Below are 55,300 nucleotides of genomic sequence, written 5' to 3'. Positions count from 1 at the left end.
CCGCTGGCTCCACCAGGTGAAGCCGGGCGGGAGGATCCTCGCCACGCTGTCCGGCTGGTCGCACGGCTCCGGGCTCGCCCTGCTCACCGTCACGGCACCCGGCCACGCCGCCGGCCGGTTCCTGCCCGACTGCCCGAACCTCCCGCTGGCCCGGTCCCACACGCCGCCGCCCCGGCGGAGCGTCACCCTCGCCCCCGGCGACCAGCGGCCCAGCCGGATCGACCCCGCCACACTCGACACCTGGACCGGCGCCTGGGTCGCCCAGCTCGGCGCCCCCTCGGCGGAGCGCACGGGCGCGGGCGAACGCCAGATCCTGCTGGACGTCGCCACCGGCTCGCAGGCCCGCACCGAACCGGACGTCGCCGGCGGCTGGACCGTCACCCAACGCGGACCGCTCCGCCTCTGGGACCAGGTGGAGCACGCGGTCCTCCGGTGGCGGCGCCGAGGCTCGCCGCGGCAAGGGGAGTTCAGGATCACGGTGACACCACGAGGTCAGCTGGTCCGGCTCGGCGCCGAGGACGGCCCCGGCTGGCAGCTGCCGGTCTGAGCGGCCGGGAGCCGGAGTCGGCGAGGTTCCGGACCGGCAGGGGCCCGGACCGGCAGGGGTCCGGGTTCAGCGAGCCGACGAGGCGGACTGAGCGTCCAGCGCGGTGCGGAGCCAGTCGTGGGCGGCCCCCATGGTCGGCTCCGGCGGGCCGGACAGCTCGGCGGCGAGCTCCCAGTAGCGGCTGATCAGCGGATCCGCGCTCCGCGCGAGCCGGACGCCGAGCTGCCGGCGGAAGGCGGGCGTGTCCCGGGTGCCGCGGGAGTGGGCGTGCGCGGCGACGAAGCAGTCGAGCGCCTCGCCCTGGTACGGCGGCCGCCGCGCCCGCAGGTCCGCCGAGGCCAGCGCGTACGCCTCGCCGAGCCCGTCGTAGAGCACGGCCGGGCGCTCGCCCACGTGCCGGTCCTCGGGCCGGCACTGGTCGCTGTCGAACCGGGCCCGCGAGGTCAGAGCGTGCAGCCGGGCGAAGGCCAGCACCTGGGCCGGGGTCGGATCCGCGGGCGGCTGCGGCACCGCCGCCTCGACGATCGCGGAGACCAGCCGGGCGGGCAACCGCGCGGGCAGCAGGCGACGCCAGAAGCGTGCCGGGGCGTCCGTACTGGGCGGCGTGGTCATGGCACCGACCAGGCGCAACCGATCGGCGCGCTCCTCGGCGGGGCAGTCCCGGAGCAACTGGAGCGCGGCCTCCCGCCACCGCAGGGCGGCCAGTTGCGAGCCGACCTGCCGCAGCCGGCCGGCGATGACGTCCTCCAGCGCGTCCTCCTCCGCCAGGACCCGGCCCACCTCCGGGACCGGCAGGTCGAGGGTGCGCAGCGCGCGGATCAGGCGCAGCCGGTCGAGCGCCTCGAGGCCGTACCGGCGGTGTCCCCCGGCACTGCGGACGGCCTCGGGCAGCAGGCCGCGATCGGAGTAGAAGCGGACGGTCTTGACGGTGACGCCCGCGCGCTCGGCGAGCTCTCCGATACTCCAGGTGCCGGACAAGACTTGAACCTCCCTCAGGGGGAGTTCCTACCGTACCGGGGAGCGCGGAGCACCGCGCAGGAGGAGGAGATCATGACGACGTTCGTGCTGGTGTCGGGTGGCTACACCGGCGGCTGGATCTGGCGTGAAGTGACCGCTCGGCTGCGGGAGTCGGGGGCGGCGGCACACCCGGCGACGCTCACCGGCCTCGGCGACCGCCGGCACCTGGCGGGCCCCGGCACCGATCTGGAGACGCACATCGAGGACCTGGTGCAGCTGATCGACCACGTGGACGCCGGCGACGCGGGGCTGGTGCTGGTCGGGCACTGCTACGGCATCTACCCGGTGCTCGGCGCCGCCGACCGGCGCCCGGAGCGGATCGCCCGGATCGTCTACCTGGACGCGCCGATGCCGGAGGACGGCCGCTCGGTGCTCGAGCAGACGCCCTGCGAGCTGCGCGAGCGGGTGCGGCAGCGGGCCGGGGCGTCCGGGGACGGCCGGTCGATCCCCCCGCCGCCACTCGAGGACCGGGAGATCTGGGGGAGCCTGGCCGGCATCTCCGAGGACGCCCGGGCCCGGCTGGTCCGCCTGGCCGCACCGCAGCCACTGGGCACCCTCACCCAGCCGCTGCGGCTGTCCGGAGCGGTCGCCGCGATCCCGACGTCCGGGGTCTTCTGCACCGACAACGGCCTGAGCATCGCCATGGCCGAGGGCCTGGTCGCCACCGGCGACCCGCGCTTCCAGGTGCTCGCCGACCCCCGGGTGGGCTTCTTCGAACTCCCCACCGGACACTGGCCGATGCTCTCCTCCCCCGTCGAACTCGCCGACGTCCTGCTCCGGGCCGCCGCGGGCGAGGGGCACCGGCTGGCCGACCCGAAGGCGGCGCCGTCCGTGGAGCGGAACGTCCGCGCGTAGGCTTCACCGGCGCCGCGGGTCCGGGGAGGATCGGGCGGCATCGCCGCCCGACGCCTCAGATCGCTTTCTCTGCTCGGGAGTTGCCGGCATCCAGCAGCAGCTGCAGCACGCCCACCAAGGTCGCGCTGCTGACGATCTCCCGGCGGTCGATCATGCCGCGCAGCTCGGAGAGCGGGAAGCTACCAGAGACGCTCGCCGACCGGTCGGCCCCCTGCCTCAGTCGGCGCTGCCCGCCGGGACGACCCAGCGGGTGGGCTGTCCGGTGATGGCCGCGATCATGTCGTAGTCACCGTCATAGTGCAGGACGGTGACGCCGTGGCGCTCGGCCGTCGCCGCGATGAGCATGTCGGCCATGGACAAGGCGCGATGATTACCCCGGAACAGCGCCTGATGCTGGATGTCCTTCGCACGGTCCCAGACTTCGTCCGTACAGGGGAGGTAGTCGAAGCCGGTGAGGAGGTGTCGAAGCCGGTCCGCCTCTGCGGCCGAGCGAGCGCTGTGCAGAACCTCCATCTCGACTGCCGCACTCACGGCGAGCAGCGCCCGCTGCGAGAGGTCGTCGAGCAGTGGCCGCACGGTGGGCTTGCCCCACCGAGCGAGAGCCGATTTGTCGATCAGATAGCGCTCCCGGCTCACGCCGCCGCCTGATCGCCCGGCTCGTCCAGAAGGTTGAACTCGCCGTTGGCGATGGCGTCCGCGAGCTCTATCCGGCGGGCCAGCTTCACCACCTCCAACAGGGCGGCGTTGACCGTTGCGACCTTGGTCGTGGTCCCGAAGAGGCGCTGCGCTTCGGCCAGGAGGTCGTCGTCGAGGTCGATGACGGTTCGTGCCATGGTCACTCCTCAGTAGCCGACTACGAGAAACGATATCAAAAGTGGCGGAACTCAGATATCGAAATCCCCGGCCCTCCCGCGCGGGACACGGGAGGGCCGGGGAATCGGGCTGCGAGCGGGGGCTACTTCGCCAGACCCAGGGCCGGCATCAGGTAGTAGAACGCGAAGACCGCCGCCACCACGTACAGGGCGACCGGGACCGAGCGCCCCCGGCCGGTGGCGAGGCGCAGCACGCAGAAGGTGATGAAGCCCATGCCGATGCCGTTGGTGATGCTGTACGTGAACGGCATCAGGACCATGGTCAGGAACGCCGGGATGGCGATCGTGAAGTCGGCCCAGTCGATCTCCCTGATCGAGTTCGCCAGGATCAGGAAGCCGACGGTGACCAGGGCCGGGGTCGCGGCCTGGGCCGGGACCATGGTGGCCAGCGGGGTGAGGAAGAGGGCGACCAGGAAGAGGCCGCCGGTGACCAGGCTGGCGAAGCCGGTGCGGGCGCCTTCCCCGACGCCCGCCGTGGACTCGACGAAGCAGGTGTTGGCGGAGGCGGAGGTGGCGCCGCCGGCGGCGGTGGCGATGCCGTCGACCATCAGGATCCGGTTGATGCCGGGCAGGTCGCCCTTGGCGTCCAGCAGGTGGGCCTCGTCGGCGACGCCGAGGATGGTGCCCATCGCGTCGAAGAAGCAGCTCATCAGCACGGTGAAGACGAAGAGGATCCCGGTCAGCGGGCCGACCCGGTGGAAGCCGCCGAACAGGCTGACGTTGCCGACCAGGCCGAAGTCCGGCGCGGCGACCGGGTTGCCCGGCCACTTCGGGACGGTCAGGCCCCAGAGGTCGGCCGGGACGGTGGCCAGCTCGTCGATCGCCAGGGCCAGCACGGTCATCGCCACGATGGAGATCAGGATCGCGCCGGGCACCTTGCGTACCACCAGCACCATGGTGAGCAGCAGCCCCAGCACGAAGACCAGCACCGGCCAGTGCAGCAGGTGGCCGGTGCCCCCGAGCTGCAGCGGGACGGTGGTGTGCGCGGCGTCCGGGATCCGGCTGACGAAGCCGGAGTCGACCAGGCCGACCAGGGAGATGAAGAGGCCGATCCCGATCGCGATGGCCTTGCGCAGGCCGAGCGGCACCGCGCTCATCACCCGCTCGCGCAGTCCGGTGGCGACCAGCAGCATGATGCAGAAGCCGGCCAGCACGACCATGCCCATGGCGTCCGGCCAGGTCATCTTGGGGGCCAGCTGGAGCGCCACGATGGTGTTCACGCCCAGGCCGGCGGCCAGCCCGATCGGGACGTTGCCGATCACACCCATCAGCAGGGTGGTCAGCCCGGCGGTGAGGGCGGTGGCGGTGACCAGCTGGGCGCCGTTGAGGTGGGTGCCGTTGATGTCGACCGCGTTCGACAGGATGATCGGGTTCAGCACGAGGATGTACGCCATCGTGAAGAAGGTGGCGACGCCGCCGCGGACCTCGCGGACGAAGCTGGAGCCGCGCTCGGAGATCCGGAAGAAGCGGTCGACAGCGCCGGCCGAGGCGTTCGGCGACTGCTGGCTGGGCTCGGGCGACTCGATGGTCGGCTGGGCCACGGATGGCATGCGGTGTCCTCTGGTGGGGGCGGAGGAGGCGGTGGCAGGAGGCCGGGGCGACGGTGACCGGCACTGCGGCAGGGGTGGCGAGGCAGCAGGTCAGGCTGACGGGCAAGCTGACACGCCGCGATCAACCGGCGTCTTTAGTATGAATTGCCGTTCGGGCCCGCGCTATCTTCGCGCGTAGAGCATCGCCACTTACCGATTGGCACCCGGTCGCCTCCCGCCCGGGGCCCGGCCGGCCAGCCCGGCCGGTGGCCGGGCAGCAAGTAAGCTTGCTCCTCGTGCCGAAGATCCCGCTGCGCCCCGCGCCCCCGCCGCTGGAAGCCAACGACGTCGCGATCGTCGGCGCCGGCACGGTGCTCTGGTTCGTCGCCTTCCTGGCGCTGCTCCCGTTCCACCACAGGCTGACCGCCGACGGCCACGGCAACTGGCAGTGGATCTGCCTCTCCGGTGGCCTGCTCGGGCTGATCGGCCTCTGGTACTGCCGCTCCCGCCGGGCCGCCATCCAGCGCAGTCGCGCGCAGCAGGAGGCGGAGTCCGGCCCCGCGGCCGACTGACCCCCACCTGAGTCCCCCACCCGAGTCCCCCACCCGGTCGGCCGGAAATAGGACTTTAGTAGCACGCACCGGACATTTCACCCCCGTAGAGTCGGTGCCATGACGCACCCCGCGGAGGAGACCACCGACCCGGACGACGCCGTGGCGGCCGCCGGCTCGGCAGCGGCCCCCGGGGCACACGCCTGCGGCCCGTCCGGCGGCCGGCGCGGCGGGCTGAGCAGCGCCGAGGTGGCCGAGCGGGTGGCCCGCGGCCAGGTCAACGACGTGCCGGTGCGCTCCAGCCGCTCGGTGGCCGAGATCGTCCGGGCCAACGTGTTCACCCGGTTCAACGCCATCATCGGCGTGCTCTTCGCGATCATCCTGGTGGTCGGCCCGATCCAGGACGGCCTGTTCGGCCTGGTGATCGTGGCCAACACGGCGATCGGCATCGTCCAGGAGATCCGCGCCAAGCGCACCCTGGACAGCCTGGCGCTGATCGGTGAGGCGAGACCCGAGGTCCGCCGGGACGGCCAGCCCCGGCAGATCGCGGTCGCCGAGATCGTGCTGGACGACACCGTGCTGCTCGGCACCGGTGACAAGGTGATCGTGGACGGCGAGGTCACCGAGGCGGACGGCCTGGAGATCGACGAGTCGCTGCTCACCGGCGAGCCCGACCCGGTGCTCAAGCAGCCGGGCGACGCGGTGATGTCCGGCAGCTTCGTGGTGGCGGGGGTCGGCGCGTTCACCGCCACCAAGGTCGGCCGGGAGGCCTACGCCGCCCAGCTGGCCGAGGAGGCCAGCCGGTTCACCCTGGTGAAGTCGGAGCTGCGCACCGGCATCAACAGCATCCTGCGGTTCATCACCTACCTGCTGATCCCGACCGCGCTCGGCCTGGTGATCAGCCAGTGGACGGTGGAGCACAACGACTGGCGCGAGGCGGTGCGCCGGACGGTGGCCGGGATCGTGCCGATGGTCCCCGAGGGCCTGGTGCTGCTGACCTCGGTGGCCTTCGCGATCGGCGTGGTGCGGCTCGGCCGCCGGCAGTGCCTGGTGCAGGAGCTGCCGGCGATCGAGGGCCTGGCCCGGGTGGACACCGTCTGCCTGGACAAGACCGGCACCCTCACCGAGGGCGGCATGGACGTGCTGGCGCTGCGCCCGCTGGACGGCGCCACCCTCACCACGGCCGCCGACGGGACCGGCCCTGGCGGCCGGGCCCCGCTGGACCACGGCGCGCTGCGCCAGGCGCTCGGGGTGATGGCGGGTGCGGACGCCCGGCCCAACCCGAGCATGCGGGCGGTGGCCGACGCCTTCGGTGCGGACGGCCGGCAGCCGGACGGCCGGGAGCGCGAGGACTGGCGGGTGCTGGAGGCCATGCCCTTCTCCTCCGCCCGCAAGTGGAGCGGGGTGCAACTGCTGGAGCCCACCGGCGGCGAGGCCAGCTGGCTGCTCGGCGCGCCCGACGTGCTGCTGCCGGTCGGGCACCCGGCGCTGACCGAGGTGGACGAGTTGGGCGCGCGGGGCCTGCGGGTGCTGCTGCTCGGCCGGACCCCGGTGCCGCTGGACGCGCCCGACCCGGCCGCACGCCTGCAGCCGCTGGCCCTGGTGGTGCTCCAGCAGCGGGTCCGCGCGGACGCCGCCGCCACCCTGCGCTACTTCGCCGACCAGCGGGTCGAGGCCAAGGTGATCTCCGGCGACAGCGCCGTCTCGGTCGGCGCGGTCGCGGCCGGCCTCGAACTGCCGGGCGCTGAGCACCCGTTGGACGCCCGGGCACTGCCCGCCGAACCCGGCCGGCTGGCCGACACCGCCGAGCGCACCACGGTCTTCGGCCGGGTCACCCCGCGGCAGAAGCGCGCGCTGGTCGGCGCCCTGCAGTCGCGCGGGCGGACCGTCGCGATGACCGGCGACGGCGTCAACGACGTGCTGGCGCTCAAGGACGCCGACATCGGCGTGGCGATGGGCTCGGGCAGTGAGGCGACCCGGGCGGTCGCGCAGATCGTGCTGCTCGACGACCGGTTCGCCACGCTGCCCTCGGTGGTGGCCGAGGGCCGCCGGGTGATCGGCAACATCGAACGCGTCGCGAGCCTCTTCCTGGTGAAGACCGTCTACTCGGTGCTGCTGGCGCTGCTGGTGGTCTTCACCCAGCTGCCCTACCCGTTCCTGCCCCGGCACTCCACCGTGCTGAGCGCGCTGACCATCGGGATCCCGGCGTTCTTCCTGGCCCTGGCGCCGAACAGCGAGCGGGCCCGGACCGGCTTCGTCCGGCGGGTGCTGCGGCTCGCGGTACCGGCCGGGGTGATCGCCGGCGCGGCCACCTTCACGGCGTACGCGCTGGCCCGCGCCGACCGGGGCACCGACCTGACCGCGGACACCAGCGTGGCCACCCTGACGCTCTTCCTGGTGGCGATCTGGGTGCTGGCGATCGTGGCCCGGCCGTACAGCTGGTGGCGGCTGTTGCTGATCGGCACGATGGGACTGGCCTTCACCCTGGTGCTGACCGTGCCGTTCCTCTCCGACTTCTTCCAACTCAGGCTGGTCGGCGAGCGCGACCCGTGGACCGGGGTCGCGATCGCGCTGGTCGCCGGCGCGCTGCTGGAAGTGGTCTGGCACCACGTCCGGCGCGGCCTGGATCAATAGACCGACAACAGCCGCGCCGGAGAGGTGGGTTACCGCGTCAGGACTCGAAGTCCCGGGCCGCCGACAGCTCGTAGGCACGGTCCGGCTCGGTGAGCGCGGCCAGCACCTCGAACCGGCGGTGCCACTGGCCGACCGACCAGGCGAGCCCGGCCGCCAGGCCCTCCGGGGTCGCCGCGTGCAGCAGCCCGGGAACCGGCGCGTTCTCGAACTCGTCGTCCTCATCGGCGAGTTCGGCGGACTCCGGATCATAGGGCAGCTCCGGCGCGGGCGCCGAGGTGTCCCAGCGCCAGTCCACCGCCGCCTCCTCGCCGTCCGGGCCGACCACCAGCAGCTCCTCGTGCTCCTCGTAGGCCACCGGGCAGCCGGGCAGCAACTCCCGCACGAACGCCGGGACTCGATGCAGCGATCCGTCCGAGAGCACCCGGCCGCCGGCGATCTCGCTGGCCAGCGAGACGTGCAGCCGCTCGGCCAACTCGGCCGCCAGCGCGGGCGCCACCGGCACCAGCGGGTACGGGTGCAGCAGTTGCACCAGGTCGGGGGCGTCCGCGACGACCGCCTCGGTGGCGTCCACCAGCACGGTGTGCGCCGGGCGCCGGCCGGTCGCCGGGTCCAGCGGCGGCAACGCCCGCACCGCGTCCTGGGGGGAAGCCGGCACCGACTCCACCTCCACCCCGGCCAACGCCGAGTAGATGCCGTGCAGTTGACGGTGCCCGACCTCGCTCGCCGGGTCGGTCAGCCGGTCCAGCAGCTCGTCCGGACCGTGCGGCTCGGCGAGCAGCGCGGCCAGCGTGGTGCGCACCCCCAGCGCGTGCAGGAACTCCTCGTCCAGCGTGGTCCGCGCCTCGTCGTAGAGACCGCGCAGCAGCGGGTCGGCGCCGGCCGCGCGCAGCCCGGCCGGCTCCCGGCCGTCCAGCACCGGGTGGTCGCGCAGCCACCAGGCGGTGTACGGGGGCAGGTCGGCGTACCGGCCGTCCGCCAGCAGCGCGCGGACCGGGGCGACCACCGCGTCCCGGTACGGCGGCCGGGCCAGCAGCGCGAGCGCCTGCGGCCAGGCCTCCTCGTCCACCAGGTCGAGGTCGCGGACGGCCAGCAGCTCGGCGGCCACCGGCGGCACCCCGAGCGCGGCGGCGTCCGCGTAGACCGCCTCCAGCGTCTCCTCGCACCAGTCGGCCAGCCCGTCCGGCGCCTCGTCCAGCAGACCGGTCGGCGCGCCGCCGGAGGCCCGGTCGTGCGGCACCGTCGGGTCCAGCCGCTCCAGGTCGTCCGGGTCCAGCACCACGTCCTCCGCCCGGACCAGCACGAACTCGCTCAGGACCCCGACCGCGGAGAGGACTTCGACGCCCCAGCGGTCCAGCAGCTCCTCGTCCACGTACGGCGCGTCCTCCGGGCGGACCAGCGCCGCCAACGGGCTGTGCGGCAGCACCAGTTCACCGGCCCGGACCGGCTCGCCCTCGTCGTCCAGCAGCGCGAGGCGGGCCAACCACGGGTGGTCGCCCGGCTTCGCGTCCGCCGCCTTGACCAACGCCAGGACGGCGTCGGCGAGTTCACCGGCCATCTCGTCGTCGTCCTCGGCGATGTCCAGTGAACGGGCCACCGCGGCCCGCACCTCGGGGGTCTCCAGCACCCCGGCCGGGGTGGCGGTGACCGCACCCAGTTTGGCCAGCAGCGGGTGCGCGGCGTCGGGGTGGGCCAGCCGCAGGTCGAGCAGGGCCAGCGCCTCGGCCAGCGCCTCCGGGTAGCCGGGGAAACCGGCCCAGTTGGCCGCGTCCGAGGGCAGCAGCACCCGGCGCGGGCCGGTCACCGTCCGGCCGGTGGCCAGCGGCACCGGCAGCGCGCCGAGCGCCTCCGGATCGGCCCCGGCCAGCGCCCCGTACAGGCTGCGCCACCAGGCCGGCTCCCGCTCCAGACCGCCGAGCTGGTCCACCACCTCGGCCAGCGGCACCCGCCGCACCTGCAGCGCGCGCAGCTCGGCCCGCCGCTCCAGGCCGGCCGGCAGCAGCCCGGGAAAGATCGGCGCGAGCGCCTCGACCACCGAACTGTCCGCCCCCTCCAGCAGGGTGGCGTCCTTCGGGCGCAGCGCCGGGGTGCCCGGCTCGACCGCCGCCGGGTGCGGCAGGAACGCGGTGCCCGGCAGCCGGCCGAGCACCGCGGTGCGCAGCGCGTTGTCCAGCGCGCCCTGGCCGAGCGGCCCGGGCACGAGCGCGAGCGAGCCGAGGTCGGCGCCACGGGCCCGCAGCAGGTCGGTGTAGGCGTCCGCGGCCCGCTCGGTGACGAAGTCGGCCAGCGCCCCGGGCGCCACGTGCCGGCGGGTCGGGTCCAGCGGGTAGGAGGCGATCAGCAGCGCCGGGATGCCCAGCGGCTCCTCGCTCGGGGTCGGCGCGTGCAGCACCGGGGCGACCGGCAGCGGCTGCGGGGTGCCCACGGCGGAGACCGGGACCGCCCAGGTCACCGTCCAGTACGGCCGGGCCCGCTCCTCCACCGGACGGTCCGCCAGCAGCTCGGGCGGCAGCGCGCCGGTCACGGTGACGGTCTGCCAGAAGGACTCCTCGATGCGGTCCGCGGTGCGGTCGGCGAGGGTGACCGTGCCGAGGCCGTCCTCGGTGCGGGTGGCGGCCGAGCGGGTCAGCGTCCGGCGGCCGCCCTCCGGGGTCTCCACCACCAGCTCGGCGATCCCGGGCAGGGTGAGCAGCAGCGCGTCGTCGATCCCGTCCAGCAGCCGGCGGGCCAGGTCCTCCGCGGCGGCGTCCCGCAGCGGCAGCAGCACCACGGTGTCGTAGCCGGCCGGCGGGGTGCCCTCGGTCGGCAACGGCAGCCGCAGCAGCGGCAGATGGCCGCCCCGGCGGAGCAACTCGTCGGCCAGCTCCGGGTGTTCGGCGGCCGACTGGTCGAGCAGCCCGCGCGCCTCGCCGAGCGACCAGCGGACCCCGCCCGAGCCGCTGAGGATCGCCGGCTCGTCACTGACCGCCAGCACGGCGGCGAAGCCGATGCCGAACCGGCCCACGGTCGGGCCGGCGTCGGCCCGCTTGGAGGAGGCCCGCAGGGTGGAGAGCGACTCCACCGCGCTGGCGTCCAGCGGCACGCCGGTGTTGGCGGCGGCCAGCACACCGTCGGCCAGGGTCAGCCGCAGCCGGCCCGCGCCACGGCCGGCCCGGGCGGCGGCGTCCGCGGCGTTCTGCGCCAGCTCGACCACCAGCCGGTCCCGGTAGCCACCGAGGGCCAGCTCCTCCTCGGCGTTGGCGTCCTCACGGAACCGGGCCGGGGAGGCCGTCCAGGCGTCCAGCACACGTCGGCGCAGCGCGGCCGTGCCGAAGGGGTCCGCGACCTGCTCGTCGCCGCTGCCGATGATGCGAGGCTCCACTGGACCCGCCGCCTTCCCCGTCTGTCACACCAGGACCTGCCGTCTGGGGCATTCTCCCCCGAGCGAGCGGTCCGACCGACCAACAGGGCCCTTGACAGCCGCACGCCGCGGCCCGTTCTCGGGTCGCGGCGGGTACGGAACAGCGGGGTGGGGTCAGGAGTGGCCCAGCTCCTCGGCCGGGGCGTCCGGCTCGACCGAGCCGCCGGCCCGGTCCGGGTGCAGCTGCATCGGCTCGACCACCGTCTCGTCCAGGATCAGCTCGGCCGGCACCGGCGGGGCCGGCAGCACGGCGGCCTCCGAGTGCCCGCCGCAGCCGTAGGCGAGCGAGACGATCTGGCCGTCGGCCGGACCGTACTCGTTGCCGCAGACGCCGAAGGCCTGGCCCAGCGAGCCGCCGATCGGGATCAGGAAGCCGCAACTGGTGCAGTTGGCCGGCGCGGACTGGGCCATCGCGGTCTGCGGGCCGTACGCCTTCTCCCAGCGGTCGGCGGCCAGATGCAGGCCGAGTCGGGAGAGCACCCGGGCCCGGGACATCCCCAGCTCCTCGGCGACCGCGCCGATCTGGGCGCGGGCCGGCGCGGGCTGCACCGTCGGGTCGGTGACCTCGAGGTCCTCCTCGCCGTCGAAGACGGCCGAGTTGGGCGCCGGCTCGTCCTCGCCGGTCCAGCCGGGCTCCAGCCGCAGGTCCTGCGCGTCGGTCGGCAGCAGGTCGCCCGGGCCCAGGTCACCGGGGCGCAGCCGCTCGCTCCACGGCACCCACTGCGGGGCCAGCACGGCGTCCGGGCCGGGCAGCAGCACGGTCTCGTCGAGGGTCACCACCTTGGCGCGCGGCGCCCGCGCGACGGTGACCGCCCAGTGCCAGCCGCGGTAGGCGGCGTCCAGGCACTCGAAGGTGTGGGTGACGACCCGCTCGCCCTCGGCACGGGCTCCCAGGTGGGCACCGACGACCTCCGCGCCGACCGCCTCGTCCGCTGCTTGCCTGGCGAGTTCGACGGCCTCGGCACAGAGCCGGTCGGGGGTACGGCTTCGCATCGCAGCACTCACGGCGTCGGTTCTCTCCCAGTCTTCTTACCTGCAGCCTATCGCCGGCGGCCAGCGGCCGTGGCCGGAACGTCGCGGCCACCGGACGGCGGAGGCCCACCGGGGTCCTGACCTCCGGACCCGTGGCCGCCGCGCCGTACCGTAGTGCCCGCGCCGGTACCGCTCGCTCGTGGTACCGCCCCTATTCTGCGCGACCCGGAGCGGTCCGCGGACCGGCCGCGCCGCCGCCGGCGACGCCGTCCGCACGCGCGCCCTGAGCGATACGTGTAGTGCAGGCTACCCGCCGCCCGGGCCGCCGCGACAGCCCGGCGATCCGGCGCGCGGCCCGACCGCGCCGAGCGAACCGGAATCCCTCGTCCCGCGGCGGTTCGTCGGGCAGGATGGGCAGCGTGGCGGACGACACCCCGTCGCAGCACGCCCTGCCCGGCCCGCCCCCGTACCGGCCGGGCGAACCGGTGGCGGAGCCGGCCGACGTGCCGCGACTGCAGCCCGCGGTCCCCCCTGTGGACGGTCCACAGTCGGCGGACGGCTCGCCGGTGCCCGAACCGGACGCCGAGCAGCGCCCCGGCCCGCTGGTCCGCCTCGCCTCCGCCGCCGGCCTGGGCACCGGCCGGGTGGTGCACGGCACCGGCCGCCGGATCCGCCGGGCCACCTCCGCCGACGGCGCCGGCGAGTCCGGCCTGGCCAAGCTGATCGAGCTGCACGCGCTGAACTCCTTCGGCGACATGCTGATCACCGTCGCGCTCGCGTCCACCATCTTCTTCTCCGTCCCCACCGGCGAGGCCCGCGGTCGGGTGGCGCTCTACCTGCTGGTCACCATGGCGCCGTTCGCGCTGCTCGCCCCGGTGATCGGCCCGCTGCTGGACCGGGTCCCGCACGGCCGGCGGGCCGCGATGGCGATGGCGATGCTGACCCGGGCGGTGCTCGCCTGGAGCATGGCCGGCTCGATCGGCGGCGGCGACCTGACGCTCTATCCCGAGGCGCTCGGCGTGCTGGTCGCGTCCAAGGCGTACGGCGTGGTGCGCAGCGTGGTGGTGCCGCGGCTGAAGCCGGCCCGGGTGACCCTGGTCAAGGCCAACTCCCGGGTCACCCTGGCCGGCCTGCTCGCCACCGGCCTGGCCGCGCCGGTGGGCGGGCTGCTGCACCTGGCCGGGCCGTCCTGGCCGCTGCGCGGCGCGTTCCTGGTCTTCGTGATCGGCACTCTGATGGCCTTTCACCTGCCGCACCAGGTGGACTCCGCCAAGGGCGAGCAGCGCGCCGTGCTGCACGCCGGCGCCGACCCGGACGCACCGTCCGTTCCCGGCGCCCCGCCGGCCCCGACGCGCGGGCGGCTGCGCACGGTCGGCCCGGCCGTGGTGCTGGGCCTGCGCGCGGTGGCCGCGCTGCGCGGGCTCTCCGGCTTCCTCACCCTCTTCCTGGCCTTCCTGCTGCGGGTCGACCCGGTCGGCGGGCTGCCCGCGACCGCCGCGCTGGGCCTGCTGGCGGTCGCCGCGGGCGTCGGCAACGCACTCGGCTCGGTGCTCGGCTCCTGGCTGCGCACCCGGGGCTCGGAGCCGACCATCACCGCGATGCTGCTGCTCGCCACCGGTGCGGCCACCGCCGCCGCGCTCTGGTACGGCCTGCCCACCGTGCTGCTGGTGGCCGCGATCGCCGGGGTGGCCGGCTCGCTGGGCAAGCTGGCGCTGGACGCGCTGATCCAGCGGGACGTCCCGGAGGCGGTGCGCACCTCGACGTTCGCCCGTTCGGAGACCCTGATGCAGCTGTCCTGGGTGGCCGGGGGCGCGCTGGGCATCCTGCTGCCACTGGACGGGACGCTCGGGCTGGCCATCGCGGCGGGGCTGGTCGGGGTGGCGCTGCTCTGGACGGTGGTGGCGCTGCTCCGGCTGGGCGTCCGTGGCGGCGCACCGCACCCCCGCGTAGCGTGACGGGCGGAGTTGGATAGCCTTCGTCCATGAGCCTCAGCACCCGTGCCATCGCCGGTCTCGGCGCCGTGGTCGTGATCGGCGCCGGCACGCTCGGCGGGTCCATCGCGTACGCGTCCAGTCAGCCGGCCCCGATCAAGACGCAGGCCACTGTGACGGTCGGCCGCAACTCGTTCCGCTTCGAGCCGCCGGCCGCCTGCTGGAACGGCGGCCAGCCGCTGACCGACGCGGGCAACACCGCCTGCGGCAACCTGTCCAAGAACCCGGCGCAGTTCCCGGTGATCACGGTCAACAGCACCGACCGGATCGGCGTCGGCGTCGACCCGGACACCGCCAACAACGGCTGGCGCGCCTACACCAACGGTGGCGGCGCCCAGGGCAGCGCGACGATCGCGTCCTACCAGAAGGGCAACACCTTCTCCGGCCTGCAGCCGGCCTCGGACGTGCTCGCCACGAGCCGCGACACCACGCTGACCGTGATCGAGTTCGACCCGAAGACCGCCAACTCGGCCCAGCCCGGCATCCTCGGGGTCTGGTTCTTCACCCTGCGCGACAACGCCCTGCCGCCGGCCGCGGCCGGTTCGCAGGACACCAGCACCGGCCAGTGACCGAGGCGCACCCCGACGACGAGCGGCCGGAGCACCGGCTGCTCGTCGTCGTCGCCGTCCCGGCCGAGGCCGAGGCGGTGCTGCGCGGCGCGCCGGACGGCCGGGTGACCGTGCTGGCCGCCGGCGTCGGACCGGCCGCCGCCGCCGCGGCCACCGCGACCGCGCTGGCCGCCCGCCGCCACCCGCTGGTGCTCTCCGCCGGGATCGCCGGCGGCTTCGCGCCGCACGCCCCGATCGGGGCCGTGGTGGTCGCCGACGCGATCGTCGCCGCCGACCTCGGCGCCCAGACGCCGGACGGCTTCCAGGACGTGGCCGAGCTGGGCTTCGGCAGTGTCCGGCACACCCCGCCACCCGCCGCGGTGGCCCTGCTGGCCGCCGCCACCGGCGCGGTCACCGGGCCGGTGCTGACCGTCTCCACGGTCACCGGGAGCGCCGCGCGGGCCACCGAGCTGGCCGCCCGGCACCCGGGCGCCGCCGCCGAGGCGATGGAGGGCTTCGGGGTGGCCGAGGCCGCCGCCCGGCACGGCGTCCCCGCCCTCGAACTGCGGACCGTCTCCAACGCCGTCGGCCCCCGCGACCGGTCCGCCTGGCGGATCGGCGAGGCGCTCGGCGCGCTGGAACGGGCCTTCGCCACCCTGCCGTACGAGAGACTGCTCAAGGAGGCCGCCGGTGGCTGAGCCGCTGCGGATCGCGTACTCGCCCTGCCCGAACGACACCTTCGTCTTCCACGCCTGGGCGCACGGCCTGCTGCCCGGCGCCGACGCGCCCGAGGTGCTCTTCGCCGACATCGACGTCACCAACGGCCTGGCCGGAGCGGGTGGGGGCACCTCCCGGCCGGAGGCCGGGGCGGAGCTGGACGTGCTGAAGATCAGCTACGGCGCGCTGCCCTGGGTGCTGGACGAGTACGCGCTGCTGCCGTGCGGCGGGGCGCTCGGCCGCGGCTGCGGCCCGCTGGTGCTGACCCGGCCGGACGGGCCGGCCGACCTGACCGGGCGTACGGTCGCGGTGCCCAGCGAGCGTTCGACGGCCTACCTGCTGTTCCGGCTCTGGGCCGCCCGGGCGGTGCCCGGCGGCTTCGGCCGGATCGTGGTGCTGCCGTTCCACGAGATCATGCCCGCGGTCCGGGACGGGCGGGTGGACGCCGGCCTGGTGATCCACGAGGCCCGGTTCACCTACCAGCAGTACGGCCTCAGCTGCCTCGCCGACATGGGCGAGGCCTGGGAGGCGGAGACCGGCCTGCCGATCCCCCTGGGTGCGATCATCGCCCGCCGCTCGCTGGGCGCGGACCGGCTGCGCGAGCTGGCCGGCACGATCCGGAGCTCGGTCGAGGCTGCCTGGGCCGACCCGGCGGCCTCCCGGGAATACGTGCGTGCACACGCACAGGAGCTGGACCCGGCCGTCGCCGACCAGCACATCGCTCTCTACGTCAACGAGTTCACCGCGGACCTGGGCGAGGCCGGGTACGCGGCGGTGCGGGCGCTGCTGGACCGGGCCGCGGCCGAGGGACTGGTCCCCGCGGTCGGCCCGGACGCACTGGCCTTCCCGTAGGCATCGCCGGCCCTCCCGTGACCGCGCCCGTCGCGGTCACGGGCGCGGTCCACGGACGCGGTCGCCGTCGCGGAGGGACCGGCGGGGACGGCGCGTCAGACGTCGAACTGGTCGGCCACCGCCCGCAGCAGGGTGGCCAGCTTCTGTCCGGTCGGCTTGGCCGGGTAGCGACCGCGCTGCAGCCCGGGCAGCACCGTGTCCAGCGTGGTGATCAGGTCCTGCACGATCGGCGCCATGTCGTCGGCGCTGCGCCGCTGGGCGGCGGCCACCGAGGGCAGCGCGTCCAGCAGGGTGACCGACATCGCCTGCTCACCGCGGTGCCCGGCGACCACCCCGAACTCCACCCGCTGGCCCGGCTTGAGCGTGCTCACCCCGGCGGGCAGCGCCTTGCTGTGGACGAAGACGTCGTCCCCGTCGTCGCGCGACAGGAAGCCGAAGCCCTTCGTCTCGTTGAACCACTTGACCTGGCCGGTGGGCATCTGGAAGTTCCTCGGTGTGGTGTCGGGCGCCCGACAGCATGGCCGGGGGCGGAAGGTGGCGGGGTCGGCCGGATCGGTACCGGCGCGGGCGGACGGGCCTGGTGGCGGAGTGGCCGACCGGACGGGCGCCCGATCGTCGGCAGCAGACTAACGACCGCTCGGGGGTTTCATTCGCGTGTGGCCGGCGGTAGGTGACCGGCTCTGGCGCGGGGGGCCAGCGGGACGGCATGCCGAGGACGCGACGCGGCGCTCTCCACTGGCTCACACCCCCTGGCAGGAAGCGGGGCCCTGGGTGACCCCGTGCGAGACCTGCATACCCCTGTCTGCCTGCGGTCAAAACTCCCTGTCCGCGAGAAACCGCAGGCAGTGACGGGCGGCCGGGGGGCGGGGGGTCTGTCAGACTTGGCGGGTCCGATCGTGCGTGGTGAGGGAGTCGTGGTGAGCAGCGAGTCGGGAGAACGTCTGGTCCGGTCCGGTGCCGTGGTCTTCTGCGTGGGTGCCGTGGCCACCATCGCGACCTTCGTCCCGCTCTTCCTGCACCTCACCCCGCTGCCGACTCCGGCGTACTGGGCGAGCATGCTGATGCCGCTCGGCTTCCTGATCGCGCTGGTCGGCCTGCTGCGCTCGGCCCGGGCCGGGCGGCGGCGCGCCGGCGGGCAGTAACCCCGCTCAGCCCAGGTGGCCGGCCAGCCAGGCCGGGAACTCGGTGAGCCCGGCCAGCACCACGTCCGCGCCGGCCGCGGTCAGCTCGGCGGCGTCGCACGGACCGGTGGCCACGCCGACCGCCACCGCGCCGGCCGCCCGGGCACCCAGCATGTCGCCGCGGTGGTCGCCGACGTAGACGCTCGCGCCCTGCGCGCGCAGGGCCTCCCCCTTGGTCTCCGCCCAGAGGTCGCCGGCCAGCGCGTCGAAGGCGATCCCCGCGTGCTCCAGGTGCAGCCGGGCGTTGGGCTCGTACTTGCCGGTGATCACGGCGACCCGGCCGCCGCGCTCGCGCACCGCCCCGACCGCCGCCAGCGCCCCCGGCAGCGGGACGGTCGGCGCGAAGGCGTGCTCCAGGTAGAGCTCACGGTAGCGGTCGGTGATCGCCGGTATCCGTTCGGCCGGGAACCAGTTGGCGAGTTCCATGGCGAGCGGCGGGCCGAGCCGGGTGACCACCAGGTCGGCGTCGATCTCGGTGCCGGTCTCGGCGGACAGCGCCAGGTAGGTGGCCCGGATCCCGGGGCGGGTGTCCAGCAGGGTCATGTCGAGGTCGAAGCCGACCGTGAACGGGGCGGGCGCGGGGATCGTGGGCATGCGGCCCAGCCTACGGGGGCCCGCCGCCGGCCCACCCAGCGCGCCGGACCCGGCCCGGGGCGCGATGGGCGGTAGACAGGAGGTCCCACCGTTCCACCGGCCCCTGGGAGAGCCATGCACCGTCAGCCGGCCCGCCGGACGGTCCTGGGCGCGGCGGCGGCCGCCGTCCTCGGCGGCTGCACCGGGACCGGCTCGGACGGCGAGGTCCCGAACGCCCCGGTCGGCCCGAGCACGACCGTCACCGCCGCGAACGGGCCGGTGCCGCTGCCCAGCGCGCCGCTGCGGGTGGCCGTGCTGGACACCGCCGAGCTGGACTCCGCGATGACGCTGGGGATCACCCCGGTCGGCGCCTCCCGGGCCCCCGCCGACCGGACCGTGCCGGACTACTGGCCGGCCCGCCGACTCGCCGAGCTGGCCGACACCGGGACCGTCGGCGGCCCCGACCTGGACCGGCTCCGCGCGCTGCGACCCGAGCTGATCCTGAGCAGCCAGACCCGGGACGCCGCCAACTACGACGCGCTGCGGGCGATCGCCCCCACCGTGCTCAGCCAGACCACCGGCTACCCGTGGAAGGACAACGTCCAGCTGCACGCCCGGGCGCTCGGCCGACTGCCGGAGGCCGACGCGCTGGCCGACGCCTACCGTGGCCAGGTCGCCCAGCTGCTGCGCCAGATCGGCGGCCCGGGACCAGCCGGCGGGCGCCGGGTCAGCGTGGTGCGCTTCGTCGAGGGCCGGATCCGGCTCTACGGCCGGCAGAACTTCCTCGGCACGATCCTCGCCGACCTCCAGCTCGGCCGCCCGGACGCGCAGAACGTCGACCGGTTCGACGTCGAGACCACGCCCGACCAACTCGCCGGCGCCGACGGTGACCTGCTGCTCTACTCCTCGTACGGCAACCCGGACGCGGCCGGCGCCACCCCCGTGCTGACCGGTCCCGGCTGGCAGGCGCTCGGCGCGGTCCGGGCGCACCGCGCCTTCCCCGTCGACGACCTGCTCTGGTTCCAGGGGATCGGCTACACCGGGGCCGGTCTGGTGCTCGCCCAACTGCAGCAGTTGCTCAGCTTCTGACGTCTTGTGAGCCGCGCCACACCGGGACCACCATGGGCGGTATGACGAACACTCAGACCCGAGGTGAGTCACCCTCCGCCGAAGCCGCGGACCAGGGCCGACGCCGCAAGGCCACCCTCGCCCAGGCCTTCTCGCTCGCCGCCGACGAGTACGACGAGGCGAACGGGCACTTCTTCAACCCGATCGGTGCCCGACTGGCCCGGCTGGCCGGGCTGCGCGCCGGCGACCGGGTGCTCGACGTCGGCTGCGGCCGGGGCGCGGTGCTCTTCGCCGCGCTCGCCGAGGTCGGCCCCGAGGGGTACGTGGCCGGGGTGGACCTGGCGCCCGGGATGGTCCGGGCGACCGCGGCGCAGGCCGCCGGCCGCGGGCTGCGCAACGTCGCCGTGCGGGTGGACGACGCCGAGTCGCTGGGGTTCCCGGACGGCTCGTTCGAGGCGGCGCTCTCCTCGTTCGCGGTGATCTTCACGCCGGACCCGGTGGCGGCGCTCGGCTCGGTCCGGCGGGTGCTGGTGCCCGGCGGCCGGCTCGGGTTCACCGCGTTCGGCGCGGACCAGGCCGGCTGGGACCGGCCGCGGGCGGCGCTGAACGCCTTCCTGCCCGCCGAGGCGGCCCGGCGGCGGCAGAGCCGGGCGGCCCGGTACAACGCGCTGGGCCGCAGCTCCGAGGAGGCGGCCGAGCTGCTGCACCGGGCCGGGTTCACCGACGTGCGGACGGTCGAGCACCTCGCCGCGACCCACTACCCGGACGCCGAGGCCTGGTGGCGCTCGGTGCGCACCTGTGCCTGGCGCGACCTGCTGGAGGCGGTCCCGGCCGGTCGGCTGGACGAGGCCCGGCAGGCCGCCTTCGCCGCGCTCGCCCCGCTGGCCGCGCCGGACGGCAGCCTGGTGCGGCGGACGGCGGTCCGCTACACCACCGCGCTGCGCGAGTGACGGCCCGCCCGGCGCCGGGCGGCGCCGTGCGCCTTCGTCAGCAGCGGCACCAGCGCGTAGCTCACGACCGGGACGACCAGCACGGTCAGGACCAACGTCCGCAGCAGCACCGGCAGGTGGACGGTGTAGGGGGCCAGCAGGAGCGAAGCCACGCTGATCGTCGGGTAAACCGCGAGCCAGGTTATGACGGCGCGGTGGTGCGCGGTGGGAACGGACAAGGCTGACCCCCAGGCTCGGTTCGCCGTTGGAGCCAATCTCCAACTGGCGAGTTGGAGTCTGCCGCGGCCGCCCCGGCAAAGTCCAACTCGTGGGTTGGAGATTGCTATCCTGAACCCATGGCATGGGACACCGCGAAGACCAAGCAGCTGCTGCTGGACGCCGCCGTACAGGAGTTCGCCGCGTACGGCCCCGAGGGCGCCCGGATGGACCGGATCGCCAAGCAGGCCGGTGTCAACAAGGAGCGGATCTACCAGTACTTCGGCAACAAGGAGCAGCTCTTCGGGCACGTCCTCGACCAGGAGCTGCCCAAGGTGGTGGCCGCCGCCTCGCCCGACCCCGCGGGCTGCGCCGACCTCGGCGAGTTCGCCGGCCGGCTGTTCGACTGGCTGGTCGCCAACCCCTCCTTCCTGCGCCTGCTGCGCTGGGAGGGCCTGCTGGTCGGCGAGCAGCCGACCGAACGGGACGCCGAGCGGGCCGCGCTGTACGGCGAGCGGATCGAGGCGCTGATCCGCGCCCAGCAGGCCGGCACGGTCACCACGGACCTCGCCCCGCAGCACCTGCTCTACGCGGTCTTCGCGCTCTCCTCCTGGTGGTTCACCGCGCCCAAGGTGATCACCATGGTGATGTCCGGGCTGGCCGAGGACTCCCTGGAGACCCGGCGGGCGGCGCTGGTCGAGATGGTGCGCCGGATCGGCTGACGCTTCCCTCCCGGCGCCTCAGCGCTTCCTTCCCGGCTTCTCAGCGCTTCTTTCCCGGCTTCTCAGCGCTTCTTTCCCGGCTTCTCAGCGCTTCTTTCCCGGCTTCTCAGCGCTTCTTTCCCGGCTTCGCCGGGCGCCGCATCGTCACCCCGAGCAGGAAGAGCGCCGAGAGCACCGCCGCGAGCCGCAGCACCCCGGGCGCGGCCTGCAGCGCGGCGTGCGTCATCGGCGCGCCCTTGGCCAGCGGGTCGCCCCAGCGGCCCTCGGTCCGCCCCCAGAACCAGAGGCTGGAGGCGCTCATGGTGATCAGCGGGATGCCGAGCACCGCGAACTTCTTGACCAGGTCGCCCATCCGGGCCGACAGGTAGGCCAGCCCCCAGCCGGCCAGCATCACCAGGATCACCCCGCTCACCGCGCCACCCACCAGCACCCCGGCGGCGAGCAGCAGCAGCGGGGACGGCCGGCGGCCGGCCAGCAGACTGCGGGTCAGGCCGGGCCCGGCCGGCGCCGCGGGCCCGGCCGGCTCGGCGACGTCGTCACCGTCCTCGGGCGACCGGCGCGGGGCGGGGACGGTACCGGCGGGCGACTCCGGTTCGGCCGGCACGGTGTCGTCCGGCGGGAACTCGATGGTCACCTCGTCCCAGCCCGGGAAGTCGGCGACGGTCGGCGGCCGGACCGGTCCCGGGGCGGCCGGCGCGATCGGCCAGGCCGCAGGCGGCCCGGCGGGCGACTTCGACTCGGCCGGCGGCTCCTCGACGGGCCGCCGCCTGCGGAAGAACGAGGGCTGCCGGTCGCTCCCCGCCCCGGCGCCGACCGGCGCCCGCGGACCGGGCGCGGGCACCTCGGGGGCCGGGGGCCCGGCCGGCCCCGGCGACGGCACCGAGCGGTGGACGGCCGGCTCGGGCTCGGGCTCGGCGACGTACACGCCGTCCCCTTCGGGGTCCGCCGCCCCGTCCGCCCGCCACCACTCGCCGCCGGACAGACCGCCCGTCAACCCGCCGGACCGCTCCTCCGGCCGTCCGTCCGACTGCCCACCCGCCATTGGCCGCCACCCTGTTCCGTGCTCCAGCCCGCCGCCCGCAGACGCTACCGACTGCCGCACCACCGCGCGAGCCCATCCGCCCTATGCCCAGCGCGCGTCCGCACCACCCTCATCAGGTTCCCGGCGCGGACGGGACGGCCACTCGCCGACTACTCTGGATCGGATGACCACCGAGCCGAACGGACCGTCCGGCGGGGCCCGCACCCTCGCCGAAGAACTCCGTGCCCGCAGCGACCAGGCCCTCACCACGCTGCTGCGGCTGCGCCCCGATCTGCTCGCCCCGGTGCCCACCGACCTCACCCAGCTCGCCGCCCGGCTCTCCAGCCGGGCCTCCGCGCTGCGCGCGCTGGAGCGGCTCGACCGGTTCACCCTGCAGGTCGCCGAGGCGCTGGCGGCCGCGCCGGACGGCAGCCCGGTCACCGTGGTCCGCGACCTGCTGGCCGGTCCGGCCCGGGTCAAGCCGCACCCCGGCGCCGAACCGGTGGACCGGGCCGCCGTGGTCGCCGCGCTGCCGGCGGCGCTGACCGCGCTGCGGGACCGGGCGCTGCTCTGGGGTCCGGACTCCGCGCTGCGGCTGGTGCTCGCGGTGCGCGAGGCGCTGGCCCCGAGCGGCAGCGCGCCGGGCGGCACCGGCCTCGGCCCGACGCTGGCCGAGGCCACCCTCGGGATGTCCCCGGCCCGTCTGCAGCAGTTGGTGGCCGGCGCCGGCCTGCCCGGCACGCCCGACCCGGTGACCGCGGTGGCCGCGCTGACCGGCCTGCTCACCGACCGCAAGCGGTGCGCCGCGCTGCTCGCCGAGGTCCCACCGGCCGCGCTCGGCGTGCTGGACAAGCTGCTCTGGGGCCCGCCCACCGGAACCGTCCCGGACGCCGCCCGCCCGGTGACCGCGGACGAGGCGCGCAGCCCGGTGGAGTGGCTGCTGGCCCGCGGACTGCTGCTGCCCTCCGGCCCGAGCAGCGTGGTGCTCCCCCGCGAGCTGGCGCTGCACCTGCGCGGCGGGCGCAGCCACCGCGCCGTCGAGCCCGCGCCGCCCGCGCTGGACGTGCACACCCAGCGCGATCCACAGGCTGTGGACAGCGCCGCGGCCGGCCAGGCGTACACCGCGGTGCGCACGGTCGAGGAGCTGCTCGACCTCTGGGGCCTGCAGCCGCCGCCCACGCTGCGCGCCGGAGGCCTCGGCGTGCGCGACCTCAAGCGCACCGCGCAGGCACTGGAGTGCACCGAGCCGCAGGCCGCCTTCTGGCTCGAACTCGCCTACGGTGCCGGCCTGGTGGCCCCGGACGGGGAGTCCTCCGACCCCTCCGTGCGGACCGGCGAGGTGTGGGCCCCCACCCCCGCCTACGACGCCTGGCTGCAACTGCCGGTCGCCGAGCGCTGGACCGAGCTGGCCCGCGGCTGGCTGGCCGCCACCCGGGTGGCCGGCCTGGTCGGCGGCCTGGACGGCAAGGGCAAGGCCCGCGCCGCGCTCGGCTCCGAGCTGGACCGCACGCTGGCCCCGGCCACCCGGCGGGCCGTGCTCAGCCTGCTCGCCGAACTCCCACCCGGCGGCGTGGCCGACGCCGCCGCACTGCTGCCCGTGCAGCGCTGGTACCGCCCGCTGCGCGGTGGCGCCACCGGCCCGGACGGCCTGGAGCTGCGCGAGCACCTGACCAGCTGGACGCTCGCCGAGGCCGAGCTGCTCGGGATCACCGGACGCGGCGCGCTGGCCGCCCCGGCCCGTGCCCTGCTGGCCGGCGACGCCCCGGCGCCGGTGCTCGCCCCGCTGCTGCCGCAGCCGCTGGACCACGTGATCCTGCAACCCGACCTCACCGCGATCGCGCCCGGCCCGCTGCACACCCCGCTGGCCCAGGCGCTGGCGCTCTGCGCGGAGATCGAGTCCAAGGGTGGCGCGACCGTCTACCGGTTCACCGGTGAATCGATCCGCCGCGCGCTGGACGCCGGCCGCACCGCCGCCGACCTGCACGCCTTCCTGGAGCAGCACTCCCGCACGCCGGTCCCGCAGCCGCTGGAGTACCTGATCGACGACGTGGCCCGCCGGCACGGCGTGCTCCGGGTCGGCGCCGCCTCCGCCTACCTGCGCTGCGACGACTCCGCGCTGCTCGCCGAGGTGCTGGCCGACCGCCGCACCGTGGAGCTGCGACTGCGGCTGCTCGCGCCGACCGTGCTGGCCGCCCAGGCGCCACCGGAGACCGTGCTCACGGTGCTGAGGACGATCGGGCTGGCGCCGGCCGCCGAGTCAGCCGAGGGCGACCTGGTGATCACCCGGCCGGACAGCTACCGCACCCCGCCGCGCACCGCGCCCGCGCCGGTCGCGGACGGCCCGGCCGCTCCGGACGAGGTGCTGCTCGGCGCCGCCGTCAAGGCCATCCGGGCAGGTGACCGGGCGGCCACCGCGACCCGTCGGGAGACCGTGGCCGGCCCGGCCGCCGTCCGTCCCGAGCACGGGCCGGCCCGCACCGACACCCGCCGGCTGCCGCGCACCGCGGCCGCCGACACGCTGGCCGCGCTGCAGACCGCGGTACTGCTCGGCGAGCGGATGTGGATCGGCTACATCAACGCCGAGGGGCTGGCCTCGCAGCGGGTGATCGACCCGGTCCGGGTGGAGGGCGGCTTCGTCACGGCCTTCGACCACCACGCCGAGGCGGTCCGCACCTTCGCGCTGCACCGGATCACCGGGGTCGCCGAGCTGGACGAGCCGTAACCGGCGGGACGTAGGGTCGGCGCCATGGACTTCGCGGAACTCGCCCCCGGCATCCGATACGCCGTCACCGACCGCCACGGCGGCGTGAGCCAGGCCCCCTTCGCCTCGCGCAACCTCGGCTTCTCCACCGACGACCGCCCGGAGGACGTCGCCCGTAACCGTGAACTGACCGCCCGCGAGCTGGGGTTGGCGCCGGACCGGGTGGTCTGGATGCGCCAGGTGCACAGCGCCCGGGTGACCCGGGTGACCGCCGCCTCGGTCGTGGAGCGGCCCGAGCTGGACGCGGTCTTCACCACCGAGCCGAACCTCGCGCTGGCCGCGCTGGCCGCCGACTGCGCGCCGGTGCTGCTGGCCGACCCGGTGGCCGGGATGGTCGGCGCCGCGCACTCCGGCCGGGTCGGCACGCTCGGCGGCGTCGTCCCCAACCTGGTCGCCGCGATGGCCGCCGCCGGCGCCGACCCGGCCCGGATGACCGCCCTGATCGGCCCGCTGGCCTGCGGCGCCTGCTACGAGGTGCCGGAGGCGATGCGCGCCGAGGCGAGCGCGGCCCTGCCGGAACTCTTCGCCACCACCCGCCGGGGCACCCCGGCCCTGGACATCCGCGCCGCCATCACCGCCCAACTGACCCGCGCCGGCGTCCCGACCGTCCGCCAGGACGCCCGCTGCACCATCGAGGACCCGGCCCTCTTCTCCCACCGCCGCGAGCAGCACACCGGCCGCCTGGCCGCCTACGTCTGGCTGACCGCCTGACGGGCCGCCCCGGCCGGGCGGCGGATGCGGGACACCGGCGGGTCTACGCCCAACCGAGAGGGGACTGCTCACCGTGAACGACGGGCCGTGGTCCGCCGCTGACCGGGGGCCGGCCGTCCCTGCTGGCACGGATCTGGCACAACTGGGCAGAAATCCCAGAACGGCAGCTCCCAGCCGGGGCCGCAGCCGGCTGTGGGCGCGTTCCGTCGGCTGCGGTGGGGGTTTGTCCCCTTAGCTGTCCCAGGAATCGAGGGAGACGCTGGGCCCATTGCTCAGGTAGTCGTGCAACGCCGTGGCCGTGGTGGGGACGAATTCCGCGGGGACGGCGTCAGTGCTCACCCAGGCAACTTCTGAGTGCTTGTCCGGCTCCGCGTTCGTAAGGTCGCCCGACCAGCGGTGTGCGGCGAACACCACGGTCAGGAAGCCGTTGGGCGCTTCGACTCCTCGGGCCCCGTGGATGACATGGACCAAGCGCAGGGCCTCTGGCTCCACGAGGAGGCCGGTTTCTTCCTTCAGCTCGCGGACGGCCGTCTCGGTGATGGGTTCGCCGGGCTCGCTCTTGCCGACGGGGAGGTCCCACATGCCTTGGGCGAACTTCGCCTTCGGGCCACGCCGCAAGAGGACGACCCGCCGGGCTTCGAGGTCGTGCACGATGACGGCGGCGACAAGCAGGGTCATCGACTCCGTGGCGGGCTTGAGTGCGGTGGGCTGATCGGCGGTGGGCTGGGCCACTTCGCTCGGTCCTTCCTGGGTTACGGGTGTCAGGTCAGTGACTCGCGTGCGCGGTGTTCCAGGTCGGTCGCCCCTGGGACTCCGCGTCTACCGTAGGTCGCCAGGTAGGGACGGATTGAGGAGATCGCCTTTCTGGTGCGGTCGGAGGTCATACCGTCCATGAGGTCGAGTGCGCGGCCCCACGTGGCGACTGCCTCGTCTGCTCGGGCTTGGGCAGCCAGGCTGTCGCCCAGGTCGGCATAGGTGAGAGCGTGGACCCGCTTGTACTTCTCCGGATCCCAGCGGATCAGCGCGGCCCGGTGCTGCCGCTCGGTGCCTGCGTGGTCGCCGAGATCGGTGAGGGTGCGGGCGGTGTGGCTGGCGACGGTGCCGGCCGCTGGGCCGCTGACGAGTGAGAAGCCGGGCTGCTGGTCACTGTCACGGATGAGGGCGTTCTCGGCAGCGAGGAGTGCTCGGGCTGCAGCTGGCTTATCTCGGGTAGCGGCGAACGCTCGCGCGTGAGTGATGTGGAGAAGCGCCTCGGTCTGGCCGTCCACACGGTGGATGCTGCGGGCGAGTGCGTTCTCGATCAAGGCCACACAGTGGTGGGGCTGTTTGAGACTGAGCGCTTGGTGGGCCAGAGCGCGCATCATCCACCCGGCGTGGCCGTGGGGGTCCGCCTCGACTGCGAGTTGGTAGCCGACCTGGTAGTAGTGCTGGGCTGCGCCTTCCTGACCGAGGTCGTGGTGTTTCCAGCCGGCGAGGTAGGCGAGTTCGGCGACAGCCCCGAACGCTCGGCGTCGGGCGGTCTCGTTGCGGAAGCGTCCCTTGAGCATCGGGGCGGCGGTGTCGGCGAGATAGGCCGTGACGGTGGTCAGTCCGTGTCCGCCGCCCAGCCGCTCGTCCGCAGCGCTGAAGACGCTGGTGATCTGCCGGACAACCTCGACCTCCTCGTCACCGACCATCGCTGTGCCGGTGCGTGCGCGCATGAGGCGTGAGACCGGTTCGGGGTCGTAGAGCAGCGGCATGGCCACGCCTGCGGTGGTGAAGGCGGCCACGGCCAGGAAGGTACGCCGTTCGACGTCCGCGCGACCAAGGTTGGCGGCTGCCTCGACCGGATCGCTGCTCGCTGCCAAGGATTCCTCGGGGGTAGCGAAGCCGAGTTCAGCCAAGGTGAATCGGCGTCGGGCTCGGCGGGACAACGCCTCGGCGATGTACTGGCCGACTTGTCCAGTCGGCTGCGCGCCGTTGATCCAGTGGGCGACGGCGGATTTGTTGGTCAGCAGGGTCTCGCCGTTCTCCGCGCCGATGCGTCGCACGGCGTTCGCCAGCGCCTCGTAGGTCCAGTGAACAGCTGAGATCGCTTCTCTGAGGCGCTGGTTGGGCTCTTTGCGTGTGGCCACGATCAATCCCCTGAGGTGGAGCTGTAAACCGCGTATACCACTCTACGTGTGGACAAGCCTACCGATCGTGGCCTTGGGCCAGTTCACTGAATGTCAGCCGCCCGCAACGCTGCGAACCAGGGTTCGGCCCGAGTCGACCTCCGGCGGCGTCAACACACCTGACCTGCTCGCAGAACGGAGGCCGCATGTCCGTCAGCGTCACCGCAACGCCCGCCGGTTCTTCCGGCGTCGCGCTGATCGAGATCCCGATGGTGCGGCCTGACGACCCGGGATGCCTTCTGGAGCTGCCCTGCTTCCCGGAGTCGGCGAAGTCGGCCCGCGAGCTCGTGGGTGCTGCCTTGAGGGCGTGGTCCGCTGAACAGTTGCGCGATACGGCCGAGCTGTTGGTGAGCGAGCTGGTCGCCAACACGACTCGACACACGGGCTGTACGCGGATCGCAGTCTCGGTGAACCGGCAACCTGCGTCCGTGTGGGTTGGCGTCCGGGACTCCTCCGGCGCACTGCCGTGCCTCACGGAAGCGCTGCAAGAGGCGGAGTCGGGCTACGGCCTGGGGCTCGTAGACGCTCTCTCCTCTCGCTGGGGGACGGCATGGGCACCGTACGGCAAATGGGTCTGGTTCGAGCTGAGGACGGACAAGTCGTGACTACTGGACCTACCAAGGCGGTTGGCCGTCATCGTGGCGAGCACCGTGATCCCGTCGGGCTGCCCTGACCGGCGTCTGGGCGCTCGGCCACGTGGTCACCGTGTTCCTCCTCGGGGCCGCTTCCCTGCACCAGTTCGACTCCGACCACCTCAGCTCGATGCAGGTTGTCCAGTCAGCTCAGGACCGCGAACCGCTGGCCTGAGCCGGCGCGATGGCCGATATCGTGCGCTCGCGTGTCCCGAACCTCCGCCAGAAAGGGCAACTCCCGATGACCGCAACTGAGTTCGAAGCGAAGATCCTCGGCATCGAGCCGGAGAAGATGCGAGAGCTGCTGACCGAGGCCGGGGCGGAGCACCTGGGCGACCGGTTCCAGCGCCGCTTCGTCTATGACATCCCCGGCCGGCCCGGCGCGTGGGTTCGCCTGCGTGACACTGGCAGCGACGTCACGTTGTGCGTGAAGGAGATCCACTCCGACGCGATCGACGGCGTGACCGAGACGGAGACGACCGTCGGCGATTTCGACACCACGAACACGCTTCTCGGCAGGCTCGGCTACCAGCCGAAGGCGTATCAGGAGAACCGTCGGTCCTCCTGGACGCTTGGTGGCGCGGCCGTCGAGATCGACCACTGGCCGCTGATCCCCCCGTATCTGGAGATCGAGGGGGACAGCGCCGATCACGTCCACGCGACGGCGCGTGTGCTCGGGCTTCCCCTGGGTGAGCTGACGAGCGAGAACACGACCAAGGTCTACCGCCGGTACGGGATCGACATCGAGGCGATCCCCCGGCTCACGTTCGACTGAAAGGAGGCTGCCTTGTCCGTGGCCCAAAGCCCTGCTGTCCGGGTCGTCCGGGACAGGACGATCCGCGTCAAGGTGATCGACGAATGTGGGTTGGCCTGTACGTTCTGCCACAACGAGGGAACACCGGTCACTGCCGACAACAGGGGCCGCACTCGGCTGCCCTTCGTGTCGGGGTCTGGCAAGACTGGGCGTGTGTCGATCTACAGCGACACGAACGGCGTCGACTTCCTCTCCGCGAAGATGGCCCCGGACATGTCCTTCCGGCGGGCGGTGCGGACCGTAGTAAGGGCGTTCGACGCCAGCGAAGTTCACCTCACCGGAGGGGAACCCACCCTGCACACCGAGGTGTCCATGCTGGTCTCGGCGCTCACCGGAATGGGGCTGAGCGTCGGAATGACCAGCAACGGAGAACGCGGCCGACAGGTGATGCCGGAGTGCTCGGCGGCCGGCCTCAACCGGGTCAACGTCTCGGTCTTCGGCACCACCGCCGAAGAACTCCAGGCCGTCCAGGCCGAGCGCTTCAAATCGGCGGGCCTGGCTGACACGAAGATCCGCGCCGCGGAACAGACCATCCGCGCTGCTGTGTCCAACGGCGTGAAGGTCTCCGTGAACATCGTCGTTCCCGGAATGGCCCATGTGGATCGGGTCGTCAACCTGATCGAGTCGCACGGCCAGTTCGCGGATGTACGGATGCTCACCAGCATCCAGGACGGGGCGGAGTCGATCGCGGCTATCTCCGAGGTGCTGGCCCGTGTCGGTGCTGATCCGGTGCTTCGGACGTTCACCGCCGGCACCTCCGACGAACGCACCCTGTACCGGGCACTCGGCAGCCGAGCGGTCTACGTCAAGCGGCTGCTACCGGTGCGGCTGCCGGACACCTGCGCGTCGTGCCGGTTCAACAACGACACGGACTGCCAGGAAGGCTATTACGGCATCCGGCTGTACCTCACCGACCAGGGGAAGTACATGGTCGGCGTCTGCATTCAGCGCATGGACCTCTGCGTACCTGTGGCCGAGCTCTCGAAGAGCGGGATCGTGGAAGAGGTGCAGGCGTTCAAGGAGGCTGAGGTCCGGCGACTGACGAGCCAGTACGGCGCGGCTTGCTGAGCCCGGAGACGGCCCCGATGGGCCCCGCCCGGTGGTCCTGGGGGGCTCGCTCTGGTCCGTGGGCCAGCCGATCTCCGGGTGCGGCAGTGGGCTTCCGGCCGCCTGGCCGCCTACGTCTGGCTGGCCGCCTGACCGGCGCCCCCGGGCGGTCGGCGGATGCGGGACACTGGAGGGTCTGCGCCGAACCGAGGGAGGACTGCTCACCGTGAACGACGGGCCACTGATCGTCCAGAGCGACAAGACCCTGCTGCTGGAGATCGACCACCCCAGGGCCGCCGACTGCCGCCGGGCCATCGCGCCGTTCGCCGAGCTGGAGCGTGCGCCCGAGCACGTGCACACGTACCGGGTGACACCGCTCGGGCTGTGGAACGCGCGGGCGGCCGGACACGACGCCGAGCAGGTGGTCGACGCCCTGGTCAGCTACTCCCGCTACCCGGTGCCGCACGCGTTGCTGGTGGACGTCGCCGACACGATGGCCCGGTACGGACGGCTCCAGCTGCTCAAGCACCCGGTGCACGGCCTGGTGCTCAGCACCACCGACCGCCCGGTGCTGGAGGAGGTGCTGCGCTCCAGGAAGATCGCGCCGCTGGTCGGCGCCCGGGTCGAGCCGGACACCGTGATCGTGCACCCGTCCGAGCGCGGCCAGATCAAGCAGGTGCTGCTCAAGCTCGGCTGGCCGGCCGAGGACCACGCCGGGTACGTGGACGGCGAGGCGCACCCGATCGAGCTGGAGCAGGACGGCTGGCAGCTGCGCCCGTACCAGCGGCAGGCGGTCGAGGGCTTCTGGCACGGCGGCAGCGGCGTGGTCGTGCTGCCCTGCGGCGCCGGCAAGACGCTGGTCGGCGCGGCGGCGATGGCGGAGGCCAAGTCGACCACGCTGATCCTGGTCACCAACACCGTCTCGGCCCGGCAGTGGAAGCACGAGCTGGTGAAGCGCACCTCGCTGACCGAGGACGAGATCGGCGAGTACAGCGGCACCCGCAAGGAGATCCGCCCGGTCACCATCGCCACCTACCAGGTGATGACCACCAAGCGGAAGGGCGTCTACGCCCACCTGGAGCTGTTCGACGCCCGCAACTGGGGCCTGGTGGTCTACGACGAGGTGCACCTGCTGCCCGCGCCGGTCTTCAAGTTCACCGCCGACCTGCAGGCCCGCCGCCGGCTCGGGCTGACCGCGACCCTGGTCCGCGAGGACGGCCGGGAGGGCGACGTCTTCTCGCTGATCGGCCCCAAGCGCTTCGACGCGCCGTGGAAGGAGATCGAGGCCCAGGGCTACATCGCGCCCGCCGACTGCTGCGAGGTGCGGGTCACCCTGAGCGACTCCGAGCGGCTCGCCTACGCCACCGCCGAGCCGGAGGAGCGCTACCGGTTCTGCTCGACCACGGCGACCAAGCGCCGGGTGGTGGAGGCGCTGGTGAAGAAGCACGAGAAGGACCAGACGCTGATCATCGGGCAGTACATCGACCAGTTGGACGAGCTGGGCGAGGCGCTGGACGCCCCGGTGATCAAGGGCGAGACCAGCAACGCGCAGCGGGAGAAGCTCTTCGACGCGTTCCGCACCAAGGAGATCAGCGTGCTGGTGGTGTCGAAGGTGGCCAACTTCTCGATCGACCTGCCGGAGGCCACCGTGGCCATCCAGGTCTCCGGGACCTTCGGCTCGCGCCAGGAGGAGGCCCAGCGGCTGGGCCGGGTGCTGCGCCCGAAGGCGGACGGGCACGCGGCGCACTTCTACTCGGTGGTGGCCCGGGACACCGTGGACCAGGACTTCGCCGCCCACCGGCAGCGCTTCCTGGCCGAGCAGGGCTACGCCTACCGGATCATCGACGCGGACGACATCCGGTAGCGGGGGCTGGCCGGCGGGTCACATCCGGACGCCGTCGCGCCCGAGGAAGACCACGCGGGCGGCGGTGTCCAGCAGGATGCCGGTGTTGCGCACGGCCCGGGCCAGCGGGCCGTCGCGGCGGCCGGTGGCGGCGGTACTGCCGTGGGTCGGGGTGGGAACGGACTCGGACTGCTGCGGAGTGCGTGCCCGGGGGGTCTGGGTCGCTCCCGGGGACGCCGTCAGGTGAACGGAACTCATACCTCCACGGTAGTTTTCCACCCGGTCGGCGGCATCAGCCCGAAGTCCGGGGCCGCTCGTCCTGCGGAGGTACGGGGCCGGCCGGGACCCCTACGGCAGACCCTCAGCCGGCAGGGGCGGCGACCGGAAACCGTTAGCGCCCGGAGCGGGCCGGGTCTATGCTGTCCGGTCTGCCCCCTCCCGAACCGTGGTGCCGCTCGTGGCAGCCGTGGGAGGCCCTGACCGCTCGGCAACCGGTCGGGTTCCCCTTTCACCGTGAGCTACGACGAGACCGCCGCGGCCCTGGACGGGCGCGGCCGGGAAGGTTCGCTGTGCACTCCCCCGTCACTTCCACCGCCGCGCCACTGCCCGCGGCGGCCGACCCCCTGCGGCGCGAGCGCGACCACCTCGCCTCCTCCCGCGCCGCGCTGCGCGCCATGCGCGAGGACGCCCAGGCGCTGAACATCTCCGACGTCGCCGGCACCTGGGTGACCGCCGAGATCCTGCGCAAGCAGATCGAGCAGCGGATCGCCTCGCTGGCCGACCTCGCGCACGCCCCGCTCTTCTTCGGCCGGCTGGACTACCTGCACGCCGTCTCCACCGAGGTGAGCGAGGGTTCCGGCGGGGAGCGGTTCTACATCGGCCGGCGGCACGTGCACGACGCCGACGGCGACCCGATGGTGATCGACTGGCGCGCGCCGGTCTCCCAGCCGTTCTACCGGGCCAGCCGCAAGGACCCGCTGGACGTCGAGCGGCGGCGTCGGTTCGGTTACACCGGCGGCGAGTTGACCGCCTACGAGGACGAGCACCTGAGCGACCCCGAGGAGACGGGGACCGCCTCCGCGCTGCTCGCGGCCGAGATCGAGAAGCCCCGCGTCGGCCCGATGCGCGACATCGTCGCCACCATCCAGCCCGAGCAGGACGAGATCGTCCGAGCCGAGATCGGCGGCACGGTCTGCGTCCAGGGCGCGCCCGGCACCGGGAAGACCGCGGTCGGCCTGCACCGGGTCGCCTACCTGCTCTACGCGCACCGCGAGCGGCTCGCCAAGTCCGGCACCCTGGTGGTCGGGCCGAACAGCTCGTTCCTCTCCTACATCGAGCAGGTGCTGCCCGCGCTCGGCGAGTTGGAGGTCGCCCAGGCCACCGTCCAGGAGCTGGTGGGCCATGTCGAGGTGCGCGGCACGGACGCCCCCGGGGCGGCCCGGATCAAGGGCGACGCGCGGATGGCCGAGGTGCTGCGGCGGGCCGTCCGGGCCGGCATCACGGTGCCCGACGAGCCCTGCGTGGTGGTCCGCGGCTCCCGTCGCTGGCGCGTTCCGGCCTACGAACTCGCGGAGATCGTCAAGGAGTTGGCCGCCCGCGAGATCCGCTACGGCGCCGCCATGGAGGCCCTGCCGCAGCGCATCGCGCACGCCGTCCTGCTGAAGATGGAGCAGAGCGGCGAGGCGCCGGACGACCGGGTACAGGACGCGGTGGCCCGTTCGCCGCAGGTGAAGGCCACCGTCAAGGCCTGCTGGCCGGCGGTCGATCCGGTCAAGCTGGTGCACCGGCTGCTCACCGACGCGGAGTTCCTGGCCCGCTGCGCCGAGGGCGTGCTCAACTCCGATGAGCAGCAGGCCGTCAGGTGGCCGAAGCCCGGACGGTCCGTCAAGTCGGCGCCCTGGACGGCCGCCGACGCCGTGCTGGTGGACGAGGCGGCCGACCTGGTGCAGCGCACCCCCTCGCTCGGCCATGTGGTGCTGGACGAGGCGCAGGACCTCTCGCCGATGCAGTACCGCGCGGTCGGCCGGCGGTGCAGCACCGGCTCGGCCACCGTGCTCGGCGACCTCGCGCAGGGCACCACGCCCTGGGCGACCGGGAGTTGGCCGGAGGCACTGCTCCACCTCGGCAAACCGGACGCCCACATCGAGGAGTTGACCACCGGGTTCCGGGTGCCGGAGGAGGTGATCGGCTACGCCTCCCGGTTGCTGCCCGCGATCGCCCCCGGCCTGAACCCGGCCACCTCGATCCGTGGCGCGGCCGACTCGCTCGCCTTCGTGCACGCGCCCGGGGCACCGGAGCAGGCGGTGGTCGCGGCCTGCCGGGCCGCGCTGGAGCGCGAGGGCTCGACCGGCCTGATCGCCGCCGACGCCCGCATCCCGCTGCTCCGACAGGCGCTGGACGAGGCCGGGTTGGCCCACCTGGAACCCGGCACCGAGACCACCGCGCAGATCCGGCTCACCCTGGTGCCGGCCTCGCTGGCGAAGGGCCTGGAGTACGACTACGTGGTGCTCGACGAGCCGGCCGCGGTGGTGGCCGGCGAGCCCGACGAGCGGACCGGGCTGCGCCGGCTGTACGTGGCGCTCACCCGGGCGGTCTCCGGCCTGACGGTGGTGCACGCTGAGCCGCTGCCAGCCCAGTTGGACTGACCGCGCGGGGCGGCGGGGACGGTTCGTCCGTCCCCGCCGTCAGCCGTCGATCAGCGCCCGCCAGCGCGCGACGGCCGCCGGGTCGACCGGGGCGTCCCAGCCGCCCGGCCGCACCGCGCCGCCGACGTGGAAGGCGTCGAAGCCCTCGGCGCGCAGCTCCGGCAGGTGCTCGGCCAGCAGCCCGCCACCGATCAGGATCCGTGGCAGGTAGCCGGGCTCCCCCGCCTTCGCCAACTCGCCGGTCAGCACCTCGCGCCCCGAGCCGACGCCGGCCGCCGCCCCCGCGGTGAGGAAGGCGTCCAGCCCCGGCAGCTCGGCGACCGCCGCCCGCAGCGCGGCGCGGTCGGCGCTGTGGTCGATCGCCCGGTGGAAGGTCCAGGCGCAGCCGTCGATCGCCGTCAGCACGGTCCGCACCGTCGCCAGGTCCACCCCGCCCGTGGCGTCCAGGAAGCCGAGCACGAACTCCTCCGCCCCCTCGGCCCGCAGCGCGGTCGCCCGGGCGCACAGTGCGTCCAGGTCACCCGGCGCGAAGCCGTCCCGGATCCGCAGCATCACCCGCAGCGGCAGCTCGACGGCGGCTCGGATCGCCGCGAAGTCCCGCACCGCCGGGGTGAGCCCGTCGGCGGCCATGTCGGCGACCAGTTCGAGGCGGTCGGCGCCACCGGACTGGGCGGCCCGGGCGTCGAGCGCGGTGAGTGCGATCACTTCGAACATTGGTCTAGACATGTGAGCTACCTTGCCACATGTCCGGGCCGTCCGGGAGAAGGCCCCGGCCGCTCAGCCCCGCGCCGCCCGGTCCGGCCGCCGCAGCCGCCGGCCGGACACCACCGCGACCAGCGCCGCCGCCACCACGGGCAGCCAGAGCGTCGGGTACGGCGGCCCCCCGATGACGCCCACCATGCCGAACAGCTGACCCCCGCTGTCCGGCCCCGGCAGAATGGCGGCCATGGGGACCGAACCGCACCCAGCCACCGAGGCCCTGCTGGCCCGCTGGACCGACCTGCTGACCCGCTGCGGCGCCCGCGCCGACCCGGCGCCCTACGGCCGCGCGCTGCTGGCCCGTTGGGCCGAACCCTGGCGGCGTTACCACACCACCGACCACCTGCTGGCGGTGCTGGACCAGGTGGACGCACTCGCCGGGCACGCCGACGACCCGGACACCGTCCGACTGGCCGCCTGGTTCCACGACGCCGTCTACCGGCCCGACCGCACCGAGAACGAGGAGCGCAGCGCCCAGTTGGCGATCCGCGCGCTGGGCCAGGCCGGGCTGCCGGCCGAACGCACCGAACAGGTGGTGCGGCTGGTCCGGCTGACCGTCGGTCACCACCCGGCGCCCGGTGACCGGGACGGCGAGGTGCTCTGCGACGCCGACCTCGCGGTCCTCGGCGCCGCCCCGGAGCGGTACGCGGCCTACGCGGCCGCCGTCCGCGAGGAGTACGCCTTCGTCCCGGCCGAGGCCTTCCGCACCGGGCGCGCGGCCGTACTGACCCAGCTCCTGGCGCTCCCCGCGCTCTACCGCACCCCGACCGCCCACCAGCGCTACGAGCGGCAGGCCCGGGCCAACCTCGCCGCCGAACTCGACCTGCTCAGCCGGTCACGGCGAACCGGTGGTCACAGCGAGCCGACCGGCGCCACCACGACGCCCTCCTTGCCGCACACCCAGTGCGGGTCCGGCCCCAGCTCCGGCTCCACGCTCAACGCGTGCGGGTCACCCTCCACCGCACACCGCTCGCAGAGCGGCCACCGCCCGTAGGCCTCCAGCAGCGCGTCCTGCACGTCCTGCGCCACCAGCCCGAGCACGAAGTCCACCCCGTCCGGCCACTGCTCCAACCACCACCGCCGGTGCGTCACCGCGTCCTCCACCAGCGACACCACCGCCGCGTCCGCGACGTCCCGCGCCGACAGGTCAGCGAGAATCAGCGCCCGCGCCCGGTGCAGCGCGGCTTCCAGATCAGGAGACTCAACCACCCCCCTATTCTCCCGCAACCCACTTGGCGGCCGGAAACGCCTCGGTGCTCAGCTCGATCCCGAACGGTTCGGGCAACGCCACCGGCTGCCCGAAGGGCACCCGGGTGCTCCGCCGGTACGTCCCGCCCTCCGGCTCGGCGAAGAGCGTCACGGTCGGCCCCTCCGCGTCGAAGCGGTGCGCAGCGTGGGCGTCCACCAGACCCTGGGCACGGAGAACGCCGCGAGGGCGGCCCCCTTCAACGGGGGCCGCCCTCGCGGACGGGGTCGAACGACCGATCCTGAGGCAGGATCAGAAGTCCATGTCACCGCCCGGCATGCCGCCCGGGGCGCCCGCGGCGGCCTTCTCCGGCTTGTCGGCGATGACGGCCTCGGTGGTGAGGAAGAGCGCCGCGATGGAGGCGGCGTTCTGCAGCGCGGAGCGGGTGACCTTGGCCGGGTCGATGATGCCCGCGCCGATCAGGTCGACGTACTCGTTGGTGGCGGCGTTCAGGCCGTGACCGGCGGGGAGGTTGCGCACCTTCTCCACCACGACGCCACCCTCCAGGCCGGCGTTGGTCGCGATCTGCTTGATCGGGGCCTCCAGCGCGACCTTGACGATGTTGGCACCGGTGGCCTCGTCGCCGTCCAGCTCCAGCTTGTCGAACGCGACACCGGCCTGCAGCAGGGCCACGCCACCGCCGGCGACGATGCCCTCCTCGACGGCCGCCTTGGCGTTGCGCACGGCGTCCTCGATGCGGTGCTTGCGCTCCTTGAGCTCGACCTCGGTGGCCGCGCCGGCCTTGATGACGGCCACGCCGCCGGCCAGCTTGGCGAGGCGCTCCTGGAGCTTCTCGCGGTCGTAGTCCGAGTCGCTGGTCTCGATCTCGGCGCGGATCTGGTTGACCCGGCCGGCGACCTGCTCGCTGTCGCCGCCACCGTCGACGATGGTGGTCTCGTCCTTGGTGATGACGACCTTGCGGGCGGTGCCCAGCAGGTCCAGGCCGGCGTTCTCCAGCTTGAGGCCGACCTCCTCGGAGATCACGGTGCCGCCGGTGAGGATGGCGATGTCGCCGAGCATGGCCTTGCGGCGGTCGCCGAAGCCCGGAGCCTTGACGGCGACGGACTTGAAGGTGCCGCGGATCTTGTTGACGACCAGGGTCGACAGGGCCTCGCCCTCGACGTCCTCGGCGATGATCAGCAGCGGCTTGCCGCTCTGCATGACCTTCTCGAGGAGCGGGAGCAGGTCCTTGACCGAGCCGATCTTGGAGTTGGCGATCAGGATGTACGGGTCGTCGAACGACGCCTCCATCCGCTCCAGGTCGGTGGCGAAGTAGGCCGAGATGTAGCCCTTGTCGAAGCGCATGCCCTCGGTGAGCTCGAGCTCCAGACCGAAGGTGTTGCTCTCCTCGACGGTGATGACGCCTTCCTTGCCGACCTTGTCCATGGCCTCGGCGATCAGCTCGCCGATCTGGGTGTCGGCGGCGGAGATGGAGGCGGTGGAGGCGATCTGCTCCTTGGTCTCCACGTCCTTGGCCTGCGCCAGCAGCTGGTCGGAGACGGCCGCGACGGCCTTCTCGATGCCGCGCTTCAGGGCCATCGGGTTGGCGCCGGCCGCGACGTTGCGCAGACCCTCGCGAACGAGCGCCTGGGCCAGCACGGTGGCGGTGGTGGTGCCGTCACCCGCGACGTCGTCGGTCTTCTTGGCGACCTCCTTGACGAGCTCCGCACCGATCTTCTCGTACGGGTCCTCGAGCTCGATCTCCTTGGCGATCGAGACACCGTCGTTGGTGATCGTGGGGGCACCCCACTTCTTCTCAAGGACGACGTTGCGGCCCTTGGGGCCCAGCGTCACCTTGACGGCGTCGGCAAGCTGGTTCATGCCGCGCTCAAGGCCGCGGCGAGCTTCCTCGTCAAACGCGATGATCTTGGCCATCGGAAGTGGTCCTCCAGGACACGGTCGACTGCTCGGACCAGTGGCGCCCGCGACGGACGGCCCTGGTGTGCGGGGGTCCTGTCCCCTACCGCTCCCGGGGGCCTCACCGACCCGGTCCGTTTGTCACTCTCATGCTGCGAGTGCTAACGCCAATGATTAGCACTCCGGCATGGCGAGTGCAAGCTCCTGACCGCAAGCCACGACGAGCCGCGCGAACGGCGGCAGGCCCGCGCCACCCCCGGGAAGGGAGGTGGCACGGGCCTGCCGCAAGGGCGCCAGCTCGTGACCGAGCCGAGGCTCCGAGGTTCGGAAAGGTCAGACCGCCGCGCGGACCATGTCCGCCTGCGGGCCCTTCTGCCCCTGGGAAATCTCGAACTCGACCCGCTGGCCCTCCTCGAGGGTGCGGTAGCCGTCCATCTGGATCGCGCTGTAGTGGACGAACACGTCCGCACCACCGTCGACCGCGATGAAGCCGTAGCCCTTCTCCGCGTTGAACCACTTGACGGTGCCCTGAGCCATTCCGAACTCCCCTATTGCTGTGCTGGCCCTTCGACGGGTCCGCAGGTCGCGGACCCGGGTCTGATGGACCGGCCCGAGGAAACCCCCCTGGGCGCAGCCCTGCACGCCGCAGCGCCCCACCCCCGGGCACCTGACGGTGCCGGCGGAACAGACGAATGCGCCGACCGCGGCTGAATGTATCCGGATCGCCGCCCTGTGCAACAGGCCCACTGAACGCCAATTCGTCGGCGGCGCCAAGGGATAGGACGGGAGGAAAGCGACAGATCTCCGCAATGCACGCGGGACATAGCGGACGAATACCGCGAATTGCCCAAATAATTCTGACACGTCGCCGACATGTTCGAACGAAACGCCAATGGGGCATGTCTCATGGGACGGACAAAGCCTATGCCCTGGCGCGGACGAATCAGACAACGCCACGCACGGCGCAGGGCGCCGCACCGCCCGACGGTCCGTCAGGGTGGCGCGGCGCCCTGCACCCGCGCTGGTCGGCCCGGTGCGGCTCAGCAGCCGCCGGCCACCGCCGGGATGATGGACACGCCGGCGCCGTCCGCGATCTCGGCGGCCAGGCCACCGGCGAAGCGCACGTCGTCGTCGTTGACGTAGACGTTGACGAAGCGGCGCAGCTGGCCCGCGTCGTCCAGGATCCGGGCCGAGATGCCGGCGTGGTTCCGCTCCAGGTCCGAGATCACCTCGGCCAGGGTGGCGCCCTCGGCGGTCACCTCGGTCGCGCCGTCGGTGTAGTTGCGCAGGATGGTCGGGATGCGGACGGTGACGCTCATGACGGGGTTCTCCTCGCTCACGGAAGGGGGGATCGACGGGACCTCAGGACGCCAGGCCGGCGGCCCGGAACGACTCCAGGGAGGGCCGGATGGTCGCGGTGAGGCCGGCGCCCGCGACCGCGTCCAGGGTCTTCAGGCCGTCTCCGGTGTTGATCGCGACGGTCTCCCTGGCCGGGTCCAGCACGCCGTTCTCGACCAACTTCCTCAGCACGCCGATGGTCACGCCGCCGGCGGTCTCCGCGAAGATCCCCTCGGTCCGGGCCAGCAGCCGGATCGCCGCCACCACCTCGGCGTCCGTCACGTCCTCCACCGCACCGCCGGTGCGCCGGGCGATGTCCAGCACGTACGGGCCGTCCGCCGGGTTGCCGATCGCCAGCGACTTGGCGATGGTGTCCGGCCTGACCGGCCGGATCACGTCGTGCCCGGCCTTGAACGCGGCCGAGACCGGCGAGCAGCCGGCCGCCTGGGCGCCGAAGATCCGGTAGGGCCGGTCCTCGACCAGGCCGAGCTTGATCAGCTCCTGCAGGCCCTTGTCGATCTTGGTGAGCTGGGAGCCCGAGGCGATCGGGATCACCAGCTGCTCGGGCAGCCGCCAGCCGAGCTGCTCGCAGATCTCGTACGCCAGGGTCTTCGAGCCCTCGCCGTAGTACGGCCGGAGGTTGACGTTGACGAAGCCCCAGCCCTCGCCGGCCGGGTCGCCGATCAGCTCCGAGCAGAACCGGTTCACGTCGTCGTAGTTGCCCTCGATGCCGACCAGCTCGCCGCCGTACACCCCGGCCATCACGATCTTGCCCTGCTCCAGGTCGTGCGGGATGAACACGCAGGACCGGAAGCCGGCCCGGGCCGCCGCGGCGCCCACCGCGCCGGCCAGGTTGCCGGTGGACGAGCAGGACAGGGTGGTGAAGTCGAACGCCCGGGCCGCCTCGATGGCGCAGGCCACCACCCGGTCCTTGAAGGAGTGGGTCGGGTTGCCGGAGTCGTCCTTGACGTGCAGTCGGGCACTGAAGCCGAGTTCGCGGCCCAGGTTGTCGGCCTTGACCAGCGGGGTCCAACCGGGGTTCAGGTTGGGCTTGGCCGCCACGTCGGCCGGCACCGGCAGCAGCGGGGCGTAGCGCCAGATCGAGGCCGGGCCGGCCTCGATCCGCTTGCGCAGCCCGTCCGCGTCGTAACCGCGGTAGTCGTAGGCGATCTCCAGCGGGCCGAAGCACTCCAGGCAGGCGAAGCTGGGACCGAGCGGGAACCGGGTGCCGCACTCGCGACAGGACAGCGCGGTCGCGGGGCCGAGGTCGACGGTGGAAACGGGTGCCCTGGTGTCAAGAGCCATGATGGCGGAGGCCTCTCTCCTCATCTTCCCCACCGCGCGGTCGCGCGGCGGGCCGGAATTGGCACCTGTCCCGCCGGGGCCTGCGCGGCCGGACGAGAAGGTTGCCGGGACGTCGACGGGCCGTTCCCTCAGTCCCTCTGGATGAGCTCTGTGAAGTTGTGGTCCTGCTCGGCGACCGACCCCGGCGTGCGAAGGTCCGGCCGCTGTACGAAGACTGTAACCGAAGGCCCCGCGCCTGACCCCTGCCGTCCGATCCGCGAGATGGCCAGTCCATGAGGAGCCCGCCTTGTCCGTCGAGCCGATACCCGCGCTGCTCCCGGAGGTGGCGTCCTGGCTGCGCCGCCGCTCCTGGACCGCGGCCCAGCGCCCGGTCCGGGCGCTGCTCGACGCGAAGCGGGTGGCCGGGCCGGCCGGCACGGTCAGCGTGGTGCTGCCGGCCCTGGACGAGGAGGCCACGGTCGGCGGGATCGTCTCGGTGATCCGCCGCGAGTTGATGGAACGGCTGCCGCTGGTGGACGAGCTGGTGGTGGTCGACTCCGGCTCCGAGGACCGCACCGCGCGGTTCGCGGCCGAGGCCGGCGCCCGGGTGGTGCACCGGGACGACATCCTGCCCCGGCTGCCCGCGGTGCCCGGCAAGGGCGAGGTGCTCTGGCGCTCGCTGCTGGCGACCAGCGGCGCGATCGTCTGCTTCGTCGACGCCGACCTGCGCGAGTTCGACCCGGCCTTCGTCACCGGGATCGTCGGCCCGCTGCTCACCGACCCCGGGATCCAGCTGGTCAAGGCGATGTACGACCGCCCGCTCGAGACCGGAGGGGCGATCGTGCCGGCCGGCGGTGGGCGGGTCACCGAGCTGGTCGCCCGCCCGCTGCTCAACCTGCACTGGCCGCAGCTGGCCGGCTTCGTCCAGCCGCTCGGCGGCGAGTACGCGGCCCGCCGCTCGCTGCTGGAGCGGCTGCCGTTCCCCACCGGCTACGGGGTCGAGCTGGGCCTGCTGGTGGACGCGCTGGAGCTGGTCGGGCTGGACGCGCTGGCCCAGGTGGACGTGGGCGTGCGGCACCACCGCCACCAGGACGGCCAGGCGCTCGGCCGGATGGCCGCGACCATCTACCGCACCGCGTTGGAGCGGCTCGACCGGAGCCACCGGCTGAAGGCCGCCGACGACCTGGCCCGCCCGGTGCTGACCCAGTTCTCCCGGGACAGCACCGACGGCGGTTTCACCGGCCACAGCCACCCCGTGCCCGCCCTGGACCGCCCGCCGATGGCCGACATTCCGGAGTACCGCAAGCCGTGACCGGCACAACCCCCCGGGGTTTGCCACCCGCCGGCCCCGGCAAGGGTGGAGATATGGCCGATCAAACGACCGCACGCATCCTGGTGGCTTCCAACCGGGGTCCGGTCTCCTTCAGCAAGGCACAGGACGGGTCGCTGACCCTGCGGCGCGGCGGTGGCGGGCTGGTCTCCGGACTGTCCGCGATCGACGATCCGAACGCCGTCTGGGTCTGCGCGGCGCTGGGCGAGGCGGACCGCGAGGCGGCCCGGCGCTCCCCGTCCGGCCGGCTCGACCGCGGCGGCTTCGACGTCGGCGGACAGGCCGTCCGGATGCTGGACATCGACCCCGGGATCTTCGACCGCGCCTACAACGGGGTGGCCAACTCCACCCTGTGGTTCGTCCACCACCTGCTGTACGACACGCCGGTCTCCCCCGCCTTCGACGCCGACTTCCGGGAGCAGTGGTCCGCCTTCGAGGCGTACAACGCCGCCTTCGCCGAGGCGCTGGCCGCCGAGGCCGCGCCGGGCGCCGCCGTGCTGGTGCAGGACTACCACCTCGCGCTCGCCCCGGCACTGCTCCGGGCGCTCCGCCCGGACCTGCGGATCGGCTACTTCTCGCACATCCCCTGGGCCCCCGCCGACTACTTCCGGCTGCTGCCCGACGACGTGGCCGCCGCGGTGCTCACCGGCGTTCTCGGCGCCGACCGCGCCGGCTTCCACACCCGGCGCTGGGCCGCCGCCTTCGCCGACTGCTGCGCCGACCTGCTCGGCGCGGAAGTCGACCGGGCCGACCTCTCGGTCAGCTTCCAGGGCCGGACCACCCGGCTCGGCGTGCACAGCCTGGGCGCGGACGGCGAGTTCCTGCGCGAGCGCTCCCACCGGCCGGACGTGGACGAGCGGCTGGCCGCCCTGCGCGCGGCGGCCGGCGACCGCCGGACCATCGTCCGGGTGGACCGCACCGAGCTGAGCAAGAACATCGTCCGCGGCCTGCTGGCCTACCGCCACCTGCTGCGCACCCGGCCCGAGTGGCACGAGCGGGTGGTGCACATCGCCTTCGCCTACCCGTCCCGGCAGGACCTGGCCGAGTACCGCTCCTACACCGCCGAGGTGACCCGGCTCAGCGCGGAGATCAACGCCGAGTTCGCGACGGACGGTTGGCAGCCGCTGATACTCCAGGTCGAGGACGACTTCGCCCGCTCGCTGGCCGCCTACCGGCTGGCCGACGTGGCGCTGGTCAACCCGATCCGGGACGGCATGAACCTGGTCGCCAAGGAGATCCCGGTGGTCTCCGAGGGCGGCTGCGCGCTGGTGCTCTCCCGCGAGGCCGGCGCCTACCACGAACTGGCCGAGGACTCCCTGGTGGTCAACCCGTACGACGTGGTGGGCACCGCCGACGCCCTGCACCGCGCCCTCGCCATGCCCGTCGACGAACGCACCGAGCGCACCAAGCGCCTCGCCGCGGCGGCCACCGCCCTCTCCCCCCAGCAGTGGTTCCTCGACCAGCTCGCCGAACTCACCGAGCAGAGCTGACCGCCTAGCTGGCCGTCTAGCTGACCGCGTAGGGCCCTCACCGAGCGGGGATCACCGAGCAGAGCCACTCCAGCAGCGCCACCACGCCGGCCGGGCCGGGGACCACCAGGTCGGCCCGGTCGGCGAGTTCGCGCACCGGCGGCTCCCCGGTGACCGGGCCGCTGCACACCAGCAGGCCGGGCAGGCCGTCCGCGCGCAGCTTCTCGACCGTCGCGTAGGCGGCCAGGTCGCCCAGGTCGTCGCCGGCGTAGAGCACCGAGCGGGCACCGCGCTCACGCAGGAAGTCGGCCAGCGCGGCGCCCTTGTCGACGCCCGGCGGGCGCAACTCGACCACCATCCGGCCCGGTTCGACCGCCAGGCCGTGCGCGGCGGCCAGCCGGGCGAGCGGTTCGCGCAGCGCGGCCAGGGTGCCGTCCGGGTCGGCGGTGCGCCGGGTGTGCACCGCCACCGAACGACCCTTGTCCTCCGTCCAGGTGCCCTCCGGGGCGTTCGACTCGGCGAGCAGGCGCGGGAGTTCGGCCCGGACGGCGGGCACCCCGGGGTGCACCGGCGGCTCCACCAGCTCACCGGTGGCCGCGTCCCAGCGCTCGGCGCCGTAGTGGCCGAGCACCACCAGGTGCTCCAGCCCGGGCACGTCGGCGAAGCCGCCGAGGCGCACCGCCGTCGCCGCCGGCCGCCCGGTCAGCACCAGCACCGCGCCGAGCCGCGGCGCCAGCCGGGCCAGCACCGGGACCGCCCCGGGGTGTGCCCGGGCCTGCTCGGGGTCGGCCACGATCGGGGCCAGCGTGCCGTCGAAGTCCAGCGCGACGACCGCTCCGGCGGGTGCGGCGAGCAGCGCGGCCAGTCCGGCCCGGCCGGCCGGGGTGTGCGGTTCGGTGGTGTCGGAGGAGCCCATGGCCCGGACCCTACCCACGGTGCCCGGACGCTAGTCGTCAGCGCTCGGCCCGGCGCGCCTCGCGGATCCGGCGCAACCGGTTGACCAGCACCGGGTCGTGCGCCAGCGCCTCCGGGCGGTCGAGCAGGCGGTTCAGCAGCTGGTAGTAGCGGGTGCTGGAGATGCCCAGCTCCTCGCGGACGGCCTGCTCCTTGGCACCCTGGGTGTGCCAGGGCCGGGCCTCCAGGGCCAGCACCGCGAGGTCGCGCTCGGTCAGACCGGTCATCCGCCCATTGTGCCGCGACCGGGCGCCCCTACTGCGGCCGGTCCTGCTTGCTCCGCTCGACCGCGAAGTCCTGCAGCTGACCGAGGACCGGACCCGGGTCGCCCTCGACCGCCTTGCCGATGTCCTGCTTGATCCGGGCGCTGACGGCGTCCCAGGCCAGGTCGCCGACCGGGTAGAAGTTGGCCGTGGGCAGGGCGTCCAGGAACGGCTTGAGGTCCGGGTGCCTGCCGCCGGCGGTCATGTCGTCGAGGGCGTCCTGGGTGACCGGCAGCAGGTTGTACTCCTCGTCGAACTCGAGCACGTTCTCCTTGCTGTACACGAAGCTGAGGAACGGGCGGATCTGCGCCCGGTGGCCGTTGGCACTCAGCGCCATCATCCAGTCGGCCACGCCCAGCGTGGTGGGCTTGGCCGAGGCGTCCTCGCGCGGGATCGGCGCGGTGCCGTAGTCGACCTTCCCCTGGACCTGCTTGATCAGCGAGGGGTGGCCGTTCAGCATGGCGACCCTGCCGGCCGCGAAGTCGTCGAAGGCGTTCTGCCGGTTGACCGCGCCCGGGTGGGCGTAGGTGTAGCCGGGGGTCACCAGGTTGTCGCGCAGCCAGGAGAAGGTGGCGACGTTCCGCCTGCTGTCGATGGTGTAGGTGTCCGCCGAGTCGGCCAGCCCCCCGCCGCCGCTCATGGTCCACATCATCGTCTCGGCCGGGGCCTCCTCGGGGCCGAGCGGCAGCCCGTACGGGGTCACGCCGGGCACCCTGGCCCTGATCAGCGCCGCGTCCGCCCTGAGGTCGTCCCAGGTGGTGGGCGGCTGGCCGATGCCGGCCTGCTTGAAGATCGTCTTGTTGTAGAAGAAGGTCCGCGAGGAGGAGACGAACGGGATCCCGTACTGGGTGCCGAGCACCTGGCCGGCCTGCGCGAAGCTGTTCGGGAAATCCGCCTCGGTGTCCAGGGTGAGCACGTCCCGGGCGGGGTAGAGCTGGTGGGCGGCGACCTTGTCGGCGAAGCCGACGCTCTCGACCAGGTCCGGCGAGTCGCCGGCCCTGATCATCGCGCTGACCTTCTGGTCGATCTCGGTCCAGGGGTAGACCTGGACGGTCACCTTGGTCTTCGGGTTGGCCCGCTCGAAGCGCTGGACCAGGTCGTCCCAGTAGTGCTGGGTGCTGGTGGCCGGGTGGTCGCCGTAGTCGGCGGCCACCAGCTTGAGCGTGACGTCGCCGTTCGAGCCGAGGCCGAGCGCTCCGCAGCCGGAGAGGAGCAGGGTGCTCGCCGCCAGGACAGCGCAGGATCGGGACTTCACCGCGGGGACCGCCTTCGCACGCACGAGGCCTCGCCGGAGTGGTCGGAGGCGCCCGTCAGACTCGCAAATCGGACCCCCAGTGGTCCACACCAGTCGGGACGGCCGGCAGACCGTTACCGAACTGGCGGGTGACGTTGCACAGCGTGCAACGTCAGACCGTCAGCACGGTGACGCCGGCCTGCTCGAAGCCCGCCACCTGCGCCGGGTCGGCCGCCTCGTCGGTGACCAGGGTGCTGATCCGTTCCAGGCCGCAGATCCGGGCGAAGGCCCGGCGGCCGAGCTTGGAGGAGTCGGCGGCGACCACCACCCGGCGGGCCCGCTCGGCGAGCAGCCGGTTGACGCTGGCCTCGCCCTCGTGGTGCGCGGTGGCGCCCGCCCCGGCGTCCAGCGCGTCCACCCCGAGCACCGTGACGTCCAGGGTGAGCTCGCCCAGCACCGCGGCGGCCAGCGGCCCGATCAGCTCGTACGACTGCGGCCGGGCCACCCCGCCGGTCACCACGATCTTCACCGCCGGGCGGACGGTCAGCTCGTTGGCGATGTTGAGCGCGTTGGTGACCACGGTGAGGCACTGCACCGCGCCGGCCTCGGCCCGCTCGGCGAGCTCGGGACGGACCGCGAGCGCCCGGGCCACCTCGGTGGTGGTGGTGCCGCCGTTCAGGCCGACCACCTCGCCGGGCGAGATCAGCGCGGCCACCGCGGTGCCGATCCGCTGCTTGGCGTCGGCGTTGCGGGCGGTCTTGTACCGCAGCGGGAGGTCGTACGAGACGTTGTGGGCGACCGCGCCGCCGCGGGTCCGGGTGACCATCTGCTGGCGGGCCAGCTGGTCGAGGTCGCGGCGGATCGTCGCGGCCGAGACGCCGAGCGCGGCGGCCGCCTCCTCCACCTCCAACTTGCCCTGCTCGGCGAGGAGTTCGAGCAGACCGTTCCACCGCTCGTATCTGGACACGCCGTACCACCCCTTCGCCCGGACCACCGCTGCCCGGACAGCGTCGCACAGAGCCGGACCGGGGAGGGGCCGGGCCCGGATCCACGTTCGGGCTATTGCGCACTCCTGCGCGAAACGGCTATAAATCAATCAGTTTCACGCAGTCAGCCGAAGGGAGCCGTACCGCATGACCACCACGGACCGCCCACTGACCGCCCAGGAGCTGGCCACCCAGCCCGCCTGCTGGCGCCGCGCGGCCGGGTCGGCCGCCCAGGCCGCGCCCGTCCTGCCGCAGCGCGGCGAGCGGGTCGCCGTGGTCGGCTGCGGCACCTCCTGGTTCATGGCCCAGGCCTACGCCGCACTGCGCGAGGCGGCCGGGCACGGCGAGACCGACGCCTTCGCCGCCTCCGAGTTCCCCGCCGGCCGCCGGTACGACCGGGTGCTGGCGATCACCCGCTCCGGCACCACCACCGAGGTGCTCACCCTGCTCGGCCGACTGCGCGGCGCCGTCCCCGGCACCGCGCTGACCGCCGACCCGGCCACCCCGGTGCGGCAGGCCGCCGACCAGCTGGTGGTGCTGGACTTCGCCGACGAGCGCTCGGTGGTGCAGACCCGGTTCGCCACCACCGCGCTCGCGCTGCTCCGCGCGCACCTGGAGACCGAGGGGGCGCTCGCCCCCGGCGTGCGGAGCGTCGCCCGCGCCGCCGCGGACGCCGACCGCGCGCTCGCCGCGCCGCTGCCGGCCGGCCTGCTCGACGTCGAGCAGCTCACCTTCCTCGGCACCGGCTGGACCACCGGCCTGGCCCTGGAGGCCGGACTCAAGCTGCGCGAGGCGGCCGGCGCCTGGACCGAGGCCTACCCGGCGATGGAGTACCGGCACGGTCCGATCGCGATCACCGCCCCCGGCCGGGCCACCTGGATGTTCGGCACCCTGCCGGCCGGCCTGGCCGAGGACGTCGCCCGCACCGGCGGCCTGCTGGTGGCCGACTCGCCGGACGGCTCCCGGGACGACTCCGGGGCCGGCGGGCCGGACGGTGGGCTCGACCCGATGGCCGACCTGGTCCGCGCCCAGCGGCTCGCGGTCGCCCTGGCCGGGGCCCGCGGCCTGGACCCGGACCGCCCGCGCGCGCTGACCAGGTCGGTCCAGCTCTGACCCGGGGCGACCAAGCTCACCTCCATTGGAGCAGACCAATACCGCAAGTGGACTAGACCTCTCTCCTCGGGCAAGGGAAACTGTCCCCCGTGAAGCACGTCATCGCACTCGATGTGGGCGGTACCGGCATGAAGGCCGCACTGCTCGCCCAGGACGGCTCGACGCTGTTCGAAGCCCGTCGCCCGACCGGGCGGGAGCTCGGCACCGACGCCGTCGTCGCCGCCATCCTCGACTTCGCCGCCGACCTCGCCGACGAGGGCCGCCGCCGCTTCGGCCGCGCGCCGCTCGCCGCGGGGGTCGCGGTGCCGGGGACCATCGACGAGCGGAACGGGATAGCGGTCTTCTCGGCCAACCTCGGCTGGCGCGACCTGCCGCTGCGCAAGCTGCTCGGTGAGCGGCTGTCCGGAGCGGACGGCGGCCCGGTGCCGGTCGCCCTCGGGCACGACGTCCGCTCCGGCGGGCTGGCCGAGGGACGGCTCGGGGCGGGCCGCGGCGTCGAGCGCTTCCTGTTCGTCGCGCTCGGCACCGGCATCGCGGGCGCGATCGGGATCGGCGGCCGGATCGAGGCCGGCGCGCACGGCTACGGCGGCGAGATCGGCCACGTCGTGGTCCGACCCGGCGGCCCGGCCTGCGGCTGCGGCGCCCGCGGCTGCCTGGAGACCCTGGCGTCGGCCTCCGCCGTCGCCCGGGCCTGGGCGACGGCGAGCGGCGATCCGACGGCGGACGCGGCCGACTGCGCGCGGGCCGTCGAGGCCGGCGACGAACGGGCGCTGACGGTCTGGCACCAGGCCGTGGACGCCCTCGCGGACGGCCTGGTGCTGGCCCAGAGCCTGCTCGACCCGGCCACCGTGATCGTCGGCGGCGGGCTGGCCGAGTCCGGTGACACGCTCTTCACTCCCCTGCGCGCGGCGGTGGCCGAGCGGCTGACCTTCCAGATGCCCCCGAAGGTCGTTCCGGCCATGCTCAAAGACACCGCCGCGTCCCTGGGCGCGGGCCTGCTCGCCTGGGACCTGCTCTCCATGGAGGTGACCGCGTGACCACCGCGCGAAATCGAACAACGGCTCCGCGGCGGGGCGTCACCCTGGCCGGGGCCCGCCTGGTGCTGCCCACCGGCGTCGTCGAGAACGGCCGGCTGACCTTCGCGGGCAGCACCATCGAGTCGATCGGCGGCGAACGCGCCGTCGGCGACCTCGACCTCACCGGCTGCACGGTGGTGCCGGGCTTCGTCGACCTGCACGTGCACGGCGGCGGCGGAGCCTCCTACGCGTCCGGCAGCGCCGAGGAGGCGCTGACCGTGGCCCGGACCCACCTGGAGCACGGCACCACCACCACGGTCGCCTCCACCGTCACCGGCGAGATCGACGAGGTCTGCCGGCAGGCCGCGGTCCTCTCCGAGCTGGTCGAGGACGGCGTGCTGGCCGGCGTGCACTTCGAGGGCCCGTTCATCTCGCACCACCGCTGCGGCGCGCACCGGCCCGACCTGCTGCGCGACCCGGACCCGGCGGTGGTCCGCAAGCTGGTGGACGCCGCGCGCGGCCACGCCCGGATGGTCACGCTGGCCCCCGAACTGCCCGGCGGCCTGGAGTCGGTCCGGATGCTGGCCGACCTCGGCGTGATCGCGGCGGTCGGCCACACCGACGCCGACTACACCCGGACCCTGGAGGCGGTCGAGGCCGGCGCCACCGTCGCCACCCACCTGTTCAACGCGATGCCGGGCATCCAGCACCGCGCGCCCGGCCCGATCGTCGCCCTGCTGGAGGACGAGCGGGTCACCGTCGAGCTGATCAACGACGGCACCCACCTGCACCCGTCCGTGCTCGACCTGGCGTACGGCACGGCCGGCGCCGAGCGGGTCGCGCTGATCACCGACGCGATGGGCGCGGCCGGCATGGGCGACGGGCTCTACCCGCTCGGCCCGCTCCAGGTGCGGGTCGAGGACGGGGTCGCCCGGCTGGTCGAGGGCGGCGCGATCGCCGGCTCCACGCTCACCCTGGACGTCGCGTTCAAGCGCTCGGTGACGGTCAACCGGCTGAGCCTGGCGCAGACCGTGCAGTCCGTCTCCACCACCCCGGCCCGGCTGCTCGGGCTGGCCGACACCGTCGGAACCCTGGAGGCCGGCAAGCTCGCCGACCTGGCCGTCCTCGACTCCGCCACGTACGACCTGCTCGCCGTGGTCCGCCACGGCCAATGGATCACCGGCGCGGACCGGTTCACCCCCGCGGTCTGAGAACCGTTCGAGTTCCTCAGGGGGTGTGCGGCGGTCCCGCCCCGACACCCCCTGAGGAACCGCCATGCCCCTGGCCCGTACCGCCGACCTGCTCGCCGCCGCCGTCCAGGCGCGCCGCGGCCTGCCCGCGTTCAACGTGATCACCCTGGAACACGCCGAGGCGATCACCGCCGGCGCCGAACGGGCGGGCGCCGCCGTGGTGTTGCAGCTCAGCCAGAACGCGGTCGCCTACCACGGCGGCCGGCTGCTCCCGCTGGCCCGCGCCTGCGCCGAACTGGCCGCCGCCGCCCGGGTTCCAGCCGCCCTGCACCTGGACCACGTCGAGGACTTCGAGCTGCTCCGGGCCGCCCCGGCGGCCGGCTTCTCCTCGGTGATGTACGACGCCTCCCGGCTGGCCCCGGCGGAGAACGTCAAGGCCACCGCCCGGGCCGTGGAGTGGGCGCACCGGCACGGGCTCCACCTGGAGGCCGAACTCGGCCGGATCGGCGGCAAGTCGGGCGAGCCACCGCTCGACGCGCACGCCCCCGGCACCCGCACCGACCCCGCCGAGGCCGCCGGTTTCGTCGCCGACACCGGCGTGGACGCCCTCGCCGTCGCGGTCGGCAGCAGCCACGCGATGACCACCCGGACGGCCGCCCTGGACCACGCGCTGATCCGCCGGCTGGCCGCCGCCGTGCCGGTCCCCCTCGTGCTGCACGGCAGTTCGGGGGTGCCGGACACCGAGCTCGGCGCCGCGATCACGGCCGGCATGGTCAAGATCAACATCGGCACGGCGCTGAACACCGCCGGCACGGCGGCGATCCGCGCCGAGCTCGGCGCCCACCCCGAACTCGTCGACCCCAGGCGCTACTTGACCCCGGCCCGGGAGGCGATGACCGGGGTGGTGGCCGAACTGGCCGCCCTGGTGGTCGACTCACCGGCCGGACGGGCCTAGTTGGCCGCAGGAGCGCCGGACGGGTAGGAGCTGGAGCCGAACGGGGTGAGCACCACCTGGTCAATCAGGATCGTTCCGGACGGGGCCGACAGCGTGATGGTGTTGGTCCCGGCCTGGAGCACCGGCCAGAAGTTGCTGGTGTACCAGGACTGCGACTGATCGCCGCCGGTGCCACCGTAGTTCTGGAACGACACGGGGCCGCCTCCGAAAGGCTGGCCGTTGACGGTGGCCGGGGCGGTCACCGTACCGCCGTTGTTGTTGTAGTGGAACCAGAGCTTGTACTTGCCGGCCGAGGGCACGTTGAGCGTCCAGGTCAGCGAGGATCCCGACTGGAAGGTCACGTAGCTCCCGTCGGAGGAGAGCGCCCCCTTCACCGAGTTGCCCGAAGGGGCGTTCTGCGCCTGGGCCTTGGAGGCGTCCTGGCTGGTGTTCGGGGCGAGCGCGGGCCCGCCCGACGCCGACGGTGAGGCCGAGGGCGACGCCGACGAGGGACCCACCGACGGCGAGCCGGGGTGGCTCCCCGTGGTCGAGGTCGGGGTGCCGCCCGAGGCCTTGTCGTCGGTCCTCCCGCCGCCCCCGGACAGCGCGATCCCCCCGCCGATCGCCACCGCCGCGATCACCGCGACGATGCCGATCACCGGCCCCTTGCCGCGCCGGCGCGGGGCGTCCTCGCCGGGCTGCGGGCGGGAGCTCTCCGCGTACCGGGGCTGCTGGTGCGGCAGGTTCCCCGGTGCGCCGGGCCCACCGGGCCCCGGCCCCTGCGGTCGGTACGGCTGCTGCTGGAACGGCGGCGGCCCCTGCGGCGGGTACTGCTGCTGCGGGTACTGCCCGTACTGCGCCCGGCCGACCTCCATCGGCCGCGCGTACGAGGTGCGCGGTACGCCCGGGGTGCGCTCGGCCGCGGGGGCCTCGCCACTCTCCGGACGGTAGAGGTACGCGAAGGGGTCGTCGTCCTGCCCGGCCCCGCCCTCGGGCACTCCGCTGCTGCCGTCCGTCATCGCGGTGGTCAACTCCCCAATGCCGTCTCTGGACACGTGGCCATGGTGGACACCCGTACGCAGGGCACCCTACCCAAAGCACCAGACAAGGGGGAAAGCAAGCCCGCCGGCCGCTCAGACCGCGCGGCGGTGCGACCGCTCACCGCGGGCGCCGCGGACCGCGCCACCGCGCGCCCGCTTCTCGTCGTACATCCGCTTGTCAGCGGCGTGCAGCACCTCTTCGATGCTCATCCCGCAGCCCGCCCAGCCGATCCCCAGGCTCACGCCCACCCGCATCACCCGGTCGCCGATCCGCATCGGCGGGATGATCGCGTTGCGCAGCCGTACCGCCAGGTCGGCGGCCTCCTCGGCGGCTATCCCGTCGGCCAGCACGACGAACTCGTCGCCGCCCAGCCGGGCCACCGTGTCGCCCTCCCGGACCGCGCCCTGCAACCGCTGGGCCACCTGCACCAGCACCGCGTCCCCGGCGTTGTGGCCGAACCGGTCGTTGACCGACTTGAAGCCGTCCAGGTCGCAGAAGATCACCGCGAGGCCCTTCTGCTGGGCCGGCCCGCCGCTCGCCCTGCCGGCGGACCCGCCACCCGACCGGCGCGGCCCGGTCCAGGTCTCGGGGTCGGCCGGCACCACCGCGTGCACGTGCTCGGGGGACGGCTCGCCGTAGCCGCCGTAGCCGGCCCGCTCGGGGTAGCGCTCGTGGTCGCCGTACCCGTGCACCACGGCGGTCAGCGCGCCGGTGCCGTACGCGCCCTCCAGCACCCCGTAGCCGCCCCCTGCGGCCGGCGACGCCCCGGGCCCGCCCGGCGGTCCCGCGGGGCCGTCCAGGGCCGGTGGGCCGTTGCGCGGACTGTGCGGCCCGTACGAGCCGGACGGGTTGTGCGGGGCGGCCGCGCCCTCCAGCGCGCAGGCCGCCGTGCCGTACGCGGTCGGACCGTACGGCTGCGTCGCGCCGTACCCCTCCGGGCCGTACGCGACCGCGCCGTGCGCCGCCGCGCCGCCGGGCCCCTGCGGCAGCGAGCAGAGCCGACGGGCCAGCCGGGCCCGCAGCTCGGCGCCGTTCGGCAGGCCGGTGAGCGCGTCGTGGCTGGCCCGGTGGGCGAGTTGGAGCTCGTGGCGCTTGCGGTCCTCGATGTCCTCGACGTGGGTGAGCAGGAAGCTCGGGCCCTCGACCGCGTCCGCCACGATCGAGTTGCGCAGGCAGACCCACTGGTAGCCGCCGTCCCGCCGGGCGAGCCGCAGTTCGGCCCGGCCGCTCTCGGCGCTGGTGCGCTCCAGCAGCCCACGGTCGTCCGGGTGCACCAGGTCGAGGAAGCTCTGCCGGCGCAGCGAGGCGCGTGGGCGGCCGAGCAGCCGGCAGAGCGCGTCGTTGACGCGGGTCAGCTGGCCGCGCGAGGCGCCGTGCAACTCGGTGATGGCCATCCCGCTCGGGGCGTACTCGAAGGCCTGACGGAAGCTCTCCTCGCTGGCCCGCAGCGCCTGTTGCTCCTTCTCCAGCCGGGCCAGCGCGCGCTGCATCTCAGCCCGCAGCCGGGCGTTGCCGATCGCGATGGAGGCCTGGAGCGAGAACATCTCCAGCGCCTCACGGGTCCACGCGCCGGGCCGCTTGCCACTGCGCGGGCGATCCACCGAGAGCACCCCGAGCAGGTCACCGCCGGCGCTGTACATCGGGGCGAGCAGGCTGTCCTCGGGGTGCCAGTCGTTCTCGTAGACGGGTTGCGGGCCGTCGCCGGTCCAGCGCGGGAGGTCGGGCTGCACCGCCCAGGTCCGGTCGTGCGGCAGGAACCGCAGGGTGCCCCAGTGGTCGCTGACGGCCAGGATCCGGTCCCAGGACTCGCGCGAGCCGATCTGACCGAGCAGCACCGCCGGGCCGCCGTACTCGCGTTCCTCGTACTCCCAGACCGCGGCCACCACCAGATCGCCGTCGGGCCGCACCAGACTCACCGCGGCCGCGTCGAAGCCGAGCCCGTGCACCGAACCCTCGACGACGGCCTGCAGGGTGCCCGCCAGGCTGCGGGCAGCGTTGAGGTCCGCCACGACCCGGTGCAACGTGCGGAGGGTCGCGAGGCGGACGTACGGCTCCGACTCGGCTTCCATGCGGGGGCTCCCCGGCTTCTTCGGATAGGTCTTGATGGTTATCGTCCGATTGCCAGAAGAACTGAATCACAGCGAGCACAACGATCGGCACGCTCGGTCAACAATAGGTCGTCACTTGTGACTCAAATCACACAACCCATAGACGGGCGAATCCGGTTCATCTCGGTCATGCCCGGACACGATTCCGCGATGACCTCCTTCGCGGTCGCCCGTCGCGGGTCGGACCGTGATCGGGACCGGTCCTAAGACCACCGTCTGATGTCCGATCCCCCACCCGCCGACTACCGTGCAGTACGTGTCCATGTCGCCGCAGCACGCCGCTGCCCCCCTCGCCACGCCGGACGAGTTCCGGGCCGCCCTGTCCCAGCTCGCCGCCGGGGTGGCACTGCTGACCGTGCTCGACCGGGACGACCTGGGCC

At 73.8% G+C, this 55,300-nt stretch carries 53 protein-coding genes, 2 pseudogenes and 1 riboswitch (2 of these 56 only partly in view); of the genes and pseudogenes, 27 read left to right on the top strand and 28 right to left on the bottom strand.

Going from position 1 to position 55,300, the window contains the following annotated elements; all coding sequences use genetic code 11:
• Positions 1-547 carry the 3' portion of a methyltransferase domain-containing protein gene (locus tag ACIGXM_RS31005; protein WP_396566700.1) on the top strand. Its footprint begins 395 nt before the window's first position, so the window shows 547 of its 942 coding nt (coding positions 396-942); its start codon lies beyond the left edge, outside the window; it ends in the stop codon at positions 545-547.
• Between the two features lie 66 nt (positions 548-613).
• Here the strand turns inward: ACIGXM_RS31005 and ACIGXM_RS31000 are convergent, their stop codons facing one another.
• The gene (locus ACIGXM_RS31000) at positions 614-1,525 is read right to left on the bottom strand and encodes a MerR family transcriptional regulator (protein ID WP_396566698.1); all 912 of its coding nucleotides are present in this window, start codon (positions 1,523-1,525) and stop codon (positions 614-616) included.
• A 72-nt stretch (positions 1,526-1,597) separates the two neighbouring features.
• Between ACIGXM_RS31000 and ACIGXM_RS30995 the strand changes: the two genes are divergently transcribed.
• Complete coding sequence (locus tag ACIGXM_RS30995) at positions 1,598-2,419, top strand: alpha/beta fold hydrolase (RefSeq protein WP_396566696.1); 822 nt, start codon at positions 1,598-1,600, stop codon at positions 2,417-2,419.
• A gap of 55 nt (positions 2,420-2,474) precedes the next feature.
• On the opposite strand, the pseudogene ACIGXM_RS30990 reads toward ACIGXM_RS30995, so the two are convergent.
• The 4 genes and pseudogenes from ACIGXM_RS30990 to ACIGXM_RS30975 all read right to left on the bottom strand — a co-directional run.
• Positions 2,475-2,594 (bottom strand): annotated as a pseudogene (locus tag ACIGXM_RS30990) (NUDIX hydrolase); the annotation flags it as partial.
• Positions 2,595-2,635: 41 nt separating this feature from the next.
• Complete coding sequence (locus ACIGXM_RS30985) at positions 2,636-3,055, bottom strand: PIN domain nuclease (protein ID WP_396566694.1); 420 nt, start codon at positions 3,053-3,055, stop codon at positions 2,636-2,638.
• On the bottom strand, positions 3,052-3,252 hold the full coding sequence (locus tag ACIGXM_RS30980) for a type II toxin-antitoxin system VapB family antitoxin (protein ID WP_396566692.1): 201 nt from the start codon (positions 3,250-3,252) through the stop codon (positions 3,052-3,054). Before ACIGXM_RS30980 ends, ACIGXM_RS30985 begins: the two co-directional genes overlap by 4 nt.
• 122 nt (positions 3,253-3,374) lie before the next feature.
• Positions 3,375-4,841 carry an NCS2 family permease gene (locus ACIGXM_RS30975; protein ID WP_396566690.1) on the bottom strand — a complete coding sequence of 489 codons (1,467 nt, stop codon included), beginning with the start codon at positions 4,839-4,841 and terminating at the stop codon, positions 3,375-3,377.
• Positions 4,842-5,116: 275 nt separating this feature from the next.
• On the opposite strand from ACIGXM_RS30975, the gene ACIGXM_RS30970 reads away from it, so the two are divergent.
• Together ACIGXM_RS30970 and ACIGXM_RS30965 are read left to right on the top strand one after the other, a co-directional pair.
• Complete coding sequence (locus ACIGXM_RS30970; RefSeq protein WP_396566688.1) at positions 5,117-5,392, top strand: DUF2530 domain-containing protein; 276 nt, start codon at positions 5,117-5,119, stop codon at positions 5,390-5,392.
• Between the two features lie 99 nt (positions 5,393-5,491).
• Positions 5,492-8,005 carry an HAD-IC family P-type ATPase gene (locus ACIGXM_RS30965; RefSeq protein ID WP_396566686.1) on the top strand — a complete coding sequence of 838 codons (2,514 nt, stop codon included), beginning with the start codon at positions 5,492-5,494 and terminating at the stop codon, positions 8,003-8,005.
• A 37-nt stretch (positions 8,006-8,042) separates the two neighbouring features.
• Here the strand turns inward: ACIGXM_RS30965 and ACIGXM_RS30960 are convergent, their stop codons facing one another.
• The gene (locus tag ACIGXM_RS30960; RefSeq protein ID WP_396566684.1) at positions 8,043-11,363 is read right to left on the bottom strand and encodes a sacsin N-terminal ATP-binding-like domain-containing protein; all 3,321 of its coding nucleotides are present in this window, start codon (positions 11,361-11,363) and stop codon (positions 8,043-8,045) included.
• Between the two features lie 153 nt (positions 11,364-11,516).
• Positions 11,517-12,395 (bottom strand): DUF3027 domain-containing protein, encoded by an 879-nt coding sequence (locus ACIGXM_RS30955; protein WP_396566682.1) that lies wholly within the window; start codon positions 12,393-12,395, stop codon positions 11,517-11,519.
• 545 nt (positions 12,396-12,940) lie between these two features.
• On the opposite strand from ACIGXM_RS30955, the gene ACIGXM_RS30950 reads away from it, so the two are divergent.
• The 4 genes from ACIGXM_RS30950 to ACIGXM_RS30935 are packed head-to-tail and all read left to right on the top strand — an operon-like array spanning position 12,941 to position 16,482.
• The gene (locus tag ACIGXM_RS30950; protein ID WP_396566732.1) at positions 12,941-14,329 is read left to right on the top strand and encodes an MFS transporter; all 1,389 of its coding nucleotides are present in this window, start codon (positions 12,941-12,943) and stop codon (positions 14,327-14,329) included.
• A 26-nt stretch (positions 14,330-14,355) separates the two neighbouring features.
• On the top strand, positions 14,356-14,934 hold the full coding sequence (locus ACIGXM_RS30945) for a hypothetical protein (protein ID WP_396566680.1): 579 nt from the start codon (positions 14,356-14,358) through the stop codon (positions 14,932-14,934).
• Positions 14,931-15,611 (top strand): futalosine hydrolase, encoded by a 681-nt coding sequence (locus ACIGXM_RS30940; protein ID WP_396566678.1) that lies wholly within the window; start codon positions 14,931-14,933, stop codon positions 15,609-15,611. Before ACIGXM_RS30945 ends, ACIGXM_RS30940 begins: the two co-directional genes overlap by 4 nt.
• Complete coding sequence (locus ACIGXM_RS30935) at positions 15,604-16,482, top strand: 1,4-dihydroxy-6-naphthoate synthase (RefSeq protein WP_396566676.1); 879 nt, start codon at positions 15,604-15,606, stop codon at positions 16,480-16,482. Before ACIGXM_RS30940 ends, ACIGXM_RS30935 begins: the two co-directional genes overlap by 8 nt.
• 95 nt (positions 16,483-16,577) lie before the next feature.
• Here ACIGXM_RS30935 and ACIGXM_RS30930 read toward each other — a convergent pair whose 3' ends face one another.
• Positions 16,578-16,961 (bottom strand): cold-shock protein, encoded by a 384-nt coding sequence (locus ACIGXM_RS30930; RefSeq protein ID WP_396566674.1) that lies wholly within the window; start codon positions 16,959-16,961, stop codon positions 16,578-16,580.
• A gap of 438 nt (positions 16,962-17,399) precedes the next feature.
• On the opposite strand from ACIGXM_RS30930, the gene ACIGXM_RS30925 reads away from it, so the two are divergent.
• Complete coding sequence (locus ACIGXM_RS30925) at positions 17,400-17,624, top strand: hypothetical protein (protein WP_396566673.1); 225 nt, start codon at positions 17,400-17,402, stop codon at positions 17,622-17,624.
• 6 nt (positions 17,625-17,630) lie between these two features.
• On the opposite strand, the gene ACIGXM_RS30920 is transcribed toward ACIGXM_RS30925, so the two are convergent.
• A complete protein-coding gene (locus ACIGXM_RS30920) occupies positions 17,631-18,257 on the bottom strand; it encodes an HAD family hydrolase (RefSeq protein ID WP_396566671.1) in 627 nt (208 codons plus the stop codon).
• Positions 18,258-18,371: 114 nt separating this feature from the next.
• Here ACIGXM_RS30920 and ACIGXM_RS30915 point away from each other — a divergent pair, with 114 nt between their 5' ends.
• Together ACIGXM_RS30915 and ACIGXM_RS30910 are read left to right on the top strand one after the other, a co-directional pair.
• Entirely contained in the window at positions 18,372-19,325 is a 954-nt protein-coding gene (locus tag ACIGXM_RS30915) for an ABC transporter substrate-binding protein (protein WP_396566669.1), read from the top strand.
• Positions 19,326-19,366: 41 nt separating this feature from the next.
• Positions 19,367-20,254, top strand: coding sequence for a class I SAM-dependent methyltransferase (locus tag ACIGXM_RS30910; RefSeq protein ID WP_396566667.1), 888 nt, complete (start codon positions 19,367-19,369; stop codon positions 20,252-20,254).
• Here ACIGXM_RS30910 and ACIGXM_RS30905 read toward each other — a convergent pair.
• Positions 20,230-20,406 carry a hypothetical protein gene (locus tag ACIGXM_RS30905; protein WP_396566666.1) on the bottom strand — a complete coding sequence of 59 codons (177 nt, stop codon included), beginning with the start codon at positions 20,404-20,406 and terminating at the stop codon, positions 20,230-20,232. The two genes, ACIGXM_RS30910 and ACIGXM_RS30905, sit on opposite strands and share 25 nt — an antisense overlap.
• A 183-nt stretch (positions 20,407-20,589) precedes the next feature.
• On the opposite strand from ACIGXM_RS30905, the gene ACIGXM_RS30900 reads away from it, so the two are divergent.
• Positions 20,590-21,171, top strand: a complete 582-nt coding sequence (locus tag ACIGXM_RS30900; RefSeq protein WP_396566664.1) for a TetR family transcriptional regulator — start codon at positions 20,590-20,592, stop codon at positions 21,169-21,171.
• A 106-nt stretch (positions 21,172-21,277) separates the two neighbouring features.
• Here ACIGXM_RS30900 and ACIGXM_RS30895 read toward each other — a convergent pair whose 3' ends face one another.
• The gene (locus tag ACIGXM_RS30895; protein ID WP_396566662.1) at positions 21,278-22,213 is read right to left on the bottom strand and encodes a hypothetical protein; all 936 of its coding nucleotides are present in this window, start codon (positions 22,211-22,213) and stop codon (positions 21,278-21,280) included.
• Positions 22,214-22,376: 163 nt separating this feature from the next.
• On the opposite strand from ACIGXM_RS30895, the gene ACIGXM_RS30890 reads away from it, so the two are divergent.
• Both ACIGXM_RS30890 and pgeF read left to right on the top strand, forming a co-directional pair.
• A complete protein-coding gene (locus ACIGXM_RS30890) occupies positions 22,377-24,914 on the top strand; it encodes a helicase-associated domain-containing protein (RefSeq protein WP_396566660.1) in 2,538 nt (845 codons plus the stop codon).
• Positions 24,915-24,938: 24 nt separating this feature from the next.
• Positions 24,939-25,664 carry a peptidoglycan editing factor PgeF gene (gene pgeF / locus ACIGXM_RS30885; RefSeq protein WP_396566658.1) on the top strand — a complete coding sequence of 242 codons (726 nt, stop codon included), beginning with the start codon at positions 24,939-24,941 and terminating at the stop codon, positions 25,662-25,664.
• 231 nt (positions 25,665-25,895) lie between these two features.
• Here pgeF and ACIGXM_RS30880 read toward each other — a convergent pair whose 3' ends face one another.
• Both ACIGXM_RS30880 and ACIGXM_RS30875 read right to left on the bottom strand, forming a co-directional pair.
• Positions 25,896-26,396 (bottom strand): NUDIX domain-containing protein, encoded by a 501-nt coding sequence (locus tag ACIGXM_RS30880; RefSeq protein WP_396566656.1) that lies wholly within the window; start codon positions 26,394-26,396, stop codon positions 25,896-25,898.
• Positions 26,397-26,425: 29 nt separating this feature from the next.
• A complete protein-coding gene (locus ACIGXM_RS30875; protein ID WP_396566654.1) occupies positions 26,426-27,778 on the bottom strand; it encodes a tetratricopeptide repeat protein in 1,353 nt (450 codons plus the stop codon).
• Positions 27,779-27,963: 185 nt separating this feature from the next.
• On the opposite strand from ACIGXM_RS30875, the gene ACIGXM_RS30870 reads away from it, so the two are divergent.
• The 4 genes from ACIGXM_RS30870 (at position 27,964) to ACIGXM_RS30855 (ending at position 32,174) form a co-directional block, all read left to right on the top strand.
• Positions 27,964-28,422, top strand: coding sequence for an ATP-binding protein (locus ACIGXM_RS30870; RefSeq protein WP_396566653.1), 459 nt, complete (start codon positions 27,964-27,966; stop codon positions 28,420-28,422).
• A 268-nt stretch (positions 28,423-28,690) separates the two neighbouring features.
• Complete coding sequence (locus ACIGXM_RS30865; RefSeq protein ID WP_396566651.1) at positions 28,691-29,224, top strand: class IV adenylate cyclase; 534 nt, start codon at positions 28,691-28,693, stop codon at positions 29,222-29,224.
• A gap of 18 nt (positions 29,225-29,242) precedes the next feature.
• Complete coding sequence (locus ACIGXM_RS30860) at positions 29,243-30,331, top strand: radical SAM protein (protein WP_396566730.1); 1,089 nt, start codon at positions 29,243-29,245, stop codon at positions 30,329-30,331.
• 205 nt (positions 30,332-30,536) lie between these two features.
• Entirely contained in the window at positions 30,537-32,174 is a 1,638-nt protein-coding gene (locus ACIGXM_RS30855) for a DNA repair helicase XPB (RefSeq protein ID WP_396566649.1), read from the top strand.
• A gap of 18 nt (positions 32,175-32,192) precedes the next feature.
• Here the strand turns inward: ACIGXM_RS30855 and ACIGXM_RS30850 are convergent, their stop codons facing one another.
• Positions 32,193-32,411 carry a hypothetical protein gene (locus ACIGXM_RS30850; RefSeq protein WP_396566647.1) on the bottom strand — a complete coding sequence of 73 codons (219 nt, stop codon included), beginning with the start codon at positions 32,409-32,411 and terminating at the stop codon, positions 32,193-32,195.
• A 311-nt stretch (positions 32,412-32,722) separates the two neighbouring features.
• Between ACIGXM_RS30850 and ACIGXM_RS30845 the strand changes: the two genes are divergently transcribed.
• Positions 32,723-34,798, top strand: coding sequence for a HelD family protein (locus ACIGXM_RS30845; RefSeq protein WP_396566645.1), 2,076 nt, complete (start codon positions 32,723-32,725; stop codon positions 34,796-34,798).
• A gap of 39 nt (positions 34,799-34,837) precedes the next feature.
• On the opposite strand, the gene ACIGXM_RS30840 is transcribed toward ACIGXM_RS30845, so the two are convergent.
• Positions 34,838-35,524 (bottom strand): copper homeostasis protein CutC, encoded by a 687-nt coding sequence (locus ACIGXM_RS30840; RefSeq protein ID WP_396566643.1) that lies wholly within the window; start codon positions 35,522-35,524, stop codon positions 34,838-34,840.
• 51 nt (positions 35,525-35,575) lie between these two features.
• The gene (locus ACIGXM_RS30835; RefSeq protein WP_396566641.1) at positions 35,576-35,746 is read right to left on the bottom strand and encodes a hypothetical protein; all 171 of its coding nucleotides are present in this window, start codon (positions 35,744-35,746) and stop codon (positions 35,576-35,578) included.
• Between ACIGXM_RS30835 and ACIGXM_RS30830 the strand changes: the two are divergent.
• A pseudogene (locus tag ACIGXM_RS30830) lies at positions 35,736-36,392 on the top strand (hypothetical protein); the annotation flags it as partial. The gene ACIGXM_RS30835 and the pseudogene ACIGXM_RS30830 overlap by 11 nt on opposite strands.
• Before the next feature lie 17 nt (positions 36,393-36,409).
• Here ACIGXM_RS30830 and ACIGXM_RS30825 read toward each other — a convergent pair.
• From ACIGXM_RS30825 to thrC, 6 genes are all read right to left on the bottom strand, one after another.
• Positions 36,410-36,766: a hypothetical protein gene (locus tag ACIGXM_RS30825; protein ID WP_396566639.1), complete on the bottom strand. Its 357-nt coding sequence runs from the start codon at positions 36,764-36,766 to the stop codon at positions 36,410-36,412.
• A gap of 4 nt (positions 36,767-36,770) precedes the next feature.
• Positions 36,771-36,962 carry a hypothetical protein gene (locus tag ACIGXM_RS30820; RefSeq protein ID WP_396566637.1) on the bottom strand — a complete coding sequence of 64 codons (192 nt, stop codon included), beginning with the start codon at positions 36,960-36,962 and terminating at the stop codon, positions 36,771-36,773.
• 93 nt (positions 36,963-37,055) lie between these two features.
• A complete protein-coding gene (gene groL / locus ACIGXM_RS30815) occupies positions 37,056-38,678 on the bottom strand; it encodes a chaperonin GroEL (RefSeq protein WP_396566635.1) in 1,623 nt (540 codons plus the stop codon).
• A gap of 315 nt (positions 38,679-38,993) precedes the next feature.
• Positions 38,994-39,197 (bottom strand): cold-shock protein, encoded by a 204-nt coding sequence (locus ACIGXM_RS30810; protein ID WP_030289665.1) that lies wholly within the window; start codon positions 39,195-39,197, stop codon positions 38,994-38,996.
• A gap of 503 nt (positions 39,198-39,700) precedes the next feature.
• Positions 39,701-39,979 carry a MoaD/ThiS family protein gene (locus ACIGXM_RS30805; protein ID WP_396566633.1) on the bottom strand — a complete coding sequence of 93 codons (279 nt, stop codon included), beginning with the start codon at positions 39,977-39,979 and terminating at the stop codon, positions 39,701-39,703.
• A 43-nt stretch (positions 39,980-40,022) separates the two neighbouring features.
• Complete coding sequence (gene thrC, locus ACIGXM_RS30800; protein ID WP_396566631.1) at positions 40,023-41,303, bottom strand: threonine synthase; 1,281 nt, start codon at positions 41,301-41,303, stop codon at positions 40,023-40,025.
• A 17-nt stretch (positions 41,304-41,320) separates the two neighbouring features.
• A riboswitch (SAM riboswitch) is annotated at positions 41,321-41,451 on the bottom strand.
• 162 nt (positions 41,452-41,613) lie between these two features.
• On the opposite strand from thrC, the gene ACIGXM_RS30795 reads away from it, so the two are divergent.
• Both ACIGXM_RS30795 and ACIGXM_RS30790 read left to right on the top strand, forming a co-directional pair.
• On the top strand, positions 41,614-42,594 hold the full coding sequence (locus ACIGXM_RS30795) for a glucosyl-3-phosphoglycerate synthase (RefSeq protein ID WP_396566728.1): 981 nt from the start codon (positions 41,614-41,616) through the stop codon (positions 42,592-42,594).
• A gap of 53 nt (positions 42,595-42,647) precedes the next feature.
• Positions 42,648-44,102 (top strand): trehalose-6-phosphate synthase, encoded by a 1,455-nt coding sequence (locus tag ACIGXM_RS30790; RefSeq protein WP_396566629.1) that lies wholly within the window; start codon positions 42,648-42,650, stop codon positions 44,100-44,102.
• Between the two features lie 37 nt (positions 44,103-44,139).
• On the opposite strand, the gene otsB is transcribed toward ACIGXM_RS30790, so the two are convergent.
• From otsB to ACIGXM_RS30770, 4 genes are all read right to left on the bottom strand, one after another.
• Entirely contained in the window at positions 44,140-44,997 is an 858-nt protein-coding gene (otsB, locus tag ACIGXM_RS30785; RefSeq protein WP_396566627.1) for a trehalose-phosphatase, read from the bottom strand.
• A gap of 37 nt (positions 44,998-45,034) precedes the next feature.
• On the bottom strand, positions 45,035-45,262 hold the full coding sequence (locus ACIGXM_RS30780) for a DUF3263 domain-containing protein (RefSeq protein WP_396566625.1): 228 nt from the start codon (positions 45,260-45,262) through the stop codon (positions 45,035-45,037).
• Positions 45,263-45,290: 28 nt separating this feature from the next.
• Positions 45,291-46,553, bottom strand: a complete 1,263-nt coding sequence (locus tag ACIGXM_RS30775; protein WP_396566623.1) for an extracellular solute-binding protein — start codon at positions 46,551-46,553, stop codon at positions 45,291-45,293.
• Positions 46,554-46,704: 151 nt separating this feature from the next.
• Complete coding sequence (locus ACIGXM_RS30770) at positions 46,705-47,499, bottom strand: DeoR/GlpR family DNA-binding transcription regulator (protein ID WP_396566621.1); 795 nt, start codon at positions 47,497-47,499, stop codon at positions 46,705-46,707.
• 166 nt (positions 47,500-47,665) lie between these two features.
• Here ACIGXM_RS30770 and ACIGXM_RS30765 point away from each other — a divergent pair, with 166 nt between their 5' ends.
• From ACIGXM_RS30765 to ACIGXM_RS30750, 4 genes are all read left to right on the top strand, one after another.
• Positions 47,666-48,631, top strand: coding sequence for an SIS domain-containing protein (locus ACIGXM_RS30765; RefSeq protein ID WP_396566619.1), 966 nt, complete (start codon positions 47,666-47,668; stop codon positions 48,629-48,631).
• Positions 48,632-48,720: 89 nt separating this feature from the next.
• Positions 48,721-49,668 carry an ROK family protein gene (locus tag ACIGXM_RS30760; protein WP_396566617.1) on the top strand — a complete coding sequence of 316 codons (948 nt, stop codon included), beginning with the start codon at positions 48,721-48,723 and terminating at the stop codon, positions 49,666-49,668.
• Complete coding sequence (gene nagA, locus ACIGXM_RS30755; RefSeq protein WP_396566615.1) at positions 49,665-50,858, top strand: N-acetylglucosamine-6-phosphate deacetylase; 1,194 nt, start codon at positions 49,665-49,667, stop codon at positions 50,856-50,858. Before ACIGXM_RS30760 ends, nagA begins: the two co-directional genes overlap by 4 nt.
• A gap of 64 nt (positions 50,859-50,922) precedes the next feature.
• A complete protein-coding gene (locus ACIGXM_RS30750) occupies positions 50,923-51,792 on the top strand; it encodes a ketose-bisphosphate aldolase (protein ID WP_396566613.1) in 870 nt (289 codons plus the stop codon).
• Here ACIGXM_RS30750 and ACIGXM_RS30745 read toward each other — a convergent pair.
• On the bottom strand, positions 51,789-52,826 hold the full coding sequence (locus ACIGXM_RS30745; RefSeq protein WP_396566611.1) for a hypothetical protein: 1,038 nt from the start codon (positions 52,824-52,826) through the stop codon (positions 51,789-51,791). The two genes, ACIGXM_RS30750 and ACIGXM_RS30745, sit on opposite strands and share 4 nt — an antisense overlap.
• A gap of 78 nt (positions 52,827-52,904) precedes the next feature.
• Complete coding sequence (locus ACIGXM_RS30740; RefSeq protein WP_396566609.1) at positions 52,905-54,881, bottom strand: diguanylate cyclase domain-containing protein; 1,977 nt, start codon at positions 54,879-54,881, stop codon at positions 52,905-52,907.
• 301 nt (positions 54,882-55,182) lie between these two features.
• On the opposite strand from ACIGXM_RS30740, the gene ACIGXM_RS30735 reads away from it, so the two are divergent.
• On the top strand, positions 55,183-55,300 hold the beginning of the coding sequence (locus ACIGXM_RS30735) for a flavin reductase family protein (protein WP_396566726.1). The gene runs 413 nt beyond the window's last position; the window shows 118 of its 531 coding nt (coding positions 1-118); the start codon lies at positions 55,183-55,185; its stop codon lies beyond the right edge, outside the window.

Source organism: Kitasatospora sp. NPDC052896, from assembly GCF_044547075.1.
GTDB lineage: Bacteria > Actinomycetota > Actinomycetes > Streptomycetales > Streptomycetaceae > Kitasatospora.
This window is presented reverse-complemented; position numbering and strand designations above follow the sequence as displayed.

Coding starts and splice junctions, on each gene's coding strand:
- ACIGXM_RS30995 (WP_396566696.1), top strand. CDS start 1,598: ATGACGACGTTCGTGCTGGTGTCGGGTGGCTACACCGGCGGCTGGATC.
- ACIGXM_RS30980 (WP_396566692.1), bottom strand. CDS start 3,252: ATGGCACGAACCGTCATCGACCTCGACGACGACCTCCTGGCCGAAGCG.
- ACIGXM_RS30975 (WP_396566690.1), bottom strand. CDS start 4,841: ATGCCATCCGTGGCCCAGCCGACCATCGAGTCGCCCGAGCCCAGCCAG.
- ACIGXM_RS30965 (WP_396566686.1), top strand. CDS start 5,492: ATGACGCACCCCGCGGAGGAGACCACCGACCCGGACGACGCCGTGGCG.
- ACIGXM_RS30955 (WP_396566682.1), bottom strand. CDS start 12,395: ATGCGAAGCCGTACCCCCGACCGGCTCTGTGCCGAGGCCGTCGAACTC.
- ACIGXM_RS30945 (WP_396566680.1), top strand. CDS start 14,356: ATGAGCCTCAGCACCCGTGCCATCGCCGGTCTCGGCGCCGTGGTCGTG.
- ACIGXM_RS30930 (WP_396566674.1), bottom strand. CDS start 16,961: ATGCCCACCGGCCAGGTCAAGTGGTTCAACGAGACGAAGGGCTTCGGC.
- ACIGXM_RS30920 (WP_396566671.1), bottom strand. CDS start 18,257: ATGCCCACGATCCCCGCGCCCGCCCCGTTCACGGTCGGCTTCGACCTC.
- ACIGXM_RS30915 (WP_396566669.1), top strand. CDS start 18,372: ATGCACCGTCAGCCGGCCCGCCGGACGGTCCTGGGCGCGGCGGCGGCC.
- ACIGXM_RS30910 (WP_396566667.1), top strand. CDS start 19,367: ATGACGAACACTCAGACCCGAGGTGAGTCACCCTCCGCCGAAGCCGCG.
- ACIGXM_RS30900 (WP_396566664.1), top strand. CDS start 20,590: ATGGCATGGGACACCGCGAAGACCAAGCAGCTGCTGCTGGACGCCGCC.
- ACIGXM_RS30895 (WP_396566662.1), bottom strand. CDS start 22,213: ATGGCGGGTGGGCAGTCGGACGGACGGCCGGAGGAGCGGTCCGGCGGG.
- ACIGXM_RS30890 (WP_396566660.1), top strand. CDS start 22,377: ATGACCACCGAGCCGAACGGACCGTCCGGCGGGGCCCGCACCCTCGCC.
- pgeF (WP_396566658.1), top strand. CDS start 24,939: ATGGACTTCGCGGAACTCGCCCCCGGCATCCGATACGCCGTCACCGAC.
- ACIGXM_RS30870 (WP_396566653.1), top strand. CDS start 27,964: ATGTCCGTCAGCGTCACCGCAACGCCCGCCGGTTCTTCCGGCGTCGCG.
- ACIGXM_RS30865 (WP_396566651.1), top strand. CDS start 28,691: ATGACCGCAACTGAGTTCGAAGCGAAGATCCTCGGCATCGAGCCGGAG.
- ACIGXM_RS30850 (WP_396566647.1), bottom strand. CDS start 32,411: ATGAGTTCCGTTCACCTGACGGCGTCCCCGGGAGCGACCCAGACCCCC.
- ACIGXM_RS30840 (WP_396566643.1), bottom strand. CDS start 35,524: ATGTCTAGACCAATGTTCGAAGTGATCGCACTCACCGCGCTCGACGCC.
- ACIGXM_RS30835 (WP_396566641.1), bottom strand. CDS start 35,746: ATGGCCGCCATTCTGCCGGGGCCGGACAGCGGGGGTCAGCTGTTCGGC.
- groL (WP_396566635.1), bottom strand. CDS start 38,678: ATGGCCAAGATCATCGCGTTTGACGAGGAAGCTCGCCGCGGCCTTGAG.
- ACIGXM_RS30810 (WP_030289665.1), bottom strand. CDS start 39,197: ATGGCTCAGGGCACCGTCAAGTGGTTCAACGCGGAGAAGGGCTACGGC.
- ACIGXM_RS30805 (WP_396566633.1), bottom strand. CDS start 39,979: ATGAGCGTCACCGTCCGCATCCCGACCATCCTGCGCAACTACACCGAC.
- thrC (WP_396566631.1), bottom strand. CDS start 41,303: ATGGCTCTTGACACCAGGGCACCCGTTTCCACCGTCGACCTCGGCCCC.
- ACIGXM_RS30790 (WP_396566629.1), top strand. CDS start 42,648: ATGGCCGATCAAACGACCGCACGCATCCTGGTGGCTTCCAACCGGGGT.
- otsB (WP_396566627.1), bottom strand. CDS start 44,997: ATGGGCTCCTCCGACACCACCGAACCGCACACCCCGGCCGGCCGGGCC.
- ACIGXM_RS30780 (WP_396566625.1), bottom strand. CDS start 45,262: ATGACCGGTCTGACCGAGCGCGACCTCGCGGTGCTGGCCCTGGAGGCC.
- ACIGXM_RS30765 (WP_396566619.1), top strand. CDS start 47,666: ATGACCACCACGGACCGCCCACTGACCGCCCAGGAGCTGGCCACCCAG.
- ACIGXM_RS30750 (WP_396566613.1), top strand. CDS start 50,923: ATGCCCCTGGCCCGTACCGCCGACCTGCTCGCCGCCGCCGTCCAGGCG.
- ACIGXM_RS30740 (WP_396566609.1), bottom strand. CDS start 54,881: ATGGAAGCCGAGTCGGAGCCGTACGTCCGCCTCGCGACCCTCCGCACG.